Origin of the sequence: Tateyamaria omphalii (assembly GCF_014651375.1) — a bacterium.
Lineage (GTDB): Bacteria > Pseudomonadota > Alphaproteobacteria > Rhodobacterales > Rhodobacteraceae > Tateyamaria > Tateyamaria omphalii.
This window is the reverse complement of sequence record NZ_BMWT01000008.1, coordinates 1-57671: the sequence shown is the minus strand read 5'-3', so window position 1 is coordinate 57671 and position 57671 is coordinate 1. Positions and strand designations below refer to the sequence as shown.

The following is a 57671-nucleotide window of genomic DNA, read 5'->3' as shown; positions in this document are numbered from 1 at the left end:
CAGATCAAGTAAGTCTAACCTTTGGTAAAATTATCAGACGAAAGCCCGGCAGTTTTCGCCGGGCTTTTTTGAGGTTCCTTTCGCCAGTGAAGTCGAGCGACCCTCGCTCCAGAAGTTTCCTAAAACTCAGCTCCGAATGGTGGACTAGGCGGCTCTTCGGCCTCCGATGACCAGTTCCCGAAAGTGTCGGTATCGCGGGACGATACCGCCCTTTCGCTGCGGCTGCGCTAATGTCCGTTTTGATAACGAAATAGGCAGCCTAAGTTACAAATTGGGTTTTCAAGATGGACAATTCCCGTCTGGTTGTCTTTGTTCGTTTGAAGACAGGTAGATTGTCTGAATGACGTCGGAGCTAAAACTTGCCCTTCAAAGCACAGTGCGCCTGCAAAGCCGTCTCGATAGAATTGGCCAATGAACCGCTTCGCTGTTTCGTGTGCCATTGCGACTATTGCCAACGTATGACCGGCTCGGTGGGAAACGCCGTTGCGCTCTTTCGAGAAGAAGACGTTGTGGCAGTGTCAGATGCCCACGAGCTCGATCCAGAAATGGATAAGTGGCCGGGCCTCAAGCGTTACGTCTGTCCCAAGTGCTATTCGAACGTCCATTGGGTGAACCCGAAAATGTACCCTGGGATGCGATTGGTGTCCCTTGGCTGCCTCGATGACCCATCAGCTTTCGAACTGACTAGCACGGTGCAGAACCAATATCGGCCAAGGTGGTGCCCACAGCTAGAGGCGGAGAACGCCTTTGACGCGTACCCGCAATAGGGTGTTTCTGCTTGACGACCGCCCTATGCACCGGCTTAGAACAGCGGTTTGAGCGCGACAAGCTCGTCCATCATAAAATCGACAAAGCGCCTTACTCTACCGTTTTACGCAGCAAAACAAGGTTGTCGAGCACAAGGTTCGAGGACCAAATGAAGTCGGCATCTGCACCGGGCGTATCAAATAAGTCTTCGAAATTTGTGAAGGCCTTCTTGTTCTTCACGCCAACTGTGTCGTTGCTGAATGTAGACGCCGCAGGCCAAACACTGTCGTCGAATGACGGCATCATCCAGTCGGACGGAACGGTCCAGTGTGCTGCTGAATAACCCGTTGCATTGTCTACACCCTCTTGACTGCACGCAGAGCTATCGCGGGATGGGCCATCCACGACAAGGCAGCTGCGATCATTAAGGGGGGATGTGTAAAACGTCTGCGCGCGCCAAGTGTCATCTGTAATCGCGACGGTCTGGCCCTTCGCATCCTGAATATGCGCGACAAGTCCGCCATCACCGGGGTGGAAGGCCTTGCCACGATTGTCTTCGGAACCAAGTCCAAGGTTTTCTTCCCAGTCCACCATCATGATGGCCAGCGTCACGGGACGGTCTGCCGTGAAGCGCACGAGATTTGAATTGAATTTGGTGAATGGGACCTCATCAACCGCAATCAATGTGCCGTTCACGTAAAGTTCAAAGTAGTTATCCGCGAAGATATATGCCGTGAACTCCTCGCTACCGCCTGCATCCATCAGGGGAACAGAGTCGAGGTCAATCTCCGCTGAGGACCCCAATTGGTCGCCTCCGCATTCATTGAAGAGGTCAGCGGCAAATGGAACGGTCCCGTAGTTCGTCGCGGCCGGGACGGTCCAAACTGTGCCATCGTCAGACGTAATCTCACCAACTGCACTTGGGCGCGTCCCTGGCCCACAATCAAACAGTCCGGGATTGATTTCAGTGGCAAGGCCTGTCGTGAATGTTGCTTCTTGAGCGGCCACTCCGATGGGAGCCACTATGAGCAAGATACCTGCAAGTGCGTATTTCATGGTAACGTATCTCCTTGACCTTTTTATTTTCCAACACGTTATCCACTCATACTGTTGAAAAGCGTGAACTACGCGCCCCGACACTGAACTCATAACTGTCGAACTGCAATGGCAGCCGTTCCTGCGCCACGCAGCATCGGGTAAAATGGGCTCAAAACTGACATTTGCCGCAACTGCGAGCCCCCGGGGTTAGTTCTTGACGTAGAGATCCACTTCTTCCGAAGACTTACAGTGCCGCATTCCAACGCGTGCCTGAAGCGCTTCCTGTCTGCCAATCCATGCACAGACCTATGCTCACAAAAGCCCGCCTCACGGCGGTCGGTCGCGTCGTCTTACCAGCCTTGTTGTCCACACGTCCCGAAACTCACGCCCGCCACACCGAATTCTGCTGTGCGTGCGAGATCGACCGCGCCAGCGCCTTGAATTCGGACGCGATGTAGCGATGAAACCGGCGCACGGCAGGGCGCACCGGTCGGTCGGTGGGGCTGATGATCCCAAGGTTGCGCGGCACATGTTTGATGCGGATGTCCAGCGCCGTCAGCGCCTTTTGCTGCCGCATCATGAAGATGACCGAATAGGGCAGGATCGTCAGGCTGTCCGACCCTTCCAGCACCGTGCGCACAGCGCTGATCGACCCGCCCGAGAAGCTCACCTTTACATCGTCCACCTCGATCTCGTGCAGGATGGCGCGCAGGTCCTGATAGAGCGGGCTGTTCGTGGGGGGTGCGATCCATGGGTAATTGGCGATGTCCTCCAACCGCAACGCCCGCTTCCGGGCCAAGGGGTGACCCATCCGGCAGGCAATGACATTGCGGCCCTGCAAAATCTCTTCAAAGGCAATCGGCTCGGGCAGGTCGCCTGGGGGCAGGGGGCAGATGGCCAGATCAAGCGCGCCGCTTTCCACATCACGCATCAGCGTCTCAGCATAGCCATAGCTCTGGTCGATCCGCACATTGGGATGCGCCTGCTGGAACCCTGCGATCATCGTTGCAATGACGGCGTCCATGAAAACCGGTGTGCCGGCCACACGCACGGCCCCGGTCTTGCCGCCAATATACAAATCGGCCTGCACGGAGGCCTCGCCGCTGGCCTGCCAGATAATACGGCCCTGCGCGGCCAGCGCCGCACCAAGTTCCGTCGGCACAAGCGGTCTGCGTCCCTTCTCGAACAAGGGCTGACCCAAGCGGGCCTCCAGGGCGGCCAGGGTCCTGGACAAGGACGGCTGTGACTTCCCCAGCGCATGCGCCCCGGAGGTCAAACCGCCCTCGTCCACGACGGCGGCCAGCATGAGCAGGTGATTGGGATCCAATTGCATAGCATTGAGTTATATTGCGTCCTACAATTCGCATCAACATAATCCTTTGAGCGCTGTAGCCTTTGCGCATGCTCAATCAATCGTCCCTCTCAATTCCTCGCGTGCGCTTCGGCCCGGGTCTGCGCCACTCGGTCGGGGAAGAGGTCGCACGACTCGGCTGCAAACACGCCCTCGTCCTCTCGACCCCGCAGCAATGCGACAGCGCAATGCAGGTCGCCGAAGCGTTGGGCGATATGGCCGCTGGTATCTTTGCCCGCGCTGCCATGCATACCCCCGTTGATATCAGCGAAGAGGCAGTCGCTCATCTGAACGACGTGAAGGCAGATTGCGTCATTGCCATCGGCGGCGGTTCCACCACGGGCCTCGCCAAAGCCATCGCCCTGCGCACAGACGTGCCGCAAATCGTGATCCCCACCACCTATGCCGGGTCCGAAGCGACGCCCATCCTCGGCCAGACCGAAAACGGCATCAAAACCACGCTGACAGACCCCAAGGTCCAGCCCGAAACCATCCTCTACGACCCCGAACTCGTCACGTCGTTACCCACGGCTATGACCGTCACCTCCGCCCTCAATGCCATCGCCCACGCGGCCGAGGCGCTTTATGCCGAAAACCGGACCGACCACAGCACCGCCCTGGCGATCGAAGGGATGCAGCACTTTGCGGACGGCCTCCCTGCAGTGCTCGAAAACCCGGCCGACGTGACGGCCCGGGAAAAGACACTGCGCGGCGCCTATGCCTGCGGGGCAGTCCTGGGGCAGGTGGGCATGGCCCTGCACCACAAGCTTTGCCACACGCTTGGCGGCAGCTTCGATCTGCCCCACGCCGACACGCATGCCATCATCCTGCCCCACGCGATCCACTACAACGCTCAAGCAGTGCCTGACCTGCTCAAACCCATCACCGACATCTTCGGTGGCACGGCCGCCGGTCCGGCGCTGCACGCCTTTGCCACGAAAATGAACGCACCCCTCGCGCTCCAAGACCTCGGCGTCACGGCAGATCAGCTTGACCACGCCACCGACCTTGCCACTCAAAAACCCTATCCAAATCCCGCGCCCATCACGCGCGACGGGATCCGCCAATTACTGCAAGCCGCCTGGACCGGCACCGCACCCACCTGAACGCCACTCTCTGGGAGGAACACATGGCCGACATCACAACAGACGTCCTGATCATAGGAACAGGCCCCGCCGGTTCTGCCACTGCCGCGCTGCTGTCCACCTATGGCATCGATAATATGGTGGTGAACCGTTACCGCTGGCTGGCCAACACGCCGCGGGCCCACATCACCAACCAGCGCACGATGGAGGTGCTGCGCGATCTGGGGCGCGAGGTCGAGGACGAGGCCTATATGCACGCCACCGAACAAGACCTCATGGGCTCTAACGTTTTCTGTGAAAGCCTCACAGGCGAGGAACTGGGGCGCATCCAGACATGGGGCACACACCCGCTGTCCCGCGCGGAACACGACCTGTCATCGCCCAGCAAGATGAACGACCTGCCGCAAACCTTCATGGAGCCGCTGCTGTTCAAAACCGCCTGCTCCCGCGGGACGCAAGCCCGCATGTCCTGCGAGTACCAAAGCCACGAGGCAGACGGCGAAGGGGTCACCACAACCCTGCTGGACCGGCTGACAAACAAAACTTTCACGGTCCGTTCAAAGTATCTGATCGGCGCCGATGGCGGGAACTCCCAAGTCACTGAAAACACCGGCCTGCCGATTGAGGGCAAGATGGGCGTCGCCGGCTCCATCAACCTCCTGTTCAAGGCCGACCTCAGCCAACATGTCGCCCACCGCCCCTCGGTCCTCTACTGGGTGATGCAACCGGGCTCGAACGTGGGTGGCATCGGCATGGGCGTCGTGCGCATGGTCCGGCCGTGGAACGAATGGCTTGCCATCTGGGGCTACGATATCGAAGGGGAACGGCCCGAACTTAATGATGATGAGGCCAAGAAAATCATCCGCGATCTGGTTGGCGATCCCGGGCTTGAGATTGAAATGCAGGGCATCAGCTACTGGACGGTGAACGACGCTTACGCGACGCAGATGTCCAAGGGGCGCGTGTTCATCATGGGCGATGCAGCCCACCGGCACCCACCGTCGAACGGGCTGGGCTCCAACACTTCAATCCAGGATGCCTTCAATCTCAGCTGGAAACTTGCTGCTGTTCTCAAGGGGCAGGCGGGCGAGGGGCTGCTGGATACCTACAACACAGAACGTGCGCCCGTGGCGAAACAGATTGTCACCCGCGCCAACCAGTCCATCGGTGAATTTGGCCCAATTTTTGAGGCTCTGGGCCTGATCGACCATACGGACCCCGACGTGATGCAGGCCAACATGGAAAAACGCTGTGACAGCACACCAGAGGCCGAAACCCAGCGGGCGGCCTTGCGCGAGGCCATCGCCTTCAAGAAATACGAGTTTGACGCCCACGGGGTCGAGATGAACCAGCGCTACCGTTCGGATGCGGTGGTGACGGACGGGCAGATGGAACCGGCCTTCGATCTGGATCACGAGTTGCACTACCAGCCTACCACATGGCCGGGCGCGCGGTTGCCTCATGTCTGGCTTTTTGATCAGCACGGTACCAAGCACTCGACGCTGGACCTGACGCAGGGCGGCTTTGCCCTGATCACTGGCCTCAATGGCCGGGCATGGGCCGACGCGGCGCAAGACGTCGCGGGTCAGATGGGCATCAAGTTGACCACCCATGTCATTGGCCCGCGCCAACCCCTCGTCGATCACACCGGTGACTGGGCCCGCGCCCGCGAAGTGGGTGAGGCGGGCTGTGTCCTTGTGCGCCCTGACCATCACGTCGCGTGGCGTGCCGAGGGCATGATGGACAATCCCCAAGCTGAACTGGAACGGGTTCTTGGTGCGATCCTCGCCCAGAACACACACGCCAAGCAGGAGGCCATGGCATGAGCAACGCCCACGACGGATACTTCACCGAAGAAAATTCCGCCGAGGTGGTCAACGCCCGCACCACCACCGACAACGCGCGGCTGGCGCAGGTGATGGAGGCAATCGTGCGCCACATGCACGCCTGCGTGAAAGAGATCGAACCGACGGACGAGGAATGGTTCAAGGCTATCATGTTCCTGACCGAGACAGGCCATATGTGCACCGACTGGCGACAGGAATTCATCCTGCTCAGCGATACGCTGGGTGTCTCCATGCTGGTTGATGCAATCAACAACCGCAAACCTTCCGGCGCGTCGGAATCGACGGTGCTTGGCCCCTTCCACTTGCCCGATGCGCCGGAACTGCCCATGGGGTCGAATATCTGCCTCGATGAAAAAGGTGTGCCGATGCTAGTCAAGGGGCGCATCTTGGATACGGACGGCAACCCCATCGACAAGGTCAAGATCGACGTCTGGCAGGCCAATGACGAAGGGTTCTACGACGTCCAGCAAAAGGGCATCCAACCCGACTTCAACCTGCGTGGCGTGTTCCGCACGGGCGACGACGGTGCCTACCACTTCAAAGGGGTGAAGCCGAAATACTACCCTGTCCCCGACGATGGCCCCGTGGGCAAGCTGATGGGCGCGCTGGGCCGCCATCCGTACAGGCCCGCGCATCTGCACTACATCCTCGAAGCCGACGGGTTCGAGACGCTGACCACCCACATCTTCGATCCCGATGACCCCTACATCCACTCGGACGCGGTGTTTGGGGTCAAGGAAAGCCTGATGGCGAAATTCGACCTGATCGAAGACGCGGGCAAGATAGCCGAGGCTGGCATGGACGGCCCTTACTATGAGGTCGCGCACAACTTCGTCTTGGCCCGCATCTAAGATCCGGCTCTCCCAAGGGGGCTGTCTGCCCCCTCGGCGCCTTGCGCCTCACCCCCGAGGGTTTTCTGGAAACAGGGAAGGGGGGATATCCGTCCAAGCTTCCCTGTTTCAAAAAATCCTCCCCGAAGGGTCGATGCATCACTAGCGCCGACGCTTTCCATTTGACAGACTGACTTTCCGCTGGCTCACATGCTTCAAACACCGAACGGAAGGACAGACCATGATGAGAACCCGCGCCGCCGTTGCCCTCGAAGCTGGCAAACCGCTTGAAATCATGGAGGTGAACCTCGACGGCCCCCGCAAGGGCGAGGTGCTGGTCGAGATCAAGGCCACCGGCCTGTGCCACACGGATGAGTTCACTCGCTCCGGCGCCGACCCCGAAGGGATCTTCCCCGCCATCCTCGGCCACGAGGGCGCGGGCGTGGTCATCGAAGTGGGCGAAGGGGTCACGACGCTCGAAGTGGGCGACCACGTCATCCCGCTCTACACGCCTGAATGCCGTGAATGCGAGTACTGCCTGAACCCGAAAACGAACCTCTGCCAGAAGGTGCGCGCGACCCAAGGGGCAGGCCTGCTGCCCGACGGCTCCACCCGCTTCTCCATGCTCGATGGTACGCCAATCCACCACTACATGGGCTGCTCCACCTTCGCCAACCACACGGTTGTGCCCGAGATTGCACTGGCCAAGGTCCGCAAGGACGCGCCCTTTGACAAGATCTGCTATATCGGCTGCGGCGTCACCACCGGCATCGGCGCGGTGATCAACACGGCCAAGGTGGAGATCGGATCGCGCGCCATTGTCTTCGGCCTCGGCGGCATCGGCCTCAACGTGATCCAGGGCCTGAAAATGGCAGGCTGCGACCAGATCGTGGGCGTCGACCTCAACGACAGCAAGGTCGAGATGGCGGAACATTTCGGCATGACCGATTTCGTGAACCCGTCCAAGGTCGAGGGCGACATGGTTGCGCACCTCGTTGAACTCACCAATGGCGGGGCGGATTATACCTTCGATGCCACCGGCAACGTGGACGTCATGCGCACAGCGCTGGAAGCGGCGCACAAGGGTTGGGGGGAATCGATCATTATCGGCGTCGCCCCGGCGGGCGCCGAAATCTCAACCCGCCCCTTCCAGCTGGTCACGGGCCGCGTCTGGCGGGGCACGGCCTTCGGCGGGGCCAAGGGGCGCACCGACGTGCCGAAAATCGTGGACTGGTACATGGACGGCAAGATCGAGATCGACCCGATGATCACCCACAAACTCACGCTGGACGAAATCAACCATGGCTTTGATCTGATGCATGAAGGCAAGTCGATCCGCGCCGTCGTCGAGTTTTGAAACCACAAAGCTTCGTGGTCCTGCACGACGTCGCCACCGGCGTCGAGCATGTTGTCCATGAAACGCCCGACCTGATCGAGGCACCGAACTGGTCCCCCTGCGGGACCTTTTTGGTTCTGAACGGCGGGGGGCGGGTGTTTCGTCTGACCCTTGCCGATGGCGCCATTCAATGGATCGACACCGGGTCGCTCAAGGCCCTGAACAACGATCACGGGATTTCGCAGGATGGCAAAACGCTGGTGGTCAGCGAAAGCCCGGGGCGCGGCACGTCCTGTATCTACACATTGCCCATCGCAGGCGGTGCGCCGCAGCGGGTGACGCCGCTGGTCCCATCATACTTTCACGGCTGGTCGCCAGATGGCGCAACGCTGACCTACACGGCGCAGCGCGATGGCCTGTTCCAAATCTTCACCATCCCGGTCACGGGAGGGGACGAAACGCAACTGACCTCCGGGCCGGGGCACAAGGACGGCCCGGATTACGCGGCTGATGGGCAATGGATCTGGTTCAACTCGGATCACCACAGTGCAACACCGGACATCTGGCGCATCCGCACCGACGGCACGGACCTGCAGCAGATGACGGATGACGCACCGGTCAACTGGTTCCCACACCCTTCGCCGGATGGGCGCAATGTGCTATACTTGGCCTATCCCGAAGATGTTGAGGGCCACCCCCGTGGCGAAGAAGTTGCACTAAAGCTGATGCCGCAAGACGGCGGTGCGGCACGAACCCTAGTTGAGTTTTATGGCGGGCAGGGATCAATCAACGTGCCCAACTGGTCGCCGGACGGAACACGTTTCGCCTATGTGCGCTATGCGCGCGCCTAAATGACTTGGCGTCATATTCACCTCGATTGGCGCGATCTGCAAGTTACTATCGGGCAGCCCTGACTTATCTTCTTAGTGAAATCGATCCAATCAGGAGCACGTGATGAAACTCACGGTCAACGGAACAGAACACGAGGTGGATGTCGAAGACGACATGCCCCTGCTTTGGGTCCTGCGGGACGAGCTGAACATCAAGGGTGTGAAATACGGCTGCGGTGTCGCGCAATGCGGGGCCTGCACCGTGCATATTGACGGCGAAGCGGTGCGCTCTTGCCAGACCGCGGCGGCGGATGTCTGGGGCGACGTGACCACGATCGAAGGGCTCGGCACGCCCGACGCCATGCACGCGGTGCAACAGGCGTGGGTCGAGCATCAGGTCGCCCAATGCGGCTACTGTCAGTCCGGCCAGATGATGCAGGCGGCGTCTTTGCTGGCGATCAACCCGGCACCGACAGACGCGGATATCGACGACGCGATGAACGGCAATCTCTGCCGCTGCGGGACCTATCCACGTATCCGCGCCGCCGTCAAAACCGCTGCCACCAAGCTGCAGGAGGCGTAATCATGGGCCGTATCGGAAAAATCGCGCGTCGCACCTTTCTTGTGGGGTCTGCTGCCGTCGTGGGTGGCGTCGCTTTTGGCTACTACGCCTACAAACGCCCCGTTTCGAACCCGCTTTTGAATGATCTGGCAGAGGGCGAGGCGGCGCTGACGCCCTACGTCAAGATCGACAGTACCGGCATCACGCTCATTACCCCGCGTGCCGACAGCGGGCAGGGGGCCTACCACGTGCAGGCCGCCCTGATTGCGGAAGAACTGGATGTTGAACTGGATCAGGTCAGTGTCGATCCCGGTATGCCTGACCCCGCCTATTACAACACGGCTTTGAGCGCCGAGGCGGCGCCCTTCCGATCCACCGATGACGGTTTTGCCGCTGATACGACGCGCGGGATCATGGACGCGATGATGAAGTTCATGGGCATGCAGATCACCGGCGGGTCTACCACTGTGCCCGACAGCTTTGAGAAGCTGCGCCTTGCCGGGGCCGTCGCGCGTGAAACGTTGAAAGCAGCTGCAGCGCAACAGACGGGGGCGAATGTTGCCGATCTCAAGACGGAAAAAGGCGCGGTGATCCTGCCTGGTGGGGGCACGCTGGCCTATACCGAGCTGGCGGCGACTGCGGCGACCATGGACCCGGTCAACGATGTGGTCTTGCGCGATCCCTCGACCTGGCGGCTTGTCGGGAAAGAGATGGAGCGCGTTGATATTCTTGCCAAATCCACAGGCACACAACGCTACGGCATCGACTTCGAAGTCGAAGGTATGGTGCATGCCTCTGTCCGAACCAGCCCGCGCCGCGGCATGATGAACGGCTTTGACGCGGAAGCTGCGCGCGTGATGCGGGGCGTGATCGACGTGGTGCAGGTGACCGATGGTGTCGCGGCTGTGGCCGACAACACATGGCGGGCCATTCAAGCGGTGAATGCCATCGACGTTGATTGGGGCCCGGCGCCCTATCCGGCTGAGCAGGACGCGCATTGGCAGGCCCTGTCCGACAGCTTTAATGCTGACCAGCAAGACAGCCGTTTCCGTGATGACGGAGACGTGGACGCTGTATTGGAAGGTGCCGAGGTGATCGAGGCCGAGTACCGCGCGCCCTATCTCGCCCACGCGCCCTTGGAGCCGATTTCGGCCGTTGTGCAGGTCACGGAAACCCGTGCGGATGTGTGGACCGGTACTCAGATTCCGCGCTTTGTGCAGACCAATGTGGCGAAGCTGACCGGGCTCAATGCCGATCAGGTCTTTGTCCATGTGTTGATGATGGGTGGCAGTTTCGGTCACCGTCTTGAGGACCGGGTCGTGCGCGAAGCCACTGAAATTGCAATGCAAATGAAGGGCACACCCGTCAAGCTGACCTACAGCCGCGAAGAGGACACGATCCAGAACGATACCCGTCAGATCGCCATGGCGCGGGGGCGGGGCGTGGTGAAGGACGGTAAGGTCGAAGCCTATGACCTCGGCATCGCCATGCCCTCGGTCGTGGCCAGCCAGATGGGCCGCCAGGGTCTACCTGTCCCGGGTCCCGACCTGCAAATCGTCGCGGGCGCGTGGGAGCAACCCATGCAGATCCCCAACTACCGCGTCACCGGCTACCGGGCACCGGAACTGGCGCCGGTCTCAAGCTGGCGGTCGGTGGGAGCGTCGACCAACGGGTTCTTCCACGACGTCTTTCTGGACGAGCTGATCCATGCGGCGGGCGCCGATCCGATGGAGGAGCGGATGCGGTTGTGCTGGCACGATCCGTCCCGCAAAACCTTGGAGGCCGTTGCCGAAATGTCTAATTGGGGCAGTGACTTGGGGCCAAACAAGGGCCGCGGCGTTGCCTTTTGCATGTCCTTTGGTGTCCCCACGGCGGAGGTCGTGGAGGTCACGGATGTGGACGGTGCGATCAAGATCGACAAGGTCTGGGTGGCCGCCGAAGTGGGCCGTGTGATCGACCCGATCAACTTTGAAAACATGGTGCAGGGCGGGATTGTCTGGGCCTTGGGCCACGCCATGAACTCCGAGATCACGTATTCTGACGGCATGGCTGAACAGCGGAATTACTATGATTTCGAGGGCATGCGCCTGTCGCAAGCGCCCGAGATTTTCGTGCGTGGACTGGAGAATGGCGACACTGTACGCGGCATGGGTGAGCCCATGGTCCCCCCGGCGGCGGCCGCGCTGTCCAACGCGATCTTTGCGGCGACTGGACGGCGAGTTCGCGAGATGCCAATGAACAAACATATCGATTTTGTTTGAGTGGCCGGGCGCACCAATAGGTGCGCCTTACAGATGAAAAAAGGGCAAAGGCGCAGGTTTACCTGCGCCTTACTTTTTGGATTGTCCCCGCGGGGGCAGGTTTTGTATACATATTGTATGCAATCTGAGTCGTCGCCTAAATCCGATGCCTATGACGCGCTTGTCGCCGGTATCTTGACGCTGGACCTGGCGCCCGGTGCCGATCTGGATGAAGCCCGTCTCTGCGCGGAGCACGGCCTGTCCCGCACGCCGATGCGGGAAGTGCTGCGGCAGCTCGCGGGTGAGGGATATGTCACCCTGCGCCAGAACCGGGGCGCGCAGGTGTCGGAGATGTCCCATGCCTCTCTCCGCGCCTTTTTCATCGCAGCCCCCATGATCTATGCAGCCATCCTGCAGCTCGCGGCGGAAAACCGGACACCGGCGCAGGTCGTTGAACTGGCCGAAGCGCAGGACGTTTTTATCCGCGCGCTGCGCAATGGCTCGACGGCGGATCGGGCGCTCGCCAATGACCGCTTTCACCACATCACGGGCGAGATGGCGGACAATCCCTTCCTGTTGCCCAGCTTTAACCGGCTGCTGCTGGATCATGCCCGTATCTCGATGACGTTCTACGCCCCGCGCACGGATGCGGACAAAGACACGATCAAAACGGCCCGCGATCACCACGAACAGATTATCGAGGCCATCGACGCGCGGGACGCCACACGCGCCGGAGAACTGGCGCAGGCGCACTGGGCGCTGTCACGTGACCGGATTGCGCAATTTGTCATGCCCGGCGGCCTTGATCTGCCACTGGGTCCACCCCCACAGGAGGCGCGCCTATGACGCCCATCATGGAGTTCAACGGGATCTATACCCCCGTTGTCACTCCGTTCAACGCGGACTATTCGCCCGACTTCGGAGCCTTGGACGCTGTGCTTGAACGGCTGATCGCGGCGGGCGTGCACGGCCTGATTTCGGGCGGATCAACCGGCGAGAATTATGCCATGACCGTCGCCGAACGGCTGGATGTGGCAGAACGAACGATCAGAACCGTGGCGGGCCGGGTGCCGGTGATCATGGGCACGGGGGCGATGCTGCCAGCCGACAGCATGGCGCTGGCCATGGGCGGCAAGGGCATAGGGGCCAATGCGCTGCTGGTGGCCACGCCGCCCTATGCGGTGCCGACCGAGCGGGAGAACGCGCTGGCCGCCCTTGCCATCGACAAGGCCGTCGATTTGCCCATCATGCTTTACAACTATCCGGGCCGGATGGGTGTGAATATGGGCGAGGAATTCCTTGACCGCGTTGGCAGGTCCCGGAATTTCTGTGCGATCAAGGAAAGTTCGGGTGATATCAATCGGGTACACCTGCTGGCGCGGGATTACCCGCATATCCAGATGTCCTGTGGCATGGACGATCAGGCGCTGGAATTCTTTGCCTGGGGGGCCAAAAGCTGGGTTTGTGGCGGATCGAACTTCCTGCCTGACGAGCATATCGCCTTGTGGCGTGCCTGCGTGGTCGAAGAGAATTTCGACAAGGGCCGCCGCATCATGTCGGCCATGATGCCGCTGATGCGGGTGCTGGAGCAGGGCGGCAAGTTCGTGCAATGCATCAAGTACGGCGTGACGTTCCAGGGCATTGAGACGGGCGCGATCCGACCGCCGCTCAAGGCGCTTAACAAGGATGACAAGCGCGCGCTGGAACAGGTGATCCGCGTGCTGAAGACCACCATCGCGCAGATCGAGGCGGAGGAATAATCCATGCTGACGACAGAAGAATACAAGGCCATAGCTGCAGATCTGAGCCCGGCCACAAGTGCTTTTATCGACGGTGGGTTTCGGCACGCTGCGTCCGGCAAGATGTTTGATAGCGTGAACCCTGCGACGGGGGATGTGATTGCGAAAGTGTCGGCCTGTGGGGCGGAAGATGTGGATTTTGCGGTGCTCAAAGCGCGCGAGGCGTTTGACGATGGCCGCTGGTCGCGATTGCACCCAAGCGACCGCAAGGATGTGTTGATCCGGCTGTGCAAACTGATGACCCGGAACGCTCGCGAACTGGCCGTGTTGGAAAGCGTCGACAGCGGCAAGACGATCTTTGATTGCGAGACGGTGGACGTGCCCGAGGCCATTCACTGCATCAAGTGGCATGCGGAAGCCATCGACAAGATTTACGATTCCGTCGCGCCCGCTTCGGATGATCACATTGCGATGGTGGTGCGCGAGCCTGTGGGCGTTGTCGGGTTGGTTTTGCCGTGGAATTTCCCGCTGCTGATGATGGCGTGGAAGATCGGGCCCGCGCTCGCCTCTGGCTGTTCGGTGGTGTTGAAACCTGCCGAGGAGACCTCGCTGACGGCCTTGCGGTTGGCTGAGCTGGCGATGGAGGCCGGTGTGCCGCGCGGGGTGCTGAACGTGGTCCCCGGGCATGGTCTGGATGTGGGCGAGCCGATTGGACGGCACATGGACATCGACATGGTCAGCTTTACCGGGTCGACCGAAACGGGCATGAAGTTCTTGAGCTATGCAGCTGAATCCAATGCGAAAGAGGTCGTGTTGGAGATGGGAGGCAAGAACCCCTGTGTCGTCATGGACGATGCTGAAAACCTTGACCGTGTGGCGCAGCACATCGTCAACGGCGCGTTCTGGAACATGGGTGAAAACTGTTCCGCCATTTCGCGCCTGATCGTGCACGAGGATGTGCGGGAGGACCTGCTGGCGCGGATCGAGGCCCATATGCGCCATTTGCCGGTGGGCGATCCGTTGGACCCCGAGACGCGGCAAGGGGCGCTGGTGAGTGGTTCGCATTTTGATAAAGTCTGTGGGTATGTGGAAAAGGCTGGGGACATACTTGTGGGTGGCGCTGTGGATAAACCCTTTGTCTCTCCAACCGTTGTCTCAGCTGCGTCGGATAATCCCTTGGCACGGGACGAGATTTTTGGCCCGGTCCTCGCGGTGATCCCGGTTGCGTCCTTTGACGAGGCTATGGCGGTTGCCAACGACACACCCTATGGTTTGTGTGCGTCTCTGTTTACCTCCAACGCCAAGCGTGCCCTGCGCGGGGCCCGGACGTTGCGTGCGGGGACCGTGACCGTCAATGCGTATGGAGAGGGTGACATTGCGACACCGTTCGGGGGCATGAAGATGTCGGGCTTTGGTGGGCGCGACAACGGGGTGCAGGCCCATGATCAATACACCCAGATCAAGACCATCTGGGTGGACCTGTCCGATGATGCAGACGAGGCCGTGGAATGAGATATGCCGCGCGCCGCTTGCCACGGCATCGCGGTCCAGCAGGTTGGGCGGAGATATTGGGGCCGGGGCCATCCTTTCCCCGGCTTGAGACCCAAGTGACGGCGGATGTGGCCGTTGTGGGCGCTGGTTTTGCGGGACTATCGGCGGCGCGGCGCGTGCTGCAGCACTGGCCGCAGGCGCGGGTTGTTGTGTTGGATGCGTGGCGCGTGGCGGATGGCGCGGCGGGGCGCAATTCCGGTTTTATGATTGATCTGCCGCATGATCTTGCGTCCGAAGATTATGCGGGCGCGGGGGATGATCGTACGCTGACGCGGCTGAACCGCGAGGCAATTGATTTTGCCCGCGATGCTGTGGATGAATACGGGATTTCGCCGGACTACTTCGACCCCGTGGGCAAGGTGAATGGGGCCGCGACGGAAGCGGGGGATGCGCATAATCGGAGCTATGCCAAGCATTTGGAAACGTTGGGAGAATCCCATGAGCGGCTGGATGCTGCGGGGATGAAAGAGTTGACCGGTGCGGCGCATTACCGGTCGGGTCTGTACACGCCGGGCACCGTTATGTTGCAGCCTGCGGGCTATGTGCGCGGGCTGGCAGCGGGTCTGGCCCGCAGGGCGGAGGTGTATGACCGCAGTCCGGTGCTGGGCTTTGCGCGCGCGGGGCGGGATTGGGTGTTACGGACGCCCAAGGGGTCGGTCACGGCCGAGCGCGTGATCCTTGCGGTGAATGGGCATTTGGAGAGTTTTGGTGTGGCCGAGGGGCGGCTGGTGCAATTGTTCCTGTTTGCGTCGATGACGGAGGAGCTGGATCCGCAGGTCGTGGGCGGCGCGTCGCGTTGGGGTGTGACGCCATCCGATCCTATGGGCACCACCATGCGTCGGATCGATACGGGACAGGGCGGGCACCGGATTGTCACCCGCAATTGTGCGGTGGTGCGGCCTGGAATGCACCCCACGGACCGCGACATGGGGCGGGCGGCACGCGCCCACGCCCGCGCCTTTGCCGCGAGGTTCCCGCATTTGACCGGTGTGCGTCAGGCTCAGGTGTGGGGCGGGCATTTGTGCCTGTCCCTGAACGGTGTGGCCCATGCACGTGAGATCGAGCAGGGGCTGTTCAGTGCCTGTGTGCAGAACGGATTGGGCACGGCGCGGGGGACGTTGACGGGCATCGCGGCGGCGGATCGGTGCTGTGGTCAACCATCCGAGATTGCGGACTATTTCGAAGCAGAAGCAGAGCCAAAATGCCTGCCTCCGCAACCTATCGCGACCCTTGGAGCGAATGCCTATCTGCGCTGGAAAGAGTGGCGTGCGGGTGATGAATAGTAAAAAATCAATTTTCAGTCACAGATGATCACAGAAAAGATGCAAAAAATGTCACTTTTCGATCTTTTCGAGGATTTGTGCACATTTCATCCCAAAATCAGTAGTCCTGGTTCAACGCGTCTGCCGTCGGTATCTCCCGCTCCCGTCTTGCGATGTAGTCGTGCAGTGCGTCGTCCACGGCTTCGTCCAATCTTGGCTCCTCATAGGTTCCCAAAAGGTTGACGGCGTGCGTCAAAGCGCGTTCCGTTATCTCTTTTGATCCTTCGGCCTGCCACTGCTCGATCGAATTGTTGTCGAAGAGGTTCGGCATGAAAAAGGCCGTCTGAAAGTTCTCTTGCGTGTGGGGGTGGCCCAGATAGTGCCCGCCAGGACCGACATCCGGCACGGCGGCCAGAGCCGCCTCGAAGTCGTGCCATTTCAGACCTTCGGCCATGCGATAGGCCATGGCGCATTGTTCGGCGTCCACGACGAACTTGGCGACCGAGCAATGCATACCCGCTTCGTTCCAGCCCGCGGAATGCCAGATGTAATTGGCCCCGGCATGCATCACGGCGGACAGGGTCGTGGCGCTTTCGTACCCGGCCTGAGCGTCAAAGGTCTTGGCCCCGCCAAGCGTGTTCGAGGTGCGCCAAGGCACGTTGTAATACCGAGCCATCTGGCCGATCATGAAGTTCATCATGGAAATCTCTGGCGTGCCGGCCATCGGCGCGCCAGACTTCATCGACACGGTGGACAGATAGTGACCATAGATCGCGGGCGCCCCGCGCCGGATCACTTGGGTATACGCGAGGGCCGACAGCGCCTCGGCATTCAGTTGCGCAACGGATGCGGCGACCGAGGCCGGGGTATTGGCCCCGCCCAGCACGAAGGGCGAGCACAGAACAGGTTGATTGCGCTTGGAAAATGCCCGCATGGCCCCCAGCATGGTTTCGTCCCAGACAAGGGGTGAGTTGCCGTTGCAATTGCCCGTCGTGACCGGGTGATCCTCCATGAAGTCCTCACCAAAGAGGATCGCGCACATGTCCATCACGTCCTCGGCGTTCTTGGGGCTGGTGGTCATGCCCATGAAAGTCTTGTCCGAGTGTTTCATGGACGAATAAGTGATCCGCAGATGGCGGTGACTGATCGGGTGATCGTAGGGTTCCACGATGTGATGGGCGGACGAATGCAGGCTGGGCATCATGTGGCTGAGCTTGTGAAACATTGCCAGATCGTCGAGCGTGGGGTTGCGCCGCACGTCCTCAAGATCGCGCAGGAACGGCGCGCCGGTCATGGGCACAAAGATGCTGTGCCGTCCGCCAAGGCGTACATTTTTCTGGGGGTCACGGGCGTGATACGTGAAGTCGGACGGGATCGTCGAGATCAGGTCGCGGACAAGGCCCCGGTCAAGATAAACGGTTTCGCCCACAACCTTTGCCCCGGCGGCTGTCCAGTCGGCCAGTGCGATGTCATCGCGGAACACAACGCCCACGTTTTCAAGGATGTCCATGGAAGCGGCATCAATCCGTTCCACCTGTGACCCATTCATAATCTCGCACCACGGCAGCGTGTTTCTGAGGCCGGGCAGCATGGCGACATTGGGTGTGGAACGCAGGGCGCGCCGACTGGCACGGCCGCCGGATCGGATGCGGGTTTGTGACATGGTTTGTTTCTCTCTGGATCTTGTAGAGAGTGAACAGCGCCTTTGCTCCAGACGTCAGCCCGCACACGAACAGACTTGTCTGAGAGCGACGTTTCCAACGCGATCAGAATGTGCGGGGACTGATGAGTGTCAGCTTGTGCACTTCGAACGAATGGATCGGGTCACGCAAGTGAGCGCCAAGTGTGCCCAAGGCCCTGACAAGGGGACATCTTGCGAGACCGTGCCGCGCAAATATATGTTTTGTCGACCTGCCGCGTTGAGGCAGGCATTGGGCTCAGATCTTGTCCTGCGTGTTCTGCCGTTGGTGAGCTTGAAAACCCCAAACTGGATGAGAGTTGATGATCGAGGATTGGACAGAACGATTTCAAGGCACTGCCGCCTTGCCGCGCGCCGTCCGTGATCGGTTGATCAGCGTGGCGCGGATCATTCATCTGGGTGCGGGTGCGCAGGTTTTTGGTCCAACCAATGTGCCGGATAGCCTGTTTTTTTTGTATGATGGCCGCATACGGGTGTCTCAGAGTTCCGAGGCAGGGCGCGAGATTGTTCTTTACCGCGTGGACGCCGGGGAAAGCTGTGTGCTGACGACGGCCTGTATGTTGGCAGAAGAGGCCTATAACGCCGAAGGTATTGCCGAGACCAACATCACTGCCATTGTGCTGCCAAAGCCTGCATTTGATCGGCTTGTTTCCGAGGAAGAAGCCTTTCGGAAGTTTGTGTTTGCGGCGTATTCGCGCCGGTTGATCGACTTGCTGCGCGTTGTCGATGACGTCGCTTTTGGACATATGGATGTGCGTTTGGCTGAACGCCTCTTGGCCTTGGCCGGGGATCACAAGGAAATACCCACGACACACCAGAATCTGGCCAGTGAACTTGGAACCGCGCGTGAAGTGATCAGCCGGATTCTGTCGGATTTTCAGAAGCGCGGCCTGATTGCGCAATCGCGGGGCCGCATTGCGCTTGTTGACAAGGTTGCGTTGCGGAGGATTGCCGAGGCTGGCTGATGGTTCTGTTTTTTCGTTTTGGGTGACAATGTCACTGATGGGCGGAAATCGAAATTGTATCTGTTCTCCAAGTTATCTGAATGGAGAGCATCATGACCACGAATGTCGGAACCATTGACCGCATCCTGCGGACTGCTTTGGGCCTTGGCCTTTTGTACCTTGCATTTCTAAGCGGGCTGCCCGCCTTCGAGGGCGGCGTTGTGAAATACGGCGCAGCCATTGTTGGCGTTGTGATGGTCGTTGTTGCCGCGACCCGCATTTGCCCGATCTATACGATCTTTGGCCTCAAGACCTGCAAGGTTTGAGCGTATGGAAACGGCTTTTACCCCCTTTGCCTCGCTGACGGGTGGCGCGTTTATTGGTCTGGGCGCGGTGTTGCTGATGCTTGGCCTTGGGCGCATTTTTGGTGCCACGGGCATTCTGTCCGGCGCGGTGTTCGCGGAAAGCCGAGACGAGCTGACATGGCGGTTGGCGCTGATCGTGGGCATGGTGCTTGCACCCGGCCTGATCTTTGGTGTGACGGGTGCGATGCCTGCCCTGACGGTGCCGATCAGCCCGACCATGATTGTCATTGGTGGTGTCATTGTCGGCCTTGGCGCGAGCCTGGGGTCCGGCTGCACATCCGGTCACGGGGTGTGCGGGCTGTCGCGCCTGTCAGTTCGTTCTCTGGTCGCCGTGCCGACCTTCATGGTGACTGCCGCGATCACCGTTTTTCTGATCCGTCACGTGTTTGGAGGCTGATATGAAGCATCTTTATGCGCTGTTGACCGGGCTTGTCTTTGGAACAGGCATTGCACTGTCCGGCATGATGGACCCAGCGAAGGTTTTGAACTTTTTTGATGTGGCAGGTGCGTGGGACCCGAGCCTGGCCTTTGTGATGGGCGGCGCGCTGGTCGTGACATTCTTTGGGTATCGGTTGGTTTGGCGCCGTGACACCGCACTGTTCGGGGCGCGCTTTCAGGTGCCGACCTCGACAACCATCGATGCGCGCCTTGTTGGGGGCTCAGCACTGTTTGGTGTCGGGTGGGGCATTGCGGGCTTTTGTCCGGGCGCTGCCATTCCCGCGCTTGGGACGGGCCATTGGGAAGTTGCGTTGTTCCTTGCAGCCGTCACGGTTGGCTTTTTCCTGCGCCGCGTTCTCAGCCCCATGCCTGCTAAGGCCGCCAGTTAACCCCATCTTATCGGAGGATATGACATGACCTATCCCGTCAATATGGACGTCACTCCCGCGGTCCAGGCCTTCTTTGACGAAGCGACCAATACGATCAGCTATATCGTAAAGGACCCCGCATCTGATGCCTGCGCCATTATCGACAGCGTGATGGACATTGATTACGCCGCAGGCCGCATCACCTATGACCACGCGGACGAACTGATCCGTCAAATCAAAACGCAGTGTTTGAAGCTGGAATGGATTATTGAAACCCATGTCCACGCGGATCACCTGAGCGCTGCACCCTATATCCAGGAGCGGTTGGGCGGCAAAATCGGCATCGGATCGAAGATCATGGTGGTGCAGGACACGTTCGGGAAGGTGTTCAACGAAGGCACCGAATTCCAGCGGGACGGGTCGCAGTTTGACGCCCTGTTGGAGGATGGCGATTGCTACCAGGTTGGCAACATGACGGCCTTCGCCATGTATACGCCGGGCCACACGCCCGCATGCATGGTGCATGTGATGGGTGATGCGGCTTTTGTCGGTGACACACTCTTTATGCCCGACGGTGGTTCGGCGCGCGCGGACTTCCCCGGAGGTGATGCCGCCGTGCTGTATGACAGCATCCAGAAGGTGCTTGCCTTGCCGGATGCCATGCGGCTTTTCATGTGCCACGATTACGGGCCGAATGGTCGTGATATCCAGTGGGAAACCACCGTGGGTGAGGAAAAAGCCCACAACATCCATGTGGGCGGCGGCAAGACCAAGGAAGAGTTCGTCAAGTTCCGCACCGAACGCGATGCGCAACTTGCCATGCCAAAGCTCATTCTCCCCTCGTTGCAGGTGAATATGCGCGCAGGCGAAGTGCCAACCGACAAGGATGGCAGGCCCATGCTCAAAGTGCCCGTGAACGGACTGTGAGGGCCTGGTGATGGACATCCGGAAAATCACCGACAAAACCTCGGTTAGCCCGCAAATCACCGCGCAGGACATAGCGGCGATCAAAGATGCCGGGTTTCGCGCCATCATCTGCAATCGCCCGGATGGGGAAGGGGCCGATCAGCCAAGTTTTGAAGAGATCGAAGTCGCCGCCAATGCCGCGGGGATCAAGGCGCGATACGTGCCTGTCCAGACCGGACTGGTGAAGGATGAAGATGTGACCGGGTTCGGCGCGGCGCTCGATGATCTGCCGCGCCCGGTCTTGGCCTATTGCCGCACGGGCACGCGATCTGCCACGCTGTGGTCTTTTTACGAAAGCGCAAAGCGGCCAATGTCCGACATCCTCGCTGCGACCAAGACGGCGGGATACGACATGAACGGTGTCGCCCGGCGCATTGCCAATGGCGGAAAGACACCCACCGACACGGGGGATGCCAAGTACGATGTCGTCATCGTGGGCGGCGGGGCAGGTGGCGTTTCTGTCGCGGCGAGCCTCCAATCACGACAATCCGACCTATCGATTGCCATCATTGATCCGGCAGACATTCACTATTACCAGCCCGGCTGGACAATGGTCGGCGGCGGTATCTTTGAGGCCAGCCAGACGGCAAAAACCATGGGGTCGCTCATTCCGCGCGGGGTCAAATGGATCCAGGCGGGTGTCGCCGCCTTTGAACCGGCGAACAATGCCGTGATCCTTGATGGGTGCCGCGTGGTGAAATACGACCGCCTTGTGGTGTGCCCTGGTCTGAAGTTGGATTGGAATGCCGTGGAAGGGCTGGAAGAAACCCTTGGTCGCAACGGTGTCACGTCCAATTACCGCTATGATCTGGCGCCTTACACATGGCAGCTTGTGCAAGAGCTAAAGGAAGGGCGTGCGCTGTTTACCCAGCCCCCGATGCCCATCAAATGCGCCGGTGCGCCGCAAAAGGCCATGTACCTATCGGGGGATGCGTGGTTCCGTAACGGACGGCTGAAGGACATCGACATCCAGTTCATGAATGCGGGTGGCGTTCTGTTCGGCGTGAAGGATTATGTGCCAGCCTTGCAGAAGTACATCGACAAGTACGATGCCAAGTTGAACTTCTTCCACAACCTCGTTTCGGTTGATGGGGCTGCGCGACAAGCAACATTTGAAGTGGCCAAGCCCGAGACTGAGCCGCAAATAGTCAGGGTCGGTTTTGAAATGATGCATGTCTGTCCGCCCCAAGTCGCCCCCGATTTCATTCGTGTTTCTCCGCTTGCCGATGCGGCGGGGTGGGTCGACGTGGACCAGGTCACACTCCGCCACAAAAGCTTCGACAATATCTGGAGCCTTGGCGATGTCATGAATGCGCCCAATGCCAAAACGGCGGCAGCGGCGCGCAAGCAGGCCCCGACTGTGGCTGAAAACATCGTTGCAGACATTGCAGGTCGGTCGTTTACGGCCGCCTATGACGGCTACGGATCGTGCCCATTGACCGTGGAACGCGGCAAGATCGTTCTGGCCGAGTTTGGCTATGGTGGCGTTTTGAAGCCAAGCTTTCCGACCGCGTTTCTGGACGGCACGAAACCATCCCGCCTGGCATGGTTCCTGAAGGAAAAGATGCTGCCGCCGATTTACTGGAAGGCCATGCTGAAAGGCAAAGAGTGGATGGCCAAACCTGAAAAGCTCGGGGTTTCAGTCGACTAGGCCGTTCGCCGGAACGACTAACCGCTTTCAATAGTTGCGAGGTGAGCCTGCCAGCCACCTGAGCACCTGCCTGCCTCTGATTGAGGAAGCGATGATGATTGATATACTTGGCCGCTACTTGCCCGTTCTTGAATGGGGACGCGCGTATGACCGCAACGCACTGTCGAACGATGTGTTGGCAGCCGTGATCGTGACGATCATGCTGATTCCGCAATCGCTTGCTTATGCGTTGCTTGCTGGTCTCCCGCCCGAAGCGGGCATTTACGCGTCGATTGCCCCGATCCTTCTTTATGCGGTCTTTGGAACCAGTCGCGCGCTGGCCGTGGGGCCGGTGGCTGTGGTTTCGTTGCTCACCGCGGCCGCGATTGGCGAAGTGGCCGAGCAGGGCACGGCGGGATATGTGGCCGCCGCCCTGACGCTGGCGTTTTTGTCTGGCGGTTTCCTTGTTCTGATGGGGGTATTCAGGTTGGGGTTTTTAGCAAATTTCCTCAGCCATCCTGTGATAGCGGGTTTTATCACGGCGTCCGGCATCCTGATTGCCACCAGCCAAGTGAAACACCTTTTGGGCGTTTCGGCCCATGGGCATACATTGCCGGACATGCTTGGGGCGATCTTGGCCCATCTGGATCAGGTGAACTGGATCACATTGGCCATTGGCGGTGCTGCCACCGGTTTTCTGTTCTGGGTGCGAACGCGCCTTAAGCCCACGCTGAAGCGTCTTGGGGTTCCGGACCTGATTGCCGATGTGTTCACCAAAGCCGGGCCCGTCGCAGCGGTCATTGCCACAACGGTTGCGGTGTGGGCCTTTGATCTTGCGGGTCAGGGTGTCAAGATCGTGGGCGCGGTGCCGCAAAGCCTGCCGCCGTTGATCCGGCCCAGCTTTGCGCCTGATCTGGTCAGCGCCTTGCTGATGCCCGCGATCCTGATTTCCATCATCGGTTTTGTTGAATCTGTTTCTGTTGCTCAGACACTGGCGGCCAAGAAACGTCAGCGCATCGACCCGGATCAGGAGCTGATCGGACTTGGCGCGGCGAACTTCGGCGCGGCGTTTACAGGGGGGTATCCGGTGACCGGTGGGTTCGCGCGCTCGGCGGTGAATTTCGATGCCGGGGCGCAAACACCGGCGGCGGGTGCGTTTACGGCAATTGGTCTGGCCTTTGCTGCCGTCGCATTGACTCCGCTGGTGTACTATCTGCCAAACGCAACACTTGCGGCAACGATCATTGTGGCGGTGCTGTCGCTGGTGGATGTGTCGATCCTGAAGAAAACGTGGGCGTATAGCCGTGCGGATTTCACCGCTGTTGCGGCGACTATTCTTCTGACCCTTGGTCTTGGTGTCGAAGTGGGCGTGGCGTCGGGTGTTGCGATCTCTGTGCTTCTTCATCTGTACAAGACATCTCGACCACATGTTGCAGAGGTTGGCCTGGTCCCCGGGACGCAACACTTCCGCAATGTAAAGCGGCACGAGGTTGAAACCGACCCGGCACTTTTGGTCCTGCGTGTGGACGAAAGCCTGTATTTCGTGAACGCGCGGTTTCTCGAAGACCTTGTCCAAAATCGTGTCGCGCAAGGGTGCAAGATCCGCAACGTGGTGCTTATGTTTTCGGCAGTGAACGAGGTGGATTTTTCGGCGCTGGAAAGCTTGGAGACGATCAATCACCGCCTCAGCGATCTGGGCGTAGGTTTGCATCTGTCCGAGGTCAAGGGACCGGTGATGGATCGCTTGCGGCGGTCGCATTTTATAGAGGCGCTCAACGGACAGGTCTTTTTGTCCCAGTTTGATGCCTGGTCCGCTCTCAAGACATCACCGGATGCACAGGCCGCTGAGTAGGCGATGCCGGTGCTGAGGTTCTCCAAACTGTTGAAAAGGTGAGGCTGGACAAAACCGGGCTTGTTGGGGGCTGCGCATACAGTGTCGGTGTGCGGTTTCCCGCGCTCAAGGAACGGGCATCACTGCGCGAACCCTCTGTTCAATTGCCTAAAAAATGACGCTTGGCGTAGCGGTTGGGCATTTTTTTCGAATTTTATAGGTCTTTGTGGGAACTTTATTTACCATATGATCAAAAATAGGGAGTCGAGGGATTCTGGATTTAGTCGTTAAGCAAGCCCGTTTGCCTGACAGAAGCGGGTTGGTGGATATCGGTATCCACAAAGCCAACATCGTGACCATCGCCCCAAACATCGAGGACGAAGCACGCGAGGTTATTGACGCCGCTGGGCGATTGGTCGCGCCGCCGTTTACAGACCCGCATTTCCACATGGATGCGACGCTGAGCTTGGGAATGCCGCGGCTGAACGTCTCTGGCACATTGCTGGAAGGCATTGCGCTGTGGGGGGAATTGAAGCCTCAATTGACGCCCGAGGCCGTCATGGAGCGCGCCTTGCGCTATTGTGACTTGGCGGTTGCCCAGGGCTTGTTGTCGATCCGCACCCATGTCGATGTCTGCGACGACCGATTGACGGCGGTCGAGGCGTTGATCGAAGTGCGCAAACGTGTGGCCCCTTACATTGACCTGCAGCTGGTGGCCTTTCCCCAGGACGGGCTTTATCGGTCAACGACGGCAGAACAGAACCTGTTGCGCGCGCTGGATATGGGCGTGGAGGTTGTGGGCGGAATTCCACACTTCGAACGTACGATGGCTGATGGCGCAAGGTCTGTTACGCGGCTGTGCGAGATCGCGGTTGAACGGGGCCTGATGCTGGATTTGCATTGCGATGAAAGCGACGATCCGATGTCGCGTCACGTAGAGACGCTGGCGGCCGAGACAACACGTCTTGGTCTGGGAGGGCGTGTATCGGCCAGCCATGTCACCGCGATGCATTCTTACGACAATTACTATGCCAGCAAGCTAATCCCGCTGATTGCCGAAAGCGGCATGAACGTGATCCCGAACCCGTTGATTAACATCACGTTGCAGGGCCGGTCCGACACCTATCCGCGCCGGCGGGGTCTGACCCGCGTGCCGGAATTGCGGGCTGCAGGCGTCAATGTGGCCTTTGGGCAGGATTGCACCATGGACCCGTGGTATTCACTTGGTTCGGGTGACATGCTGGAGGTGGCGCATATGGGTGTACACGCCGTGCCAATGACGTCGCGCGAGGCCATGGCATGGGCCTTTACCTCGGTCACGCAAAACGGCGCACGCGCCATGGGCTTGCCGGATCCGACGCTTCGCGAAGGTGGCCCAGCCAACATGGTTCTGCTGCAGGCACGCGATCCGATTGAAGCCGTGCGCCTCAAAGCGACCCGGCTTGCCGTGATCAAACATGGCAAGGTTTTGGCACGCACTGCGCCGCGCATTGCCACACTCGACCTTCCCGGTCGCCCCGACAGGATTGATCCAGCCGATTATGCCCCCGCGGTCGAAGACAAAAACACTTAGAAAACTGCCAGCACGAGAGAGGTACTTCCAATGAAACTCACGACAAACCGTCGCCAGCTTATTGTAGGGGCAGCCGCCACATTGGCGCTGCCCGCCTACATCCGCCGCGCCAATGCTGCGGATGTGACCCGCGTCGCCGGTGTGCACATGTCACCCGTAGAGAACGCGTGGAACAGCCGCATCCATCTGGCGTTTCAGGAAGCGGCGGCTTCGGGGCTGATAGAATATGAATTCTCCGAAGGGGTCGCGCCCACTGACTATCCACGTGCCATGCGCGAATACGCTGAAGGTGGCGCGCAACTGGTCTGGGGTGAAGCCTATGCTGTTGAGCGTGAGGCGCGCGAAGTGGCGGGCGATTATCCCGACACCGCCTTCCTGATGGGGTCGTCCGGTGGACCGGAAGGGGACAATTTCGGTGTCTTTGGAACCCGCAACCACGAAGCGGCCTATTTGGCCGGGATGCTGGCAGGCAAGATGTCTGACTCCAACGTTTTCGGCTCGGTTGGGGGCTATCCGATCCCCGAGGTCAATTTGTTGATCAATGCTTTCCGCATGGGCGTGAGCGAGGTGAACCCCGATGCAACCTTCCTGAATGGGTTCATCGGTGCCTGGTTCGACCCGGCCCGCGCGAAAGAGGCAGCCATGGCCCAGATCGATGCGGGGGCCGACATCCTCTTTGGCGAACGGATCGGGACTGCGGATGCGGCGCAGGAGCGTGGGGTCAAGGCGATTGGCTCGCTCATTGATTACACGCCACGCTATCCGGGGACCGTGTTTGCCAACGCGATCTGGAATTATGGCCCGACCATCGAAGCCATCGTTGAGGACATCAACGCCGGCAATGCGGTGGGACGGGATTACACCGAGTATTCCTTTATGTCGTATGGCGGCAATGAATTGATCTATGTCGCTGATGACGTGCCTGCCGATGCCATTCCGCCCATGGAGGCCAAGCAAGCGGCCATTCAGGCGGGCGAGTGGGACGTTCCGATCAATAATGACGAGCCTGCCTGACGGGTTCTGAACCATGAAGGATGCCACAGCCCTTGCGGCCGCCATCTCTGACGGGCGTACCAGCGCCCGTGCGGTGATGGAGGCGAGCCTTGCAGCGTGCGATGCGCGCGCGGATTTGGGGGCTGTGGTTTATTTGGACGACGCAGTCGCGCGGGCTGGTGCTATCGCCGCCGATGCGGCCAAGACGGTGGGGCGTGGACCATTTCACGGCCTGCCGTTTCTGGGCAAGGACCTTGGTTCCGAAGCCAAGGGCTTGCCAATCGCAGCGGGCTCTGCCGCGTTGCGGTCTCGCAGCGCGCTGCCTGATGCAGACAGCACCCTTTTTTCCCATTTTCGACAGGCTGGGTTGATCCCCTTTGGCCTGACCGCGACGCCCCCATTTGGCCTGTCCCTGGACAGCGTGCCCGAGGGGCGCGCGCCTGCGCGCAACCCGTGGGACCCAGCATTGACGCCCGGCGGGTCATCCGGCGGGGCGGCTGTTGCGGTCGCCTCGGGCATTGTGGCCATCGCCCATGCCACGGATGCGGCGGGTTCGATCCGCGTGCCTGCCGCGTGTTGCGGTCTTGTCGGGTTGAAACCGTCGCGGGGTTCAGTGGTTGCTGGCCCCGGTTTTCACAACCATCTTATGGGTATTGCCGAGGAACTGGTGCTGGCACGTTCCGTGCGTGACGTGGCAGCGGCCTTTGCCCTCGCCCGCGTTCCTGCGCCGCAGGCAACTCGGTCTGGCACATCACGCATTGCGTTGGCGTTGCCGGACCGTTGTGATGCAGCGCAGGTTGCCGCTGCACGAGGCGTTGCGGAGGCGCTGTCCGACGCAGGCATGACTGTTGTCGAGGTTGCGTCCCCCGATGAATTGGGCGCCGAAGCCCATGCGATTGCCAGGATGATCTTGTCGGTCTCTCTTGCTGAATGGCTTGCTGCGCTTGGCGTTTCTGACGACCAGCTGCCGCCTCTTGTTGCCGCCGTCGCGGCCGAAGGGCGCGCGCTTGAAGTGACGGATCTTTTTGCTGCAACGCGTCGGATGGCGCGGTTGTCATGGGACGTACACAAGATGTTCGATCACGCCGACGCACTCCTGTGCCCGGTTCTGGCAACACCGCCACCCCCGGTAGGGTGCTTTGATCTGGGCCAAAGCGATACCGATGCGCATTTCGCCGCAATGGAGGCCTTTTCCCCCAATGCGGCATTGGCCAATGTCGCGGGCATACCCGCATTGGCCCTGCCGTTTGGGATGCAGGGATCACTGCCCGTTGGTGTGCAGCTTTGGGGACCGCACGGGGCAGACAGGATGCTGTGCGACCTAGCCGCAAAGATCGAGGCCCTCGCCCCCAAACTCTCTTATCCCTATGACATCGCAGGATTCCCCACATGACGCCGGTTCTTGAGCTTGAGGGCATTACAAAGAGGTTCGGTGCCATGACGGCGAATGACGATGTCAGCCTGACACTGGGACAGGGTGAAATCCTTGCTCTGCTTGGCGAAAACGGAGCCGGCAAGACCACGTTGATGAACATCCTTTTTGGCCATTATGCGGCGGATGAAGGGACTGTGCGTGTGTTCGGAGAGGAGCTGCCAACGGGCCGGCCACGTGCCGCCATTGATGCGGGTGTGGGTATGGTGCACCAACATTTCACGCTGGCGGGCAACCTGACGGTTCTGGAAAATGTCATGCTTGGCTCTGAGCCACTTGCGTCCTTGCGCTCGGCACGGGGGGCCGGGCGGCGGAAGCTGATGCAGATCGCCGAGCGGTTTGGCCTGCCTGTTACGCCGGACGCCCGTGTGAGCCAATTGTCTGTCGGGGAACGCCAACGTGTGGAAATCCTCAAGGCCCTTTACCGCGACGCGCGCGTCCTGATCCTTGACGAACCCACGGCTGTTCTCGCGCGGCCCGAGGCGCAGCGGCTGTTCGAGACGTTGCGCGACATGACAAAGGAGGGCCTGTCGCTGATTTTCATCAGCCACAAGCTGCATGAGGTGATGGCTGCCTCTGACCGGGTGGCTGTACTGAGAGCCGGTCAGATGGTCGCGGAACGCAAGACGGCGGACACCACTGCCGATGAATTGGCCGAGTTGATGGTCGGGCGCAAGGTTGAGCGGCCTGTGCGTCGTGGGCATCTCATTGGCAGCCCCGTCTTGGTTGCCGAGAACGTGCGTGTCGAAGACAAGGGAGAAGCGCGTTTGGACGATGTGTCCTTTGCCGTGCATGAGGGCGAGGTTCTGGGCATCGTCGGTGTGTCGGGCAACGGACAGGCGGATCTGGGTGCGTTGCTGTCCGGGCTGAAGACACCTGCATCGGGCACGCTGACCCTTGCGGGGCAGGATGTCGGCCAGATCGGGCCGCGCGGGATGATCCGCGCCGGAGTGGGGCGCGTGCCGGAGGATCGCCATGCCGAGGGGGCTGTGGGCGAGCTGTCGGTCTGGGAAAACGCGGTGCTTGAGCGGCTGCGCAGTCCCGACTTCTCGCGCCGCGGTTTTGTGCGGACTGCGGCGTGTAAATCCTATGCTGCCGAGCTGATTGAACGCTTTGACATTCGTGGGGCGACACCCGACACCCGAACGCGGCTTTTGTCGGGAGGCAATATGCAGAAGCTGATCCTTGGGCGTTGCCTGTCGATCGGACCAAGGTTCGTGTTGGCCAATCAGCCAACGCGGGGGTTGGACGAGGGCGCCATCTCCGCCGTCCATGCAGAGCTTTTGGCCGCCCGATCCAAAGGGGCCGCAATCCTGTTGATTTCAGAAGAATTGGAAGAGGCAGTGGCATTGTCCGACCGCATACAGGCCATCGTGAAGGGGCGGCTCTCGCAACCGGTGGCTGCCGACGATGCCGATGCCCGCAAGCTTGGGCTGATGATGGCGGGTGTGTGGAAGGAAGATCACCATGCGGCTTGAACGACGCGCCCATGCACCGCTGCACCTGATCGTTATTGCCCCGCTGGCAGCGATTGTGGCCGCCCTGTTTCTGGCCGGGGGCCTGATTGCTGCCGCCGGGGTCAACCCGTTTGGCGCTTATGCGGAAATGCTGCGCGGTGCACTGGGATCACGCCTGTCAGTGACCGAGATGCTGACCCGCGCGACGCCGCTGATCCTGACGGGGCTGGCTGCCGCCGTCGCCTTCCGCGCCCGGTTGTGGAACATCGGTGGCGAAGGGCAGTTCTTTGTCGGGGCATTGATCACCGCATGGATTGGCCATTCCCTGTCCGTGCCGGGCCCCCTTGGCATTCCCATACTCATGCTTGCAGGCATGGCGGCGGGCGCGCTGCTTTTGGCTGTACCTGCCTATCTGCGGCTGCGTTTCAGCGTGGACGAGGTGGTCACCACGCTCTTGCTCAATTTCATTGTTATCCTGTTCGTCGGCATGATGATCGAAGGCCCCTTGCGCGACCCGCTTGCCTTTGGCTGGCCGTCTTCGGTGCCGGTAGACGGTGATTTCCGGTTGCCTGATCTGGTGCCGAGAACACGGCTGCATATCGGGTTCCTCATCGCGCTGGCTGCGGCTGGGGCAGTCTGGCTGATCCTTGCGCGCACGGTATTCGGAGCAGAGACACGAGCCGCGGGCCTGAACGCCACTGCGGCATCTTTTGCGGGTATTTCGTTGCCCCGAACTTTGATGGGCGTTGCGATGTTGTCCGGCGCATTGGCTGGGCTGGCCGGGTCGGTTGAGGTGTTGGGCGTGACCGCTGGCGTAACCACCACGATGTCCCCCGGGTTCGGGTATGCAGGGATTGTCGTCGCAATGCTGGCGGCCCTGCACCCGGCGGGCGTGGTGGCTGCTGCGGTCTTTGTCGCGACTGTCTTTGTCGGGGCGGATGCCATGAGCCGTGCAACCGGCGTACCCAGCTTTATCGCTGATGTTGTCGTAGCGTTGTGCCTGCTCACCATGGTGGTTGCCCTCATGTTCACAACCTACAGGGTGCGCAGATGATGGAAGCGATCGATCTGCTGCTGAATACCAGCCTCTGGGCTGCCGTGCTTCGTATCGCGACCCCTTTGATATTCGGGGTTCTGGGTGCACTTTTGTGTGAGCGATCTGGCGTGCTAAACCTCGGGATCGAGGGGATTATGACCATGGGCGCCATGGTGGGGTGGCTCACTGTCTATATGGGGGGCGATCTGTGGACGGGTTTGCTGGTTGCAGCGCTCAGCGGTGGGATGATGGGCCTGTTGCATGCCATGCTTACTGTGCCGCTTGGCCTGTCGCAGCACGTGTCCGGGCTTGGCATCACTCTGTTTGCTTCTTCGCTGTCCTATTACCTGTACCGGCTGATCGTGGTGGTGGGTGACCTTCCCCCGACGATCGAACCGTTTCGCCCCCTCGACATCCCGATCTTGTCCGATATCCCCGGCCTTGGCCCGATCCTGTTTTCACAGACCGTTCCGACCTATCTGGCATTGTTGTCTGTTGTGGTGATGGCTTACGTGCTGGCGCGTACGCCGCTGGGGCTGGCCATTCGTATGACCGGCGAGAACCCTCACGCGGTTGAGGCGCAGGGACTTAACCCGCTGCGTATACGCATCGGGGCTGTTGTGGCCGGATCGGCGCTGATGGCCGTTGGTGGGGCATTCCTGACGACAGCGGCTTTCAACAGTTTCTTTCCTGAAATGGTTCAGGGCCGGGGATGGATCTGCATCGCCCTTGTCGTCTTTGCCTCTTGGCGACCGGGCAAGGCATTGCTTGGTGCGCTTCTTTTTGCCTTCTTCGATGCGTATCAGCTGCGGCTGCAAACCGTGGTCGAGGGTGTCCCTTACCAGTTGTTCTTGATGGCGCCTTACTTTCTGTCGATCGGGGCCCTTGTCCTGGTTGCGCGGCGCGCGCAGGTTCCAGAGGCACTTATGGTTCCCTATCGTCGCGGCGAACGCTAGCCGCACGGACATGGCTGGTTCAAACCGTCGGCACATGCGCGATTGATCATGCTGGTCAATCTGTGTCCGGCGAGGCATATCATTGGGTCAGCCCGCGATGCCCGCCAGCCACCTGGTTTCAATTCCTGTAAAAGAGGTGATTGGCCTGCTGTCGTGACCATGGTCGACACAATCGCGATCCAAAGTCCGGGTCGCATGTGACCCCGAGTCTGCACGCTGCTGCCACATCTCATGTCACATTGAGAGGGCGCCATGAAAGTGTATTCCGACATAGAAGGTATGGGATTTTCCGCCATGCGGATGCTGATGCTGAACGAAGCTGCTGAACACGAGCTGCCAGTGCTGCAAGAGGAGGCAAACCAGCTTAGAATCCAGTCGGACTATGGCGTATTCGGCATCGCCCGGCGTGATCGAAACGGGTTCAGGCTGGAGGTCGAGGCAGACGGGGTGAGCAATCTGCACGTCCTACGCGACAGTCTGGTTGCGCATATTTCTCATGTCCAACCGGATGTGGCGGCGCAAATCGCGTGGTCCGACACTGTTCAGAGCGGGTTGAGACCGCCAAATTTTCAGTTCGCTGAAATCAAGACGACAACGCGGCTGTGTGCGTCGTTTCAACGCGTGACGCTGACCCTTTCAAAGCCGGATGGTTTTGGTGACCACGTCATTCATTTTCGGTTTGTCTTGCCCCGCTTGGATGACAGCGCACCTGAATGGCCGACGCTGGCGTCCAATGGGTCGACGCGTTGGCCAGCGGGTGCCAAGGCGCTTCACCGCCCGGTCTACACCGCGCGCGCGCACCGTGGGGACGAGATTGACGTTGATGTCTTCGTGCACGCGGGTGGACGGACATCGGAGTGGGCCGTTGCTGCGGCCCCAGGCACGTCCGTTGCGCTGGTCGGGCCAGGCGGAGGTGGGATTCTGGACGCATGTCGGGTTGTTCTGGCTGGTGACGAAACCGCATACCCGGCCGTATCGCGCATCATTGATGGTCTTCCCGAGGGCGCGCAGGGCAGGGTGATCCTGCTGAACCATTCAGGTCAGCGCGATTACCCAATCCCGTGCCATGACGGGCTGACGGTTGATTGGGTTGAGCCGCCTGACTTTGTCAGCACCGTATCGGCCGCCGCGTCAGACTGTGCTGACGGATATCTGTGGATCGCGGCGGAGGCCGGACATATCAATGCGCTTCGGACCAGTGATCAGATTTTGCGTCACCCGAAATCACAGCGCTATGTCTCGGCCTATTGGAAACGTAAGTAATCCGTGTCGCAGGCCGGGTCATGGGGATGGATGTGGCGGCGTTCCTGTGTCGTGCAAGATGTTGGCCACATGCGCCAGCGCTAGGTTGCTTGGGTAAAGGGCGTTTTTATGGTGTGGAGCCGCAAGTGCCGAATAAAGGCGCGGGCGATGGCAGGTGTTGGTTTGTGATCTGATGTTACGAAGTATGTGCGGTACTCGATTGGAGAGGCGAATTCGCGGAATATGACGTTGTCAGAGCGGTATTGTGCCACCGGGAATGGGTTGACGATGGTCACGCCGAGACCCGTTTGTGCCAGATCCACGGCTGCGAAGGATGTTGACACTTCGGCGACGATTTTGGGAACGCTGCGGTGGTTGGTCAGAACCTTTTCCAGCTGCGCCCTTCGGGAGTGACGGTGGCTGAGAGCGATCAGGGGATGTCCGTGCAGATTTTCGGGCTTGATGACGTCGAACCGGGCAAGATCGTGATCCTTTGGCATCGCGCATGCGGCTTCCGAATGCCGGTACGGTGTGAGCTTTACCCCCTCGCGGGTGAGATCCACGCCAGACAGGCCGAGGTCTGATCGGTCTTCCTGTATTCGTCTTATGACATCCTCGGACGACACCACCTCGAGGCTGACGAAGAAATGGGGGTTTGCGCGCAAGAAACTTGCGACATGTCCGACAAGAAAACGGTGTGCAAAGGTGGGAGGCGCAGTCAGGCGCAGTGTCTCCTGCGCAGGTTCGGTGGGGCCGTCAATGCGATCAAGCGCTTCAAAGAGGGGGTCCAGCCGCCTGTTCAGTTGCGCCGCCTCTGTTGTGGGCCGCAAACGGCCACCATCCCGTTCGAACAGGATGCGACCAAGACGGGCCTCGAGGCTGGCAATGGATCGGCTGACCGCTGACTGGGACAGGCCCAACCGCACCGCTGCCTGCGACGTGGTTCCGCTTTCCATCAATGCGCGGAGCGCTTCATACTCAGGAAGGCTGTGCCAAGTTCGTCCAGCCATGGGGCCCTCTTCATTAACATCATCAGTCTATGATGTTTATTCATACTTTGACATCTGGTCTATGAGGTTTTGTGGAATAAGATGCTCGGGTTGGCATAGCCTGGGATCCCGACCATTGAGACACGCAAACGGCCCGACCATCTTCGATGGGCACAATGATGTGCTTCTGAAACTCTATCGATCTGGTCAGGCATCGGCTGCAGAACGTTTCTTGAACGGTGATGAAGGCGCGATCGATCTGCCCTCAGCGAAGTCTGGAGGACTGGGCGGTGGTTTCTTCGCCGTTTTCGTTCCGTCCCCTATGGACGCAGACGACAAGTTCGCGGAGATGACCAAAGACACCTACGACCTCGCGTTGCCGGATGCGATAAACTGGGAGGATGCATTTCCGATTGTCATGTCCCAGGCCGCGATCCTGTTCGATCTGGAGAAACAGGGCGGGCTGTGTGTGTGCCGCACCGCCAACGAGATCAGGAGCTGCCTGAACGCCGGAAAGATCGCAGCCATTTTTCACATTGAAGGGGCCGAAGCGATTGATCCGGATCTGAACACGCTTGAAGTGCTGTATCGAGCCGGGTTGCGATCCTTGGGGCCTGTTTGGAGCCGGGACACCATCTTTGGTCATGGTGTTCCTTTTCGATACCCCAGCACGCCTGACATTGGACCCGGCCTTACGGATCACGGATTGCGTCTTGTCAAACGGTGCAACGATCTGGGCATCATGATAGACCTGTCGCACCTTAACGAGGCAGGTTTTTGGGATGTGGCCCGCTATTCCACCAAACCTTTGGTGGCGACACATTCAAACGTGCACGCCATCTGTCCGCATTCCCGAAACCTGACAGACAAACAACTTGAGGCAATTGCCGAAAGCGATGGTATGGTGGGTTTGAATTTTGCGGCAGCGTTCCTGCGCCCGGATGGCAAGATGCTGTCCGACGTGCCGCTGGAATTGATGATCCGTCACCTCGACCATTTGATTGAGAGTCTTGGCGAAGATCGTGTTGGGTTTGGATCTGATTACGACGGAGCGGTTGTTCCGGAAGTGCTCAAATCCAGTGCTGATCTGCCGAAATTGAGAGCAGCCATGCAGCGACATGGCTACGATGACGATTTGATGACGAAGCTCTGCCATGGAAACTGGCTAAGAGTGCTTGAGAGAACCTGGGGATCATAATCCAGGCGAAACAAAAAACCATTTAGACAACAGAGGAAGATATCACATGAATACTTTTGCGAAATTGCTTACGGGCGTCGCGATTGGCGTTGCCGTCAGCGTCACCTCATTCTCGGCCGTGGCCGAGACACCGGCGAACATGCTGGTGATCGCGCATCGGATTGACGATGTCACCACGATTGATCCTGCTGAAAGCTTTGAATTCGCGGGCTCTGATATCAGCAGAAACATTTATAGCCGCCTTGTCAGCCTGGACCCAAATGATCTGGCTGCAGGGTACAAACCGGACCTGGCCGAAAGCTGGGAGGTCTCGGAAGACGGCAAAACCATCACCTTCACGATGCGGGAAGGGGTGACATTTCATTCCGGCAACCCGGTGACTGCCGAAGATGCCGCCTTTTCGCTGCAGCGCGCTGTTATTTTGAACAAGACACCAGCGTTCATTCTGACCCAGTTTGGGTTTACCGCGGAAAACGCGACCGAGACGATCCGTGCAGACGGCAACAAGCTGATGATCACGACGGACAAGCGGTATGCGACGTCTTTCGTGCTCAACTGCCTGACCGCCACAATTGGGGCAATCGTTGATAAGCAAACCGTCATGGCGAACGAAGTCGACGGCGATATGGGCAATGAGTGGCTCAAGACGAACTCGGCCGGTTCGGGGCCATACAAGCTTGATGGCTGGAAGCCCAATGAGAGCGTTACCATGTCGTCCAACCCGGACTATTACGGCGGTGCACCAGCGATGGAACGCGTCATTGTGCGCCACGTGCTGGAGAGCGCGTCGCAACGGCTTTTGCTGGAGCGCGGTGATGTCGATATTGCCCGCAATCTTAATCCTGAAGACATCGCGGGTGCGTCCAAAGCCGACGGCGTAAAGATCGAAGACGAGCTGAAGGGTCGTCTGATGTACCTCGCGCTGAACCAGAAGCACCCCGAGTTGTCCAAACCCGAAGTGCGGCAGGCGTTCAAATACCTTATCGACTATGAAGGCATGCGCGACAGTTTCCTGAAGGGCCAGTACACGATCCATCAGAACTTCCTGCCGGCGACCTATCTGGGTGCATCTGAGGAGAACCCGTTCTCTTACAACATCGAAAAAGCCAAGGAACTTTTGGCGGCTGCCGGGGTCGAAAACCTCGAAGTGGAAATTGGCGTGCGTGAAGCACAGGAACGGATCGAGATTGGCCAGAGTTTCCAGAATGCTGCCGCGCAGGCTGGCATCAAGGTGAACATCACCGTCGGCACCGCCAAGCAGATCCTGGCACGGTATCGGGCGCGTGAACTTGATGTGTATCTGGGTGCCTGGGGACCGGACTATCCTGATCCGCAAACCAACGCGGGTACATTTGCGTACAACCCTGACAATTCTGACGCGGCACAGGCCACAGGTCTTCTGGCTTGGCGGAACAGCTGGGACACTGGCGGGCTAACCGAAAAGGTTGAGGCGGCCGTGGTCGAAAATGACCGTGATGCGCGCGTCCAGATGTACCAGGACATTCAGGCCGAGTTCCGGGAGACGTCGCCATTCGTCATCATGTTCCAGCAGATCGAGCAATCGGCTGTGCGTGACAACGTAATGGACTGGTCCACCGGTCAGGCCGTGACGTCTGCAGCCTATTGGCAGGTCACAAAGTAAATGGCCCTCACAGAGGACGGTGGGAAGGGGCGCGCGCGCGTGTCCCTTCCTCCATGGATCAAGACAACCGCCCTGACGCTTGGCTCGATTGCGGTGACGATGCTCGGGCTATTGTTCGTTACTTTCATCATCGGTCGCGTGATGCCGATCGATCCGGTGCTTGCCATTGTCGGCGAACGCGCATCGCAGTCGACCTATGACGCCGTTTTCCTCGAGCTTGGGCTCGACAAACCGCTGGTTGTACAGTTCGGCTACTACATCTGGGACGTGCTGCATCTGGATTTCGGCACCTCCCTTCTGAACGCTAGACCGGTGTCCGAGGATATCGCTCGTGTTTTCCCGGCGACGCTTGAGCTGGCGACCCTGGGTATCTTCATCGGGATCGTCATTGGCGTTCCGCTTGGTGTCGTTGCGGCGGCGCGCAAGGGGTCTTGGATCGATCAGGTGGCCCGTGTGTTGGCGTTGGTCGGTTATTCGATGCCGATTTTCTGGCTTGGCCTGATGGGGCTTCTGGTCTTTTACGGTATCCTCGGCTGGGTTGGCGGCCCGGGGCGCGTCGGCATTTTCTATGTGGATGTCGTGCCGAGTGTCACAGGTTTGATCCTTGTCGATGCTGCACTGGACGGCAATTGGGACGTTTTCAAGGATGCGTTCAGCCACATCATCTTGCCTGCCTCGCTCTTGGGGTATTTTTCGTTGGCGTACATCAGCCGGATGACCCGGTCCTTCATGCTGGAACAGCTGAGCGCTGAATACATCACCACCGCACGGGTCAAGGGCATGTCCGAGTGGGATGTCATCTGGAAGCACGCGTTTAAGAACATCCGCGTGCAGTTGATCACGGTGATTGCGCTTAGCTATGCGAACCTGCTTGAAGGGTCGGTTTTGACGGAAATCATTTTCTCGTGGCCCGGCATTGGCAGCTATATCACCACTGCCTTGTTGAGCGCCGATATGAATGCCGTGCTTGGGGGAACCGTTGTTGTCGGGTTGATCTTCATTCTTCTCAATATTTTCTCCGACTTGCTTTACAAGATTTTTGATCCGAGGGCGAAATAGATGGCGGAACAGACACTTCGCGCCTGGCTTCTGACGGATACGCCTACCTCGCGCCGCCATGCAAAACTGTCCGCATTGTATCAGGGCTGGCTTGCGTTCCGCGCGAACACCATGGCCATGATAGGGCTGGGTATTCTGTTGGCATTGGTCCTGATCGCGGCCGCAGCACCGCTGCTGGCGCCGCATGATCCGTATGTGCAGGACCTTGGTAACAGGCTCGCGCCTTTGGGGTCCGAAGGACACATTCTTGGCACTGACAGCCTGGGCCGAGATATTTTGTCCCGACTGATCTACGGTGCGCGGATCACCCTTTATATCGTGGCTTTGGTGGCCATGATTGCCCCCATCGTCGGTCTCTTGGTGGGGACCGTTTCGGGCTATGTTGGTGGCTGGGTTGATATTGTCCTGATGCGGATTACGGACATTTTCCTAGCCTTCCCGCGGCTGGTGCTTGCGTTGGCTTTCGTGGCTGCACTGGGGGCGGGGATTGAGAATGCGGTGATTGCAATCTCTTTGACCGCATGGCCTCCCTATGCACGTATCGCGCGGGCGGAGACGCTGACCATCCGGTCGTCTGACTACATATCGGCGATCAAACTGCAAGGCGCCGGTGGCCTGCGGATCATCACCAAGCACATTTGGCCGCTTTGTGTGTCGTCGCTCATTGTGCGCGTGACGCTGGATATGGCGGGTATCATCCTTGCGGCTGCGGGTCTTGGCTTTTTGGGCCTTGGTGCACAACCGCCCAGCCCTGAATGGGGTGCTATGATTTCGGAGGGGCGTCGCTTCATTCTCGACCACTGGTGGGTTGCTACCATGCCGGGGCTGGCGATCTTTACCGTGTCGCTTGCGTTCAACCTACTTGGTGACGGGTTGCGCGACGTGCTTGATCCGAAGGCAGGTGAATGATGGATACCCTTCTCGATGTAGAAAACCTGTGGGTCAGGTTCCCGACCCGCCAAGGCGTCTTCGATGCCGTGCGAGGTGTTTCTTTCACGCTCGGTCGCGAACGGCTTGGTATTGTAGGTGAGAGCGGATCCGGCAAGTCCATGACCGGACGCGCCATCCTGAGGCTCATTCGTTCACCGGGTATCGTTGAAGCGGATCATATCAAGCTGGATGGCGTGGATCTGTTGCAAAAATCCGAAAAGGAAATGCGGGAGGTGCGCGGAGAGCGCATTTCTATGGTCATGCAGGACCCCAAATTCTCATTGAACCCGGTGATGACGATTGGTGATCAGATCATCGAAGCATACCGATTGCACAACAAGGCGTCAAAGTCCGAGGCGTGGGGTAAGGCGCTTGAAATGTTGGAAGCGGTGTCGATCCGCAATCCCGAACGTGTGATGCGTGCCTATCCACACGAGATGTCGGGCGGTATGGGGCAGCGGATCATGATCGCGATGATGCTGATCCCCAACCCTGAAATCCTCATCGCGGATGAGCCTACCTCGGCGCTGGACGTGTCCGTTCAACGGCAGGTGCTCGACATCATGGACAAGCTGGTCAAGGAACGGGGGATGGGCCTGATCTTTATCAGCCATGACCTGAATCTGGTGGCCGATTTCTGCGACAGGGTGCTGATCATGTATGCGGGGCGGATCGTAGAGGTTTGCGATGCTGACAAGCTGCATGATGCACAGCACCCCTATACGCGCGGTTTGCTGAACTCGCTGCCGCGGCTGGACGCGCCCCGTGCACGGCTTGATGTTCTGTCACGAGACCCTGAATGGTCCGAAGCCCCCAGTGTGAGTGGCCGCATATGAGCATGTTGGAAATTGAAGGTCTGAACGTCTGGTTCGGGCGCGACCGGGATCGGGTGGATGCGGTCAAACAGGCCAGTTTCAATGTCGGGGCCGGGGAAAGCTTTGGTCTTGTTGGAGAGAGTGGATCAGGCAAGTCCACGATCCTGCGCGCGATCACCGGGCTTGCACCAACTTGGTCGGGCAGGATTGCGGTGGGGGGGATGGCCATTGGTCGGAGCCGCCCCAAGCAGTTCTACAAAAAAGTCCAGATGGTCTTTCAGGACCCATATGCCTCGCTTCACCCGCGCCATTCCGTCGATGCGGTTCTGGGTGAAACCCTGCATCTTCATGGCTTCAACGACATAGATGCCCGTGTGGTGAAGCTGCTCGATGATGTTGGGTTGGGGCAGAAATTCCGCTTTCGCTATCCCCATCAATTGTCGGGCGGTCAGCGGCAGCGTGTTGCAATAGCCCGTGCCCTGGCGCCAGAACCCGAGCTTTTGCTTTTGGATGAACCAACCTCGGCGCTGGACGTGTCCGTTCAGGCCGAGATTCTGAATCTTCTTGCCGATCTGCGGCAGGAACATGGGCTGACGTACCTGATGGTGTCCCATGACCTGAGTGTCGTGGGCCACATGTGCGACCGGCTTGCCGTGATGAAGGACGGCGAGATTGTCGAGATCATGGATGTTGCCGCCTTGCGTGCCATGCAGGCGACCCATCCCTATTCGCAGCATTTACTTCAGGCCTCGGTTTGAGGCGCACTCCAGAAACGGGGGACTACATGTACCATTTCAGAAAAGTCTTGTTTGCAGGTGTTTCGGCCAGCGCGCTGGCCATTATGCCACTTTATGCGGACACACCAGACAACATCCTTGTCGTGGCACAGAACATCGATGACATCGTCACCATCGATCCGGCGTCCGCGTACGAGTTCAGTTCGGGCGAGTATGTCGCCAACACATATGACACGCTTGTGCGATACGATGCTGCAGACACCACGGTTCTTGCGCCAGCTCTGGCAACGGACTGGCAGATTGATGCACAGAACAAAACCGTCACCTTTACGCTGCGCGAAGGTGTGGCCTTCCATTCGGGTAACCCGTTACGGGCAGAAGATGTGGTCGGGTCGTGGAAGCGCGTGGTCACGCTTGAAAAGGCGCCATCCTTTATCCTGACCCAACTGGGCTGGACGCCTGACAACATCGAACAGATGGTCACGGCAAATGGCGATACGGTGACTGTGCGCTATGATGGCGATTTTGCACCGTCCTTTGTTCTGAATGTTCTGGCCGCACGGCCCGCGTCCATTGTGGACATGGAAACCGTGATGGCAAATGAGGTTGATGGCGACATGGGCCATGCCTGGATGAACAAGAATTCTGCCGGGACCGGCCCTTTCAGCCTCGGAACCTACCGGCCTGCGGATATCCTCTCGCTTGATGCCAACCCTGATTACTACCAGGGCGGACCCGCGATGGATCGTGTCGTTATTCAGCACAACCCCGAAGGGGCAACCCAACGCCTGCAACTTGAGGCGGGCGATATCGACATGGCCAAGAACCTGGATCCGGGACAGATCGCCGGCCTTGAGGGTGCCGATGGCGTCCGCGTGGAAACTTACCCGCAGGCCGCTGTGCACTGGGTGTCGTTCAACCAGAAAACCGAAAGCCTAACCGATCCGGCGGTTTGGGAAGCAGCGCGCTACCTTGTGGACTATGAGGGTATGGCCGACGGGATGCTTAAAGGGCAGATGAAGGTCCATCAGGCCTTCTGGCCAGACGGCTTTCCCGGCGCGCTGACAGACACTCCGTTCATCTACAATCCTGAGAAGGCCAAGCAAATCCTTGCGGATGCCGGGGTGGAAACGCCGATCAATGTGACGATGGATGTGATTTCGGCGCCGACCTTTGTCGAGATGGCGCAAGCGTTGCAGGCGTCTTTTGCCGAAGGGGGCATCAACCTTGAGATCGTGGCAGGGACCGGCGCGCAAGTAATTACAAAGTATCGTGCACGCACCCATGAGGCGATGATGCTGTACTGGGGCCCAGATTTCATGGACCCGCATTCGAACGCCAAGGCGTTTGCGTATAATGCCGACAACTCGGATGACAAATATGCTTCGACGACGACCTGGCGCAATGCGTGGATGCCACCGGCAGAGATGAACGAGAAAACCATGGCTGCCCTGGCCGAACAAGACGCAGACAAACGTCTGGATATGTATCTGGAGTTGCAGGCGGAAACGCAGGCCGAAGCACCGTTTGTGATCATGTTCCAGGCCATCAAGCAGGTTGCAATGCGCGATAACGTCGACGGGTTCGTGAATGGGGCGACGTCCGACTACGTGTTTTACCGGCTTGTTGAAAAGGAATGAGCAGCGCAGCGTCGCCTGATGCATTCTTTGCCGATTTGCACAAGGACGTCGGTGGGCACTTGTTCACCGTCACGGTCCTTGACCACGGGGCCGGACTTGCGCAGCGCATTTATACCTCACACCCCGAGACCTACCCGGTCTCGGGCACCAAGCCGATGTCACAAGGTGCATGGACCGACATGGTCATCGATCGTGGTGAGACATTTGTCGCCAACACGGTTGCCGGGTTTGCCATCTACTTTGCAGACTACGCACTAATCGAAAGCCTTGGGTGCCAGTCCGCGCTGAATGTCCCGATCACTGATGGCCGTGTCATTGGGACTGTCAACATTTTAGACCGGGAACACTATTTTTCGCCGGATGAGGTAGAGCGTTGCCAGTCGACCATTCTGTCTCGGCGAGATGAACTGGTCGCTGCTCTTCACCGCTTCATCAAATGATTTGCAAATGCAGGTTCAGCGCAATTCCAATCAATATGAAGCCTCCAATCCAGGCCATGCGTTCGCGCATGGCCCTTTGCCGGTTGATGACCTTGGTCATGGTGCCCCCCATATAAGCCACGACCAGGTCGGATGGGATCGCCGTCAAAGGCACTAGTATGCCAAGGACCAGAAGCTGGATTTGCACACTGGCATGTGGCGCATGAATGTCACCGGCATTGATAAAGGGCGGAAGAAAGAGTGCAAAGAACAGGACGGTTTTTGGGTTCAGAACCTCAACAATCACACCTTGCCATATGATTGCGCCAAGTGGTTTCGTTCGGACCTTCTCAACATCGAATGTGACCTGCGATTCAGCCTTGGCGCTGCGGATCATGTCGACGCCAAGCCAAATCAGGTAAGCAGATCCGACATACCGCAGGATTGTCACCAGCCAATCGGACGTTTGAAACACGGTTGCCAGTCCCAACGCGGTGGCGACGGCCAGAACGATACCTCCTAGGCACAGGCCGAGCGCCGAGGCGAGGCCGGCCAACCGGTTCTGACCAACAGTCCGCGACAGTACATAAAGCATTGAAGGGCCAGGTGTTGCGCTGAGGGTCAGCCCCGCCAGCGCCACGGCGATCATCGCGTCAAAACTTGGCATCGTTTACTGTTTACTCCCGTTCATACGGTTCTCAAATGGGTTCTTGATTGCGGCTGACCCGTCCATTGCTTTGTCCGTGACGAGGTTTCGCAAATAGGGAAAGTCCCTTACCAGCATCCGTTCCAGATGGGCACCGGCTTGGAATGGGGCGTACCGGCACTGTTCACCCTGTCCAACGAGTTCGGGGAAAGGACGGATGACCGTGTCGTGGTTCGCGGCGACGAAATAGGGCATCGAGAACCGTTCGGGACTGATGTTCAGCACCCTGTGCGGTGTGGAACGGAGTAGGCCGTTTGTCCACGCTTCGAGCATGTCGCCGATGTTCACAACGAATACACGTGGATCGACGGGCACATCGATCCAGCGGTCATCTGAGTTCATGACCTGTAGTCCTGCATTTCTGGTGTGCAGCAGTGTCAGGCATTCGTAGTCAGTGTGCGCACCCATATTGACTGACTTTGTGTCGATCTCATTGCTTTGCCGCACATAGTGCAGCAATCGAAGTTGGGACACGGGTTTGGTCATGTGATCTGTCATCGTCCCTGGGGACAATCCCAGATGCAGTTCGAGCGATGCGCAGATGAGGCGGCCAAGCGCAGAAATCTGCCTGTAATACTCTGATATCGTGCCCTTGAAGCCTGTGACGCGAGGCCAGACATTGGGCCCGAGCAAGCGGTTTCCATCCAGGTAGTCCGGGTCATCAGCAGGCAAATCCAGACCAAGATCGAATGCTTCGTAACTGCGGTTCATCTCGTCCGGGTAGTCGCCTTTTTCCGTGAATGGCACATACCCTCGGTGATTTGTGCTTAGCCCGATGTAGTAGCGACGCTTTACCCGATCTGGCAGAGCAAAGAACTGTTCCGACATCTGATAGGCGCGTTCGATCAGCGACAGGTCGATCCCGTGGCCCACGATCCTGAAAAAACCAATGTCACGGGCTGCAAGGCCAATGTTATCCGCGATTTGTACGCGCTCTTCGCTGTCTAAGGAGGTCAATCCTTCTACATTGATGAGCGGCAAGGAATTGAACGTGCCGGAAAACTCTTTGGCCTCTTCGGCGATCGATGCACGCAAATGCAAAACCCTTATTGGTTATCTGAGGATGTCATGTTCCCTCCGTCCGTCGAACCCGTGGGAAAGTAGAGTTCAAAGGTCGAACCTTCTCCAACCTTGCTGCGCACTGCGACGGTGCCACCGGATTGCCGCATGACCCCAAGCACCATGGACAGGCCCAATCCGGTGCCTTCGCCAACGGCTTTCGTTGTGAAAAACGGGTCAAAGATTTGCGGCAAGCGTTCTGCGGAAATACCTTCTCCGTGATCTGTAACGCTCAATCGAACATAGCGCCCCGGTGGCAGTTCAGACGGGAAATGCCGCCCCTCTGGCAACGTGTGGAAAACGTTTTCAGTCGTGATCCTGATCGTGCCCCCGTTTGGCATTGCATCGATGCCGTTCAAGACAAGATTGAAAAGCATGTTCTCCATCGCCAAGGGGTCGACGAACACAGACCACAGGTTTCGATCAAGATTGGTCTCGACATGCTCTGCGAGCGATCTTTCGAAATTCTCGCAGAAAGCCGAAAGAAGCGTGTTCAGATTCAGGGTTTTTGGAACCAAGCGCGTTCTTTGCGCAAAGGCCAGCATATCCTGGATCAACTTTGCACCACGGCCTGATGCTGTCTTTATGGTTTTCAGTGTGTCGTCGCTGTTTGGTCCGGATGCATCGAGTTCCAAAAGCTCTATGTTCCCGGAGACAACAGTCAGCAAGTTGTTGAATTCATGTGCAAACCGACCGGTTAGCCACCCGATCGCATCCAGTTTGCGCGTTTCGAAAAGTTTGGCTTCCAGTGCTTTTCTGTTGCGGGTTTCCGACGTCAGTTGCGAATGGGCTGACACGAGGTCTTCGTAGCGTTTCTGGGACCTTCGGGATTCCTCCAGAAGTTCGAGCTTTGCGCTTGTCATTGCAGCAACTGTGCTCAGTATCTCCAACTCTGGTTCGCCGAATACGGCAATGTCCGGATGTTCGCTGTCGATCACACCGACGACGTTGCCTGCAGACGTCAGCGGGACGCAGATTTCTGAGCGTGCGGGTTGCGTGTCGGCGATGTAGTTTTCGTCCTCGACCAGGTCGTCCACAATGATGGGCTTGCCACTTTGAGCGACCTGGCCGGTTATGCCGCGCCCAAATGGAATGACCAACGGGTTGACGATATTTCGGCCAAAGGGGTTCTTTTCCCCCCATGCAGCGACCTGTGTTAAGTCGGTTTGCGCCTCGTTACTCAGGTAGATCACGCAATCGATGAACCCCAGCTTTCCAACCACGTTCTGGGCAACGTACCAAATCAAGTCTTCGACGCTTGGGATCGACATAAGATCGACCGCAAACGTGTTTAGCGTCCGAAGCATTTGTGTTTCGCTGGCCCCGTTTCGCTGACCAAGATTCGTTGGTACCGGCTGAAGCATGACTTCAATCCTTGAACTTGTTAATTGAACTACTTTAGGTTGATTTCGACTTTGGATTCAATTTTTTTGTGTATTTGCAGGGTAAGCCGTTTCTTCAGTTCTTTGTGAAATTGGTAATTTGGTTCCTCGTCAAATCTTGTCCGATGCATTTTGCGCTATTGAGAGCCGGGCAACCGGGACCAGAACAGGTCGTTCACTACGGTAAGATCATTTGATTTCGGTGTGATGGACGAGTGTGAACCACCGTCTTTGAGGGGCTTTGAATGTTGCCCTGCCGGATGCTCGGTTTGGTTCCCGTCGTCTGTGTCCGCACGCAAACTGACTTGAGAAAACACCTGGTTCAATCATCGTCGATGTGGACATCATCTATTGGTTGGTCCGCCCGAACATGACTAACCTGACGGTATGACATCTGCACGACCGACGACACTCTCCACCGTTTCTTACCAGTTTGTCAGTGATTGGTTGGACGCATTGCGCCAGCTTTGCTCGGATGCGCAATTGGCTTCGCTTCTTGAGCGGTCGCACCTTTCTATCAGCCCCGGTTACACGAATGATAGGATCACCCTCGACCAGATTGTGAGCCTGTACCAATTGGCTGCTGTCGAAACTGGGGACGAAATGATGGGGCTTTGGAGCCGTCCGGTCCGACCACGTGCATTACAGCACCTTTTGACGTCTGTGCGCGAAGCCACGACCCTGTCGTCGGCGCTGTACAGGTTTTCGACATTCTGGAATCTGCTGCTGGACGATTATGAAATGCACCTCGCAGAAACAGATGATGTTTTGACATTGGCCTTGCATCCTCGTGGCGACGCCAAGGTACAAAGGTTCGGTCACATGTTGATCCTCAAGTTGGCCCACGGCCTGGTGTCCTGGATGGCTGGACATGAAGTCCCAGTAAAACATGTTGGATTTGCGTTTGCGCGCCCGGAATTCGACCAGGACTATGCAATCATATTCCCGGCGCAGGTGTCGTTTGCCATGCCAGTAACGTCACTTACCTTCGACACAGAAAAAATTGGTCGAGTGCAAGTGCGCGACAGAGCTGATCTTGACGATTTCTTGCAGAATGCGCCGCGTGACTGGATTTTTACGAGATCGCGGGAACACACCCAGTCGCTACGTGTGCGCACCTATCTCAGTCGCACGGGCTGGGACAAAGCCAGCCTGGCAAATGCTGCGGACGCCATGAACATGACACCGCGTACTCTCATTCGGAGATTGGAGGCGGACGGCACGTCCTTTCAATCCATCAAGGATGGGCTGCGCCGTGACATCGCCATTCGAAGTTTGCGCGCGGGGCAAAAGTCGATCGAGGAGATCGCGCAGGATGTCGGCTTCTCATCTGCGGCAAATTTCCATCGCGCTTTTCAGCGATGGACAGGGAACACGCCACGCAGCTACCGCCGTCCACGTAATTGATACGTGTCATTTGTCACTTTTCGATAGGATCTTGTCATCGCAGGAGATGGCGTATCGATGATTTGTGATCATATTTCCCCTGTAAACAGCGTGTTCAGTATCTACCGGCGTCATGGATCACTTTGAGGTCGATGGGCGGATATGGCGTTTTGCGATAATTTTCATTCCACAAGGAAACTGCCGTGACGGATAAGCTTGCAACCATTCTGACAGCCGCACAGGACCATGCTGAACAAGTGATCTTGCCCAGTGTGGATAAGTGGAACGCTGGGAAAACATGGCCGCGCGACGCGTCGGACAAGGCCGGGGCTGTTGGCCTGACTGGCCTCTATGCACCGGAGGAGCATGGTGGCCAGGGCTTGCCCTTGTCGGAAGGAATCCAGGTTTACGAGCAATTGGGGGTTGGTGATGGCGCATATGCGTTTGCCTTGTCCATGCACAATATCTGCACCTTTGCCGGATGCAGCTTTGGCACGGAAGCCTTCAAGCAACGGTGGGCTCGTGATCTTACGTCTGGTCGCAAGCTTGCGAACTTTGCATTGACTGAACCGCAGTCGGGTTCCGACCCCATGCAAATGTATACCCGCGCCATGATAAATGATGATGGAACATGGACAATCAATGGGTCCAAAGCGTGGGTCAGCCTTGCGACGGAAGCTGACGTTTATTTTACCGTCGTTAAAACAAGTGACGTACCAGGTCACAAGGACATGGCGATGATTGCAATCCCGGCTGATGCGCCTGGTATCAGCTTTGGTCCGCTTTATGATACGCCATCCTACAATTTTCTGCCGATGTCAGAGATGTATCTCGACAATGTGGTTGTTAGCGAAGACAACATCATCCTGCCTGTTGGTCAGGGTCTACAGGGGTCCCTTATGGCCATCGACATCGCACGCGTTTCCATTGCGTCAGGGTGTTGCGGCCTGATGCAATCCGCTCTTGATACGGCGCTGTCGTACTCCAAGAACCGCAAGATGTTTGGGGGCAAGAACCTGGATCTGGATGGTATCCAGTGGATGTTGGGTGAGGTCGCGACCGATCTTGAAGCGTCGAGGCTTCTCTATCGCAAGGCGGCAGAAGCGCTAGGGTCAGAGGATGGCCCCTTGATGGCCGCCCATGCCAAGCGATTTGTTCCGGATGCGGCGGTGAAGGCCGCCAATACGTGTACGCAAGTCCTCGGGGGCATGGGGTTGCTGCAACCATATGGTTTGGACCGCCTGTCTCGTTTGGCTCAGATGCTGCGTATCGTCGACGGTACGACAGAAATCAGCCGCGTGGTGATTGGGCGGGCGTTGCAAAAGCGCGCGGCAACAATGCCGGACCTTCCCGTGCCTAAAGGCTTTGGGGAAGCGGCGGGAAACGCTGATGAGATCGCGGCGGAGTAACCGCGCCCAGGCAAGCGCCCAAATGGTATGAAAAGCGGCAAACCGATTGCGGGCAAGCAATCGGTTTGCCGTAGTTGAGAGCTTGGTGTCTTTTTTCACGCACGGCGTTTGGCCAGCTCTGAAAGTCCAGTTCTTTGCGGAACGCGGCGACAGGTTACGAATGCATGCGTGCCACACCTGTCTATGCGCGTGCAGTCTGGTTCTCGGGCCAAATGGACTAAGCCGACGAGTGCAGGCTGAGCGGCAGCCTTTTTAAACGCATTGTTCCGCTCACGAAAGTTTTCACGTAACAATGTTTGTTGCGTGTCTTGTTCAGGTCCGCTACCTGCAAGGTGCTTTTCTCTGGGTTCAAAAAGATGTCGGCGCAACCCACCCGCAACCTCGGACAAACAAGCCTGCGTGGCAAGCGCCGTTCGGGCGATCCCATGCGTACATATGATGCGCTTCCAGCGCCTTTGAGATTGTGGCTTTCGCAGGCGGTTCTGCCCTGGTCTCCGATATCGGCACGTCGCATCTGGAATAAGTCGCACGCCAAAGGGCAAAGCGTAGAGGAAACCCTGTCTTCGCTGTCGCGTGCCGAAGCGCGCATGCTGGCGCGCGACAAACGCGCGCCCCTGAAATTTCAAGCCTGAAGGAACGAAAAGATGTCCATCATGACCAGATTTGTCTTTGCCGCTCTTGTGATGTTGGTGCAGGCATTGCCGACATCGGCGCAGCAGGGCAGTCTGACCATATCCGTCACATATGGTCCCAATGCCGAGGTGCCGGACCCCCGGGCGGAGTACAATGGTTGGATGTCGAACCAGACCGGAGTGACCGAAACCTTGATGGGGATCGACTATGACCTGAAACTGTACCCGCGTTTGGCCGAGCAGGTCGAGCAGGCATCGCCGACAACATGGCGTGTCACGTTGCGGGACGGTGTGACGTTCCACGACGGTTCGGATCTGACCGCACAAACGGTGATTGACGCGATAACGGCTATTTCGGATGAAACGCACGCTGGGCACAATGCCAGGGTCGAGAACTTGCTTGATTTGGCAGGCATGTCAGCGGACGGAGAACGGGTGGTGGTGTTCGAGACCAATGTCCCGAATGCGGCCTTCCCTTGGACTTTGTCTGAACCGGGTATCGCGATCATGGGTCAGCCGTCGGAGGCATTTCCCATCAATGCGACCGGTCCATTTGTGTTTGCCGAAGCTATCCCAAACCAATTGTACCGGGTCGAGGCGAACCCAAACTATCGGCTTGGGGCGCCGGGACTGGAGGAAGTGCGCGTGGTTGTGGCCGGTGACCCGGCAACGGCTGCTCTGGCCTTTGAAGCGGGTGAGATCGATATGGTCATCAATTACCCGGAAACCGATTTTGAAAGAATTCAAAGCACCGGTGCGCTTGGTTTTTCTGAATCCACGGCTCGCCTCTACTTCTATACTGTGAATGCAGCCAGCGGGCCGATGGCGAACCCGCTTGTGCGTCGCGCCGTTTCACTGGCCATTGATCGACAAGGCATCGTGGATGCCGTGCTCTCTGGTGTTGGTGGTGCGCCTGCCGGAACTGTGTTTCCTGACGGAAAAGGATGGGCTGCAGATATCCCCGCTTTCTACGATCCGGCGAAAGCCGAAGAGCTTTTGGCCGAAGCTGGTGCGGTCAAAGAGGGGGGCCAGTGGATGCTGGACGGCGAACCGCTTGAGATCGACATCGTCACATACTCTTCTCGCGCAGCCCTTTCTCCAACTGCCGAACTGACCCAGGCATTTCTTTCGGCCATCGGGATTTCATCCAGCGTCAAGGTCGGAGAGTGGGGCGCAAGCAGTGATGCCATCGCGGATGGGGCAGCGGACTTGTTCCTGCAGGCATGGGTGACCACTCCGCAGGGGGATCCTGGCGCAGTGCTCGAAACGCTGTTGAAAACTGGAGGGTCTTCGAATCCAGGGAAATACACGAACCCTGAATTGGACAAGTTGCTCGACGATGGTCGACTGACCTTCGAACATGAAAAGCGTGAGGCGATTTATCGCGAGGCGCAACACATCATTGCGGTAGATGCGGCTATGATACCGGTGTTCCACGTTAATCAGATCAACGTTTCCAAACCGGGTTTGTCCGGCTACGCCGTGCATCCAACCGAAACGTACTGGATTACGCACGAAACGACGTTTGTTGAATGACGCTGTCGGCGCATGGTCTGAGCGTTGTTCGCGCGGGGCAGGCCATTCTTTATCCGACATCGGTATGTGTATCACCTCGAGACAGGATCGGATTGGTTGGTGCGTCCGGGTCGGGAAAGTCAACGCTCGGGCACGCTCTTGTTGATGACTTGAGGATGCAGGGGCATGTGGTTGCATATGTCCCTCAAAGCCCGGACGAAGCACTGGATCCGCTGTGGAGCATGGCGTTTCACTGGCGTGAGGCGGAAAAAGCGTTGGGTTTGCGGCCAGGCGCTGCCGACCGGAAAACTCTGTTCTCAGCGTTGAAGATTGAAGGCGGAGACCTGCGCAAAAGACCTTGGGCCTGGAGCCGTGGGATGCAGCAAAGGTTCGTCATAGCCATGGCGCTTATGGGACGACCCAACCTCGTCGTTCTCGATGAACCCACATCGGCGCTGGATCCTGTGGTCGCAGCCGCGACCATGCAGTTGTTGGATCACTGTCTTCGAGAGAGCGACACGGCAATGATCCTTATCACGCATGACCTGGGATTAGCTGCCCGTCATGTGTCACAATTGATGGTCATGGATGGCGGCCGGATCGTAGAACAAGCGTCGACCGAAGACGTGCTTGAACACCCCAAGGCGCCGGCTTCTAAAGCATTGTCGGCCCATCGCAATTGGCTGGCCTTGCCATGCTGAAGGTTGACCATGTGTCGGTCAAAAGGGGCGCTTCTGTCGCGCTCAAGGATGTATCATTTTCGTTGGCTGCCGGAAAAACTCTGGCTGTTGTTGGTGAAAGCGGTGCCGGCAAATCCACGCTGATCTCGGCGATCCTGGGACTCTTGAAGCCTGCCCAAGGTTCGATCACTTGGGCGGGCGCGCCGGTCCGGCTCTGCCGACCAGCTTTGGTGATGCAAGAACCCCGCTCTGCCTTCAATCCAACGCTGCCGCTCCGCCACTCCGTTTTTGAAGCTGTCAAAGCCAGAAAGCTGCATGTAGGAGACGCGCGCTTGGACCGCTTGTGTAAGGGCCTCGAGCTGGAAAGGGACCTTTTGGACCGGCGCCCGGCAGCAGTCTCGATTGGACAAGCGCAGCGCGTGGGCATTCTCAGAGCATTGATTGCCGCGCCGTCGCTTGTTCTTTTCGACGAACCGCTGTCAGCCTTGGATGCCGTGACCCAAAAGCACACGGCGAAATTGATTGCGCAGTTGCAGAAAGAAGAGGGGTTTGCCGCTTTGATAGTGACGCATGACTTGGGTTATGCGGTGGCCCATGCCGATGAAATTGCTGTTCTGAAATCCGGTCAGATCGAAGAGGTTTCCACGCCGCAGGATTTTGCGGTGGCGCCCAAATCCGCGTATTGCCGCGTGCTGCGAGATGCGGCAATTGCGTTGGGCGCTTTGGAGCCCGCGGAATGATCTCAAGTGTTTTCGATCTTGTTTTGCGCGCATTGATCGTTCTCGCGGGTACGGCGTTGGCCACGTTCGCATTGTTATGGCATGCTCCTGGCGATCCCGCACTGTCCATTGCCCTGGCACGATTTGATACCTTGGTGACAGATGAGGTGATCGAAATGGTGCGGGAGGAAGCCGGGCTCAATATCGGGTTTTGGCCTGCATTCCGTGCGTGGATTGGTCCTCTTCTTTGGTTTGATTTCGGGAATTCATCGGTCACCGGGCGGGAGGTTTTGCCGGACCTGCTGGTGGCGGTCTCTTATACGTTTCCGCTTGCTTTTGCCGGTCTCGCATTTGGGGTGGCGGTTGCGTTGCTGTTGGCATTTGTTGCCACAAAACGGCCGGGTGGTTGGATGGATCGCGTCGCCGTTGGCGTGGCATCGCTTGGCGCGGCAATTCCCGCTTACTGGCTCGGCCTCTTGCTCATTCTTCTTTTTGCCGTGCATCTTGCGTGGTTGCCGGCAATGGGGGCTCGGACGCCAGCCCATGCGATTTTGCCGGCTTTGACCCTTGGTCTGGGTGTCGCGGCATCCCTCACGCGCATTATCCGCTCTAGTATTCTCGAAGCTCGCGCGCAGCCATTTTTGCCCGCGATCCGGCGTCGAGGTGTCCCATCAAGCGCAATTGGTCGGGATCATGTGGCCCCGCATGCTGCGGTCCCGGTCATCACCCTTGTTGGTCTCGAAATGGCCTTCCTCCTTGAAGGGGCGGTGATGGTCGAGATTATCTTTGGACGTCCCGGTTTAGGCACCTTCTTGGTAACCGCGATTGAAGCGCGTGACTTCCCACAAGTACAGGCGGTGGTTGTTCTGACTGCGCTGCTTTTTGTCACTATCAATCTAGTCATTGATGTCATCTACCGGGTTATTGATCCACGTATCGGGGGACAGGATGCGTAGCGTTCTCGTACTTGCCGGAGGTGTGGGGCTCATCGTGGTGTTTGGGCCTGTTTTCGCCCCCTACGAGCCGACAATGATCAATATTCCGAACCGACTTAGCCCACCCAGTGGAGACTACTGGCTCGGGACGGACGCGCTTGGACGAGATATCCTCTCTCGTCTGCTGCATGGCGCGCGTTGGTCCTTGGGGCTGGCCTTGTTGATTTCGCTCATTGGTCTGTGCGTCGGCACGGTCATTGGCCTTGCCGCCGCGCTTGGTGGTCGGTTGGCCGATTGGATTGTAATGCGCACGACCGATACATTCCTTGCTTTCCCTGATCTGGTGGCTGCAGTTGTTATCGCCGGACTCTTGGGTGCCGGCACATGGAGTCTGATCTTCGCACTCACCGTTACAGGGTGGATGCGATACGCGCGGGTCGCCAGGGGCATTGGACTGTCGTTGCGTACCCGCGGTTATGTGATCCAAGCCAGGCTTGCTGGCGTGTCGCCGTGGGCAATTGCCCGCTGGCATTATCTGCCATCACTTGTGCCTTCGCTCACCGTAGTTTGGACCGGAATGTTCGCGCGCGCCATTTTGGGCATTTCTGCTCTCGGGTTCCTTGGCTTTGGCGTTCAGCCTCCGATGCCGGAATGGGGAACGATGCTGCTGGACGCCCGCCTGCATATGCGTTCGACACCGTTGCAAATGATCTGGCCCGGTTTGGCTGTGGTGATCAGTGTACTTGCCATCAATCTGGCGGGGGACACGCTTAGAGATGCACTCGCCGAGAAGCATACCGACCGTTAGGCGCCATGTCCGACATGCGCCCTTGCACCAAAGAGATGTTCTCACACGTAGAAGGTGTCAGTGTTCAGCCGCCGCGAGGTGAAGATCGTTGAATCTGCTCCGTTTGCTGGCGGTTGATCTCAGATGTCATCTGCCAAGGCAAACCACCGTCTCAGGCATCGGCAGGGCAGAAATTCGTCAGTTGCTTCAAGTAGAGACATTGGTTGCCTTGAGCGCCCGGCATTGATGCAATTGGCTGGGCGTTTCGGATGATCGACGCAAGACTTCCGTCAACGTAGTAGACCGTTGGGCGATTATCTCATAGCGTGGCAGCAGAGTGGCAAAATAATGCAGACTCGCGAAAGGGCCAGGCCACTCTCAAGAAACAGATCATAAGTGCTCACAGAATAGGGACAGCCTCATGAAGTTAGTTATCGGCCTAGATGGGCAAAGCTCGGGGGATAAAGCCCTCGCTTTTGCCAAAGACCTTGCAGCCAAAACGACTGATTGCGAGTTGATCATCGTCTACGTCATCGAATGGTCTCCGTTTTCATTTCAGACGGCAGAGGAAAACGCGGAACGACACAAGCGGCGAGAAGAAGAGATTGCAGTCGCGTCAGAGCGGGTTGTCAATCCTGCTGTGGAAACGTTGACCAAAGCCGGATTGTCGGCGCGGGCCATTGTACGGCACGGGGACGTGGCTGATACCATCGATGACATTGCGCACCAAGAGGGGGCCAGCCAGATCATCGTGGCCCGCAGCAGTGCCGGCGGATTGACTTCGCGTATTTTCGGTAGCTCGACCGCCAATCTGGTGATGAACGCCCGCGTTCCCGTCACCGTTGTCGCATAAGGAATAGTTGAAATGAGAAAGATTTACTCGACATTTGTGACACTGTTGGCGTTCCTTGCCATCACTCTGCCTGCACAGGCTCAAGATGCCGCGCAATCATTGGATGCACGTGTGAATGAGGCCTTTGCCACATTCACTGGCCCGTTCGTGAGCTTCATCTTTGCGCCGATCCCGGGCACTTCATTTCCGTGGATCGTGATGTGGCTTGTGATTGGTGCAACAGTGTTCACGATCTATTTTGCAGCCGTTCAGTTCCGGTTTTTTGGGCACGCTATTGGCTTGGTCAAGGGTGACTATTCCGATCCGAACGATGCTGGCGAAGTCAGCCATTTCCAGGCGCTGGCAACTGCCCTTTCGGGGACGGTTGGGCTTGGGAACATCGCCGGTGTTGCAGTGGCCGTTGGGATTGGCGGACCGGGGGCAACTTTCTGGATGATCCTTGCAGGCCTATTGGGTATGGCGTCCAAATTCACTGAATGTACGCTGGGCGTGAAGTACCGCAACGAATACCCGGATGGGACCGTATCCGGTGGTCCGATGTACTACATCTCCAAGGGGTTCGACGAACTGGGTTTGCCTGGCGGCAAGATACTCGCCGTGCTGTTTTCGGTATTCTGTATTCTGGGTGCCTTTGGCGGCGGCAACATGTTCCAGGCCAACCAGGCGCACGCACAGATCACTCAAATCACGGGTGACTTCCCGGGGTGGATCACGGGCCTTGTCTTTGCAGCTGTTGTTTTTGCAGTCATCGTAGGCGGGATCAAATCCATCGCGAAAGTGACAGAGAAAGTCGTGCCGTTTATGGGCATCATGTATGTCGGCGCAGCGCTGGTGGTTCTGATTGTCAATTTCGACATGATCGGATGGGCGTTCGGCCAGATCTTTGCCGGTGCCTTTACAGGGCTGGGAGTCGCGGGCGGTTTTGTTGGCGCGCTGATCCAGGGCTTCAAGCGCGCCGCGTTCTCGAACGAGGCGGGTGTGGGGTCTGCGGCGATTGCGCACTCGGCTGTCAAAACCAAGGAACCGATCACTGAAGGGTTCGTGTCCTTGCTTGAGCCGCTTATCGACACAGTTGTCATCTGTACGATGACGGCCCTGGTGATCATCATTTCGCAGCAGTTGATCGTCGATCAGGCGACCGGCAATTACATGCTGAACGAAGCCGGCAGTGCAATCGCCACTGTTGATGGCAATTCGGGCGTCGCACTGACATCCGCAGCTTTTGGGTCAGCCATCGGTTGGTTCCCGTTCGTTCTGGCAATTGCGGTGATCCTGTTTGCCTTCTCGACCATGATCTCCTGGTCCTACTACGGGCTGAAGGCGTGGACGTATCTGTTTGGTGAAGGAAAGACGACAGAATTGGTGTTCAAGCTGATCTTCTGCGTCTTTATCGTGATCGGCGCGGCAGCCAGCCTTGGCCCTGTGATCGACTTCTCGGATGCGGCCATCTTTGCGATGGCGGTGGTCAATATCTTCTGCCTCTATTTCCTGATGAAAGTGGTCCGGGCAGAGTTGAACTCTTACAGTGATCGCCTGAAGTCGGGCGAGATCAAGAAGTTCGTGCACTAAGGCGAGCTTGCAATGGGGCAGGGGCCGCTCGGATGCAAGCGGCCCCTTTCTCTGTCATCGACACGTGGGGCATTTCCCAATGGTGACCGCGGCTAAGTGCTGGCGCGGTATTGAGATGGCGTCACGCCCAGTTCGCGCTTGAATGCTGTGTAGAAAGACGAACGGGAGTTGAAGCCGACACCGTAGGCGATGGTCAGAATGGTTGCATTGCTCGTGCGCAACCTGTCGGCTGCATCCCGAATGCGCCAGCGGTTCACATAATCAAAAAATCGTTCCCCCAGTTTCTCGTTGAGGGCTTGAGATGCGTAGTGGGTCGTCACCCCAATCCGCCCTGCCAAATCCCACAAAGACAGATCCGGTTCGAGGTACAGTTTCTGCTCGCCCATCAGCGCTTCGATTTTGCTGGCAATCCTGTCAAGGCGCACGTCATTCAGCCCGGATTTGCCATATTTTCGAAGAGGCGTCGTCTCGTCAACCTTTGCGATTTTATTGGGAGATGGCAGCACGATACCTGGACGTTGTCGCGTCCCCCAAAGCGCGATGCTCCACATCAGGACGTAGTGCACAACGATTGCTGGTTGCAGCGAGTCAAAGGTTTCGGCGCTTGGGACCCCCAATTCGAACAAAGACGCGACAATTGAGATCAGATTGAAGGCCCAGAACACAAGTACTGCGGCCGCAAGCCACCATGCCCATGCAATTTCCCGTTCCTCTGTACTGGCGAACAAGTCTTTCAGGCGGCGTCGGTATTGTCTGAGCCGCTTAAGGATCAGGACGGCGTAGATCGGGAGCAGGCTATAGAAAAGGACTGTGGAAAGGTACAACCCAATAAGCGCCAGTGTTTGCCAAACAACTTGGTTCTCTGCACCCGGCTGCAGCCCTTCCTGCAGGGAGCGAGGTAAGAGTAGGATGTAAATGTACACTATGCCGGCAAATCCACCGGGAAGACTGTGCCAAAGCCAGCGCGGGCGCGTGGGCTCCCGCGTAGGATCATCCGTCAACCGAATGACATACAGCCAGAGCAGCAGTGGCTGCACCATTGTCAGGGGGACCTCGATCAATTCAAGGGCTATGTGCAGAAACGTCGGGTCCGCATCGCCGCGAAGTGCGCTGGCGGGCAGGCTCAACAACTGGAATGCGTTGGCCCAAAAGAACAGTGCCAGTGGTAGGCGAACGTAACGATGGTTGTCGGGCAATAGCAAAACATGTCCGCAGAATGCTGAGAGGACCAGTAATCCGGTTCCGGCAGCCAGGCGCAGGGT

At 58.4% G+C, this 57671-nt stretch carries 53 protein-coding genes (1 of these 53 running past the window's edge); 45 read left to right on the top strand and 8 right to left on the bottom strand.

Annotation, left to right across the window (positions count from 1 at the left end):
* Together IE087_RS20845 and IE087_RS23825 are read left to right on the top strand one after the other, a co-directional pair.
* Nucleotides 1-12: the end of a carbon-nitrogen hydrolase family protein gene (locus tag IE087_RS20845; protein ID WP_189371331.1), read on the top strand. 1020 nt of this gene lie to the left of the window's left edge; the window shows 12 of its 1032 coding nt (coding positions 1021-1032); its start codon lies beyond the left edge, outside the window; the stop codon is at nucleotides 10-12.
* 347 nt (nucleotides 13-359) lie between these two features.
* Nucleotides 360-767: a GFA family protein gene (locus tag IE087_RS23825; protein ID WP_444545924.1), complete on the top strand. Its 408-nt coding sequence runs from the start codon at nucleotides 360-362 to the stop codon at nucleotides 765-767.
* Nucleotides 768-858: 91 nt separating this feature from the next.
* On the opposite strand, the gene IE087_RS20835 is transcribed toward IE087_RS23825, so the two are convergent.
* The gene (locus IE087_RS20835) at nucleotides 859-1803 is read right to left on the bottom strand and encodes a hypothetical protein (RefSeq protein ID WP_189371329.1); all 945 of its coding nucleotides are present in this window, start codon (nucleotides 1801-1803) and stop codon (nucleotides 859-861) included.
* A 364-nt stretch (nucleotides 1804-2167) separates the two neighbouring features.
* A complete protein-coding gene (locus tag IE087_RS20830) occupies nucleotides 2168-3118 on the bottom strand; it encodes a LysR family transcriptional regulator (RefSeq protein ID WP_189371328.1) in 951 nt (316 codons plus the stop codon).
* Nucleotides 3119-3186: 68 nt separating this feature from the next.
* Between IE087_RS20830 and IE087_RS20825 the strand changes: the two genes are divergently transcribed.
* The 11 genes from IE087_RS20825 (at nucleotide 3187) to IE087_RS20775 (ending at nucleotide 16439) form a co-directional block, all read left to right on the top strand.
* Nucleotides 3187-4242: a maleylacetate reductase gene (locus tag IE087_RS20825; RefSeq protein WP_189371327.1), complete on the top strand. Its 1056-nt coding sequence runs from the start codon at nucleotides 3187-3189 to the stop codon at nucleotides 4240-4242.
* A gap of 23 nt (nucleotides 4243-4265) precedes the next feature.
* Complete coding sequence (locus IE087_RS20820; protein ID WP_189371326.1) at nucleotides 4266-6047, top strand: FAD-dependent oxidoreductase; 1782 nt, start codon at nucleotides 4266-4268, stop codon at nucleotides 6045-6047.
* Entirely contained in the window at nucleotides 6044-6919 is an 876-nt protein-coding gene (locus tag IE087_RS20815) for an intradiol ring-cleavage dioxygenase (RefSeq protein WP_189371325.1), read from the top strand. The genes IE087_RS20820 and IE087_RS20815 overlap by 4 nt, the downstream gene beginning before the upstream one ends.
* Nucleotides 6920-7142: 223 nt before the next feature.
* Nucleotides 7143-8255 (top strand): S-(hydroxymethyl)glutathione dehydrogenase/class III alcohol dehydrogenase, encoded by a 1113-nt coding sequence (locus tag IE087_RS20810; RefSeq protein WP_189371488.1) that lies wholly within the window; start codon nucleotides 7143-7145, stop codon nucleotides 8253-8255.
* Between the two features lie 14 nt (nucleotides 8256-8269).
* Nucleotides 8270-9085, top strand: a complete 816-nt coding sequence (locus IE087_RS20805) for a TolB family protein (RefSeq protein ID WP_229801509.1) — start codon at nucleotides 8270-8272, stop codon at nucleotides 9083-9085.
* 103 nt (nucleotides 9086-9188) lie between these two features.
* Entirely contained in the window at nucleotides 9189-9647 is a 459-nt protein-coding gene (locus tag IE087_RS20800; protein WP_308425486.1) for a (2Fe-2S)-binding protein, read from the top strand.
* A 2-nt stretch (nucleotides 9648-9649) separates the two neighbouring features.
* Nucleotides 9650-11887 carry a xanthine dehydrogenase family protein molybdopterin-binding subunit gene (locus IE087_RS20795; RefSeq protein WP_189371322.1) on the top strand — a complete coding sequence of 746 codons (2238 nt, stop codon included), beginning with the start codon at nucleotides 9650-9652 and terminating at the stop codon, nucleotides 11885-11887.
* 117 nt (nucleotides 11888-12004) lie between these two features.
* Nucleotides 12005-12712 carry a GntR family transcriptional regulator gene (locus IE087_RS20790; RefSeq protein WP_189371321.1) on the top strand — a complete coding sequence of 236 codons (708 nt, stop codon included), beginning with the start codon at nucleotides 12005-12007 and terminating at the stop codon, nucleotides 12710-12712.
* Nucleotides 12709-13626: a dihydrodipicolinate synthase family protein gene (locus IE087_RS20785; RefSeq protein ID WP_229801508.1), complete on the top strand. Its 918-nt coding sequence runs from the start codon at nucleotides 12709-12711 to the stop codon at nucleotides 13624-13626. The genes IE087_RS20790 and IE087_RS20785 overlap by 4 nt, the downstream gene beginning before the upstream one ends.
* Nucleotides 13627-13629: 3 nt before the next feature.
* Entirely contained in the window at nucleotides 13630-15117 is a 1488-nt protein-coding gene (locus IE087_RS20780; RefSeq protein WP_189371320.1) for an aldehyde dehydrogenase, read from the top strand.
* The gene (locus tag IE087_RS20775; RefSeq protein ID WP_189371319.1) at nucleotides 15114-16439 is read left to right on the top strand and encodes an NAD(P)/FAD-dependent oxidoreductase; all 1326 of its coding nucleotides are present in this window, start codon (nucleotides 15114-15116) and stop codon (nucleotides 16437-16439) included. Before IE087_RS20780 ends, IE087_RS20775 begins: the two co-directional genes overlap by 4 nt.
* 97 nt (nucleotides 16440-16536) lie before the next feature.
* Here the strand turns inward: IE087_RS20775 and IE087_RS20770 are convergent, their stop codons facing one another.
* Nucleotides 16537-18081, bottom strand: coding sequence for a trimethylamine methyltransferase family protein (locus IE087_RS20770; RefSeq protein WP_189371318.1), 1545 nt, complete (start codon nucleotides 18079-18081; stop codon nucleotides 16537-16539).
* A 335-nt stretch (nucleotides 18082-18416) separates the two neighbouring features.
* Here IE087_RS20770 and IE087_RS20765 point away from each other — a divergent pair, with 335 nt between their 5' ends.
* From IE087_RS20765 to IE087_RS20700, 14 genes are all read left to right on the top strand, one after another.
* Nucleotides 18417-19082, top strand: coding sequence for a Crp/Fnr family transcriptional regulator (locus tag IE087_RS20765; RefSeq protein WP_444545923.1), 666 nt, complete (start codon nucleotides 18417-18419; stop codon nucleotides 19080-19082).
* A gap of 92 nt (nucleotides 19083-19174) precedes the next feature.
* A complete protein-coding gene (locus IE087_RS20760) occupies nucleotides 19175-19387 on the top strand; it encodes a YgaP family membrane protein (protein WP_189371316.1) in 213 nt (70 codons plus the stop codon).
* A gap of 4 nt (nucleotides 19388-19391) precedes the next feature.
* Nucleotides 19392-19823: a YeeE/YedE family protein gene (locus IE087_RS20755; RefSeq protein ID WP_189371315.1), complete on the top strand. Its 432-nt coding sequence runs from the start codon at nucleotides 19392-19394 to the stop codon at nucleotides 19821-19823.
* Nucleotide 19824: 1 nt separating this feature from the next.
* On the top strand, nucleotides 19825-20253 hold the full coding sequence (locus IE087_RS20750) for a DUF6691 family protein (RefSeq protein ID WP_189371314.1): 429 nt from the start codon (nucleotides 19825-19827) through the stop codon (nucleotides 20251-20253).
* A gap of 24 nt (nucleotides 20254-20277) precedes the next feature.
* Nucleotides 20278-21159, top strand: a complete 882-nt coding sequence (locus IE087_RS20745; protein WP_189371313.1) for an MBL fold metallo-hydrolase — start codon at nucleotides 20278-20280, stop codon at nucleotides 21157-21159.
* Between the two features lie 10 nt (nucleotides 21160-21169).
* Nucleotides 21170-22849 (top strand): bifunctional protein tyrosine phosphatase family protein/NAD(P)/FAD-dependent oxidoreductase, encoded by a 1680-nt coding sequence (locus IE087_RS20740; RefSeq protein WP_189371312.1) that lies wholly within the window; start codon nucleotides 21170-21172, stop codon nucleotides 22847-22849.
* A 94-nt stretch (nucleotides 22850-22943) separates the two neighbouring features.
* On the top strand, nucleotides 22944-24680 hold the full coding sequence (locus tag IE087_RS20735; RefSeq protein ID WP_373296544.1) for a SulP family inorganic anion transporter: 1737 nt from the start codon (nucleotides 22944-22946) through the stop codon (nucleotides 24678-24680).
* Between the two features lie 250 nt (nucleotides 24681-24930).
* Nucleotides 24931-26232 carry an amidohydrolase family protein gene (locus tag IE087_RS20730; RefSeq protein WP_189371482.1) on the top strand — a complete coding sequence of 434 codons (1302 nt, stop codon included), beginning with the start codon at nucleotides 24931-24933 and terminating at the stop codon, nucleotides 26230-26232.
* A 30-nt stretch (nucleotides 26233-26262) separates the two neighbouring features.
* Nucleotides 26263-27246 carry a BMP family protein gene (locus IE087_RS20725; protein WP_189371311.1) on the top strand — a complete coding sequence of 328 codons (984 nt, stop codon included), beginning with the start codon at nucleotides 26263-26265 and terminating at the stop codon, nucleotides 27244-27246.
* Between the two features lie 13 nt (nucleotides 27247-27259).
* Nucleotides 27260-28618, top strand: coding sequence for an amidase (locus IE087_RS20720; RefSeq protein WP_189371310.1), 1359 nt, complete (start codon nucleotides 27260-27262; stop codon nucleotides 28616-28618).
* A complete protein-coding gene (locus IE087_RS20715) occupies nucleotides 28615-30135 on the top strand; it encodes an ABC transporter ATP-binding protein (RefSeq protein ID WP_189371309.1) in 1521 nt (506 codons plus the stop codon). The genes IE087_RS20720 and IE087_RS20715 overlap by 4 nt, the downstream gene beginning before the upstream one ends.
* Nucleotides 30125-31168 carry an ABC transporter permease gene (locus tag IE087_RS20710; RefSeq protein ID WP_189371308.1) on the top strand — a complete coding sequence of 348 codons (1044 nt, stop codon included), beginning with the start codon at nucleotides 30125-30127 and terminating at the stop codon, nucleotides 31166-31168. Before IE087_RS20715 ends, IE087_RS20710 begins: the two co-directional genes overlap by 11 nt.
* Complete coding sequence (locus IE087_RS20705; RefSeq protein WP_189371307.1) at nucleotides 31165-32106, top strand: ABC transporter permease; 942 nt, start codon at nucleotides 31165-31167, stop codon at nucleotides 32104-32106. The genes IE087_RS20710 and IE087_RS20705 overlap by 4 nt, the downstream gene beginning before the upstream one ends.
* Nucleotides 32107-32358: 252 nt before the next feature.
* The gene (locus tag IE087_RS20700) at nucleotides 32359-33369 is read left to right on the top strand and encodes a siderophore-interacting protein (RefSeq protein WP_189371306.1); all 1011 of its coding nucleotides are present in this window, start codon (nucleotides 32359-32361) and stop codon (nucleotides 33367-33369) included.
* An 80-nt stretch (nucleotides 33370-33449) separates the two neighbouring features.
* Here IE087_RS20700 and IE087_RS20695 read toward each other — a convergent pair whose 3' ends face one another.
* On the bottom strand, nucleotides 33450-34358 hold the full coding sequence (locus IE087_RS20695; RefSeq protein WP_189371305.1) for a LysR family transcriptional regulator: 909 nt from the start codon (nucleotides 34356-34358) through the stop codon (nucleotides 33450-33452).
* Nucleotides 34359-34473: 115 nt separating this feature from the next.
* On the opposite strand from IE087_RS20695, the gene IE087_RS20690 reads away from it, so the two are divergent.
* From IE087_RS20690 to IE087_RS20655, 8 genes are all read left to right on the top strand, one after another.
* Nucleotides 34474-35535, top strand: a complete 1062-nt coding sequence (locus tag IE087_RS20690; RefSeq protein WP_229801506.1) for a dipeptidase — start codon at nucleotides 34474-34476, stop codon at nucleotides 35533-35535.
* A gap of 46 nt (nucleotides 35536-35581) precedes the next feature.
* Nucleotides 35582-37177 (top strand): ABC transporter substrate-binding protein, encoded by a 1596-nt coding sequence (locus tag IE087_RS20685; protein ID WP_189371303.1) that lies wholly within the window; start codon nucleotides 35582-35584, stop codon nucleotides 37175-37177.
* Nucleotides 37178-38236 (top strand): ABC transporter permease, encoded by a 1059-nt coding sequence (locus tag IE087_RS20680; RefSeq protein WP_189371302.1) that lies wholly within the window; start codon nucleotides 37178-37180, stop codon nucleotides 38234-38236. It begins immediately after the preceding gene.
* Nucleotides 38237-39145 (top strand): nickel transporter permease, encoded by a 909-nt coding sequence (nikC, locus tag IE087_RS20675; protein ID WP_189371301.1) that lies wholly within the window; start codon nucleotides 38237-38239, stop codon nucleotides 39143-39145.
* Nucleotides 39145-40002: an ABC transporter ATP-binding protein gene (locus tag IE087_RS20670; RefSeq protein ID WP_189371300.1), complete on the top strand. Its 858-nt coding sequence runs from the start codon at nucleotides 39145-39147 to the stop codon at nucleotides 40000-40002. Before nikC ends, IE087_RS20670 begins: the two co-directional genes overlap by 1 nt.
* Complete coding sequence (locus IE087_RS20665; RefSeq protein ID WP_189371299.1) at nucleotides 39999-40739, top strand: ABC transporter ATP-binding protein; 741 nt, start codon at nucleotides 39999-40001, stop codon at nucleotides 40737-40739. The genes IE087_RS20670 and IE087_RS20665 overlap by 4 nt, the downstream gene beginning before the upstream one ends.
* 83 nt (nucleotides 40740-40822) lie before the next feature.
* On the top strand, nucleotides 40823-42358 hold the full coding sequence (locus tag IE087_RS20660) for an ABC transporter substrate-binding protein (protein ID WP_229801517.1): 1536 nt from the start codon (nucleotides 40823-40825) through the stop codon (nucleotides 42356-42358).
* Nucleotides 42355-42798, top strand: coding sequence for a GAF domain-containing protein (locus IE087_RS20655; protein WP_189371297.1), 444 nt, complete (start codon nucleotides 42355-42357; stop codon nucleotides 42796-42798). Before IE087_RS20660 ends, IE087_RS20655 begins: the two co-directional genes overlap by 4 nt.
* Here the strand turns inward: IE087_RS20655 and IE087_RS20650 are convergent.
* Genes IE087_RS20650 through IE087_RS20640 form a run of 3 tightly spaced genes read right to left on the bottom strand, consistent with a single transcriptional unit; the run spans nucleotide 42791 to nucleotide 45906 of the window.
* Nucleotides 42791-43444, bottom strand: a complete 654-nt coding sequence (locus tag IE087_RS20650; RefSeq protein ID WP_189371296.1) for a LysE family translocator — start codon at nucleotides 43442-43444, stop codon at nucleotides 42791-42793. The two genes, IE087_RS20655 and IE087_RS20650, sit on opposite strands and share 8 nt — an antisense overlap.
* 3 nt (nucleotides 43445-43447) lie before the next feature.
* Entirely contained in the window at nucleotides 43448-44518 is a 1071-nt protein-coding gene (locus tag IE087_RS20645) for an isopenicillin N synthase family dioxygenase (protein WP_229801505.1), read from the bottom strand.
* 11 nt (nucleotides 44519-44529) lie between these two features.
* The gene (locus IE087_RS20640; protein WP_229801504.1) at nucleotides 44530-45906 is read right to left on the bottom strand and encodes an ATP-binding protein; all 1377 of its coding nucleotides are present in this window, start codon (nucleotides 45904-45906) and stop codon (nucleotides 44530-44532) included.
* 405 nt (nucleotides 45907-46311) lie between these two features.
* On the opposite strand from IE087_RS20640, the gene IE087_RS20635 reads away from it, so the two are divergent.
* The 10 genes from IE087_RS20635 (at nucleotide 46312) to IE087_RS20590 (ending at nucleotide 56409) form a co-directional block, all read left to right on the top strand.
* Nucleotides 46312-47331, top strand: a complete 1020-nt coding sequence (locus tag IE087_RS20635; protein WP_189371294.1) for a helix-turn-helix domain-containing protein — start codon at nucleotides 46312-46314, stop codon at nucleotides 47329-47331.
* 182 nt (nucleotides 47332-47513) lie between these two features.
* On the top strand, nucleotides 47514-48719 hold the full coding sequence (locus IE087_RS20630) for an acyl-CoA dehydrogenase family protein (protein WP_189371293.1): 1206 nt from the start codon (nucleotides 47514-47516) through the stop codon (nucleotides 48717-48719).
* 356 nt (nucleotides 48720-49075) lie between these two features.
* Nucleotides 49076-49351, top strand: coding sequence for a DUF6525 family protein (locus IE087_RS20625; protein WP_189371292.1), 276 nt, complete (start codon nucleotides 49076-49078; stop codon nucleotides 49349-49351).
* 12 nt (nucleotides 49352-49363) lie between these two features.
* Complete coding sequence (locus IE087_RS20620) at nucleotides 49364-50887, top strand: ABC transporter substrate-binding protein (protein ID WP_189371291.1); 1524 nt, start codon at nucleotides 49364-49366, stop codon at nucleotides 50885-50887.
* Nucleotides 50884-51567, top strand: coding sequence for an ATP-binding cassette domain-containing protein (locus IE087_RS20615; RefSeq protein ID WP_189371290.1), 684 nt, complete (start codon nucleotides 50884-50886; stop codon nucleotides 51565-51567). Before IE087_RS20620 ends, IE087_RS20615 begins: the two co-directional genes overlap by 4 nt.
* Nucleotides 51561-52286, top strand: coding sequence for an ABC transporter ATP-binding protein (locus IE087_RS20610; protein WP_189371289.1), 726 nt, complete (start codon nucleotides 51561-51563; stop codon nucleotides 52284-52286). Before IE087_RS20615 ends, IE087_RS20610 begins: the two co-directional genes overlap by 7 nt.
* A complete protein-coding gene (locus IE087_RS20605; protein WP_189371288.1) occupies nucleotides 52283-53221 on the top strand; it encodes an ABC transporter permease in 939 nt (312 codons plus the stop codon). Before IE087_RS20610 ends, IE087_RS20605 begins: the two co-directional genes overlap by 4 nt.
* Nucleotides 53214-54008, top strand: coding sequence for an ABC transporter permease (locus tag IE087_RS20600; protein WP_189371287.1), 795 nt, complete (start codon nucleotides 53214-53216; stop codon nucleotides 54006-54008). The genes IE087_RS20605 and IE087_RS20600 overlap by 8 nt, the downstream gene beginning before the upstream one ends.
* Nucleotides 54009-54408: 400 nt before the next feature.
* Nucleotides 54409-54840, top strand: coding sequence for a universal stress protein (locus IE087_RS20595; protein ID WP_189371286.1), 432 nt, complete (start codon nucleotides 54409-54411; stop codon nucleotides 54838-54840).
* Between the two features lie 12 nt (nucleotides 54841-54852).
* Nucleotides 54853-56409: an alanine/glycine:cation symporter family protein gene (locus IE087_RS20590; RefSeq protein ID WP_189371285.1), complete on the top strand. Its 1557-nt coding sequence runs from the start codon at nucleotides 54853-54855 to the stop codon at nucleotides 56407-56409.
* A 92-nt stretch (nucleotides 56410-56501) separates the two neighbouring features.
* Here IE087_RS20590 and IE087_RS20585 read toward each other — a convergent pair.
* Nucleotides 56502-57671, bottom strand: a 1170-nt coding sequence (locus IE087_RS20585; RefSeq protein WP_189371284.1) for a helix-turn-helix transcriptional regulator, incomplete at its 5' end; no start/stop codon positions are given.

What these genes read in the sequence shown, in the direction of transcription:
- IE087_RS20605 (WP_189371288.1), top strand. Translation starts at nt 52,283, where the DNA reads ATGATCTCAAGTGTTTTCGATCTTGTTTTGCGCGCATTGATCGTTCTC.
- IE087_RS20745 (WP_189371313.1), top strand. Translation starts at nt 20,278, where the DNA reads ATGACCTATCCCGTCAATATGGACGTCACTCCCGCGGTCCAGGCCTTC.
- IE087_RS20610 (WP_189371289.1), top strand. Translation starts at nt 51,561, where the DNA reads ATGCTGAAGGTTGACCATGTGTCGGTCAAAAGGGGCGCTTCTGTCGCG.
- IE087_RS20635 (WP_189371294.1), top strand. Translation starts at nt 46,312, where the DNA reads ATGACATCTGCACGACCGACGACACTCTCCACCGTTTCTTACCAGTTT.
- IE087_RS20600 (WP_189371287.1), top strand. Translation starts at nt 53,214, where the DNA reads ATGCGTAGCGTTCTCGTACTTGCCGGAGGTGTGGGGCTCATCGTGGTG.
- IE087_RS20710 (WP_189371308.1), top strand. Translation starts at nt 30,125, where the DNA reads ATGCGGCTTGAACGACGCGCCCATGCACCGCTGCACCTGATCGTTATT.
- IE087_RS20800 (WP_308425486.1), top strand. Translation starts at nt 9,189, where the DNA reads ATGAAACTCACGGTCAACGGAACAGAACACGAGGTGGATGTCGAAGAC.
- IE087_RS20725 (WP_189371311.1), top strand. Translation starts at nt 26,263, where the DNA reads ATGAAACTCACGACAAACCGTCGCCAGCTTATTGTAGGGGCAGCCGCC.
- IE087_RS20835 (WP_189371329.1), bottom strand. Translation starts at nt 1,803, where the DNA reads ATGAAATACGCACTTGCAGGTATCTTGCTCATAGTGGCTCCCATCGGA.
- IE087_RS20590 (WP_189371285.1), top strand. Translation starts at nt 54,853, where the DNA reads ATGAGAAAGATTTACTCGACATTTGTGACACTGTTGGCGTTCCTTGCC.
- IE087_RS20785 (WP_229801508.1), top strand. Translation starts at nt 12,709, where the DNA reads ATGACGCCCATCATGGAGTTCAACGGGATCTATACCCCCGTTGTCACT.
- IE087_RS20790 (WP_189371321.1), top strand. Translation starts at nt 12,005, where the DNA reads ATGCAATCTGAGTCGTCGCCTAAATCCGATGCCTATGACGCGCTTGTC.
- nikC (WP_189371301.1), top strand. Translation starts at nt 38,237, where the DNA reads ATGGCGGAACAGACACTTCGCGCCTGGCTTCTGACGGATACGCCTACC.
- IE087_RS20700 (WP_189371306.1), top strand. Translation starts at nt 32,359, where the DNA reads ATGAAAGTGTATTCCGACATAGAAGGTATGGGATTTTCCGCCATGCGG.
- IE087_RS20825 (WP_189371327.1), top strand. Translation starts at nt 3,187, where the DNA reads ATGCTCAATCAATCGTCCCTCTCAATTCCTCGCGTGCGCTTCGGCCCG.
- IE087_RS20755 (WP_189371315.1), top strand. Translation starts at nt 19,392, where the DNA reads ATGGAAACGGCTTTTACCCCCTTTGCCTCGCTGACGGGTGGCGCGTTT.
- IE087_RS20655 (WP_189371297.1), top strand. Translation starts at nt 42,355, where the DNA reads ATGAGCAGCGCAGCGTCGCCTGATGCATTCTTTGCCGATTTGCACAAG.
- IE087_RS20595 (WP_189371286.1), top strand. Translation starts at nt 54,409, where the DNA reads ATGAAGTTAGTTATCGGCCTAGATGGGCAAAGCTCGGGGGATAAAGCC.
- IE087_RS20715 (WP_189371309.1), top strand. Translation starts at nt 28,615, where the DNA reads ATGACGCCGGTTCTTGAGCTTGAGGGCATTACAAAGAGGTTCGGTGCC.
- IE087_RS20795 (WP_189371322.1), top strand. Translation starts at nt 9,650, where the DNA reads ATGGGCCGTATCGGAAAAATCGCGCGTCGCACCTTTCTTGTGGGGTCT.
- IE087_RS20720 (WP_189371310.1), top strand. Translation starts at nt 27,260, where the DNA reads ATGAAGGATGCCACAGCCCTTGCGGCCGCCATCTCTGACGGGCGTACC.
- IE087_RS20660 (WP_229801517.1), top strand. Translation starts at nt 40,823, where the DNA reads ATGCCACTTTATGCGGACACACCAGACAACATCCTTGTCGTGGCACAG.
- IE087_RS20680 (WP_189371302.1), top strand. Translation starts at nt 37,178, where the DNA reads ATGGCCCTCACAGAGGACGGTGGGAAGGGGCGCGCGCGCGTGTCCCTT.
- IE087_RS20770 (WP_189371318.1), bottom strand. Translation starts at nt 18,081, where the DNA reads ATGTCACAAACCCGCATCCGATCCGGCGGCCGTGCCAGTCGGCGCGCC.
- IE087_RS20705 (WP_189371307.1), top strand. Translation starts at nt 31,165, where the DNA reads ATGATGGAAGCGATCGATCTGCTGCTGAATACCAGCCTCTGGGCTGCC.
- IE087_RS20640 (WP_229801504.1), bottom strand. Translation starts at nt 45,906, where the DNA reads ATGCTTCAGCCGGTACCAACGAATCTTGGTCAGCGAAACGGGGCCAGC.
- IE087_RS20775 (WP_189371319.1), top strand. Translation starts at nt 15,114, where the DNA reads ATGAGATATGCCGCGCGCCGCTTGCCACGGCATCGCGGTCCAGCAGGT.
- IE087_RS20615 (WP_189371290.1), top strand. Translation starts at nt 50,884, where the DNA reads ATGACGCTGTCGGCGCATGGTCTGAGCGTTGTTCGCGCGGGGCAGGCC.
- IE087_RS20760 (WP_189371316.1), top strand. Translation starts at nt 19,175, where the DNA reads ATGACCACGAATGTCGGAACCATTGACCGCATCCTGCGGACTGCTTTG.
- IE087_RS20740 (WP_189371312.1), top strand. Translation starts at nt 21,170, where the DNA reads ATGGACATCCGGAAAATCACCGACAAAACCTCGGTTAGCCCGCAAATC.
- IE087_RS20750 (WP_189371314.1), top strand. Translation starts at nt 19,825, where the DNA reads ATGAAGCATCTTTATGCGCTGTTGACCGGGCTTGTCTTTGGAACAGGC.
- IE087_RS20695 (WP_189371305.1), bottom strand. Translation starts at nt 34,358, where the DNA reads ATGGCTGGACGAACTTGGCACAGCCTTCCTGAGTATGAAGCGCTCCGC.
- IE087_RS20830 (WP_189371328.1), bottom strand. Translation starts at nt 3,118, where the DNA reads ATGCAATTGGATCCCAATCACCTGCTCATGCTGGCCGCCGTCGTGGAC.
- IE087_RS20625 (WP_189371292.1), top strand. Translation starts at nt 49,076, where the DNA reads ATGTCGGCGCAACCCACCCGCAACCTCGGACAAACAAGCCTGCGTGGC.
- IE087_RS20815 (WP_189371325.1), top strand. Translation starts at nt 6,044, where the DNA reads ATGAGCAACGCCCACGACGGATACTTCACCGAAGAAAATTCCGCCGAG.
- IE087_RS20665 (WP_189371299.1), top strand. Translation starts at nt 39,999, where the DNA reads ATGAGCATGTTGGAAATTGAAGGTCTGAACGTCTGGTTCGGGCGCGAC.
- IE087_RS20685 (WP_189371303.1), top strand. Translation starts at nt 35,582, where the DNA reads ATGAATACTTTTGCGAAATTGCTTACGGGCGTCGCGATTGGCGTTGCC.
- IE087_RS20780 (WP_189371320.1), top strand. Translation starts at nt 13,630, where the DNA reads ATGCTGACGACAGAAGAATACAAGGCCATAGCTGCAGATCTGAGCCCG.
- IE087_RS20650 (WP_189371296.1), bottom strand. Translation starts at nt 43,444, where the DNA reads ATGCCAAGTTTTGACGCGATGATCGCCGTGGCGCTGGCGGGGCTGACC.
- IE087_RS20820 (WP_189371326.1), top strand. Translation starts at nt 4,266, where the DNA reads ATGGCCGACATCACAACAGACGTCCTGATCATAGGAACAGGCCCCGCC.
- IE087_RS20735 (WP_373296544.1), top strand. Translation starts at nt 22,944, where the DNA reads ATGATTGATATACTTGGCCGCTACTTGCCCGTTCTTGAATGGGGACGC.
- IE087_RS20670 (WP_189371300.1), top strand. Translation starts at nt 39,145, where the DNA reads ATGGATACCCTTCTCGATGTAGAAAACCTGTGGGTCAGGTTCCCGACC.
- IE087_RS20620 (WP_189371291.1), top strand. Translation starts at nt 49,364, where the DNA reads ATGTCCATCATGACCAGATTTGTCTTTGCCGCTCTTGTGATGTTGGTG.
- IE087_RS20810 (WP_189371488.1), top strand. Translation starts at nt 7,143, where the DNA reads ATGAGAACCCGCGCCGCCGTTGCCCTCGAAGCTGGCAAACCGCTTGAA.